Consider the following 57671-nt stretch of genomic DNA (forward strand, 5'->3'; position numbering starts at 1 on the left):
CGCGAGGTGGTCAATTTGAACCGGCGCACACTGGATATTTAGAGCGTTTTTTCCAGCCTGAGAACATACAAAATAGAATAACGAGTTTTTTCATTGGATATGTGTATTGAATTTTGAAACTATACTACTTTTAAACCTTGTTTTCTCTGCCAATGAAGTTGTAATATTTTGGCGTGTTCATTCGGAGTGATTTTTATATACCTCATAAATGCCTTTTCAGTTTTATGACCTGTTATTTTCATAATAGTAATTATTGGCACTCCGTCCAAATATGCGTTAGTTGAGAATGACCTTCTGGCAGTATGGGTAGTAATTAACTCGTATTTCTTCACCATCTTTGAAACGTTCATTCCGCCCTTTGTTTTGGTGTGTGTGGTCAGCTCCTGCATTATTTCTTTTGTTTCACCAATCTTTTTAAGGTAGGCATTCATTTTTTGGTTCGATAATGCACGAGGAAGTGAATTTTGTGTGGTACCATTGTATTTATTCAATATTTCTTTAACCGTCCAGTGTATAGGTATCACAACTGGTTCCCTTGTTTTCTGCGTTTCAATTTCAAGAAATTCCCCATCTTTATTTTTAATAATATTCTCAGGTTGAATCTTTGAAAAGTCAGAAAACCGCAATCCAGTCCAACAACCAACAATAAACAAGTCTCGGACACGTTCTAACTTCGTATCATCTGATAAGTCGAGGTTATACAGCTCCTGCAATTCCCTTTCAGATAAATAGACACTTTCTGTTTTTTCCGTAATAACTCTGAACCGTTTACTTTTAAATGCAATTGATTCATTAATTCCTCTTTCAGTTGCCTCATTTAATACGGTTTTTAGAATTTTTATATGTTTGCCGATAGTGTTGGTTGAGTACCTTTTTTCTTTAGTAAGATATTCTGTGAAATCAATGTAAAAATCTAAATCTATTGAGTTAAAATTGATCTTTATTCTTTTTGCCGTTTGGTATGCCTGTAATACAGTTTTTGCGTTCTGGTATGTTTGTATAGTCGCACTCGAAAACATTTTCCCGGTCTTTTCATTTACTTTATTCTTTGACTCGTTAATAAACTGGTCAAAGAATTGGAATAGGTTTATTTTTTGAGGCGTGTTCTTGTCGCTAAAACCAGTATAAAGTATTTCCCTGAGTTCATCAAATGATGGTTGTCGTTGATCATTGTCATTCTGAAATCGACGGAAAAGGTCTTTCGCTCTTGACTTAATTCTATCCAGTCTTGTATTAAACTCTGGGAATTCAGGGATTTGTGCCTTTTCTTTTACCGATTGAGTTTTAAGGTTCCAAAATTTGGGGTTAATGCGCTCATTGGTTGGGAAAACCAATCTTTTATTATTCCACCGTATAACAAGATTAATAGGTGTTTCTTTGGTACTGGACCAATCCCTCAGATTGAAATTGTATTTTGCCATCCTTGTATGTTTGAAAATTGAACATAGCAAATATAGTAAAAAAGTGTTTGGTTGTCGGTTTGGTTGTCGCTATTTTTTAATTAGTCTTTACTTCTCCTTACTTGTCTTATTTACTAATCAACACTAAAACCTTATATACAGTAAGAAAAGGAATAAGAAATAGATAATTGCAAAATGAAAGGTTCTTGTCCCGTCCGGACCGCTCTTTAAAGAACAAAACATCATAAAACCTCTTAAAACAAGCATTTTAAGGGGTTTTTTGTTTTTAGGTGCAACAGAGGTACAACACTATCGCTGTGACGCATTATGTGAAGATGCCTTAGTGAGCTCAGCGTAATCCTGAGATATGTCCGCCTTATTGATAACACGAAGTCGAGCAACCGTTGTTTGTTGCCTTGAAAATAAAAATGAAGTCACGCTTCTTTCCTTCCTACTAGCGATAAGTTTACGAAGTGGAAACGAATAGATTTATGATTTTCAACCTGATATATTTTGAATGCTTCTATTATTATCTTATCTTTGGCAAAGTGATACATAAGACAGGGTTTTAAAGACGACCTGAAATTAATGCATATTTTAAAAAGTGATGCACTTCCATTATTAAAATGAATTGCTTTGATTCCTAATAGAATGAAAATTATCTGTCTGACTGTTGGTCTCGTATTAACTTCAGCATTTGTGCACTCTCAAAACTATCATATTAGTTTTGTCGGCATTGGCGCAAGCAGCATTGTTGATAGTGTTAAGGTGGAAAATCTTACACAATGTACAAATTTAGTACTATCAGGTGGCAGTATTTTGCACCTTTCTGCAACTGCTGGAATGGCAGATGCGGAGACAAATAACAAAAAATTATTTTCACTGTATCCTAACCCGTTTATAGAATTATGCAATATTGAATTTGAAGCCCCTCTCTCAGGAAATACTTCAATTGAGATATATAGCGTTGAAGGCATGAGAATAATCGGAATTCAAAAGATATTGAAACAAGGATTACACAGGTTTCAAGTTTCCGGAATTGGAAGTGGGGTTTATTTTATTCAAGTGAGAGGAGAATCGTGGTCTTATTTCGGGAAAATACTGAGTAATTGCACGGGAACGATTATGCCAAATATTGTCTGCCAAAATTTAATATCACCATTTTTGGCTCCCGAACATAAAAAATTGGAGACCATCAATAATGGTAAAGATGTGGAGGATTTCGTTCAAATGCAGTATAATGATGGGGACAGGCTAAAAATAACAGGGAAATCTGGTATATACCGAACTGTTTTTATGCTTGTTCCTACACAAGATCAAACAGTAACTTTCAATTTCATTGACTGTACAGATGGTGATGATAATCACTATCCTGTAGTACAAATTGGCGGGCAGATTTGGATGGCTGAAAACATGAAAACTACCAAATTCCGTGATGGAACAACCATACCTTTTGTACCGGATGATCAAACATGGCTCAATTTAAGCGAAGGTTTTTATTGTACATACAATAATACTAATAATGCTGATACCATTAATATGTATGGATGCTATTATAATTATTTTGCACTTATAGGTGCATACACTATTGCCCCTGCTGGCTGGCATGTGCCCACTGATGCCGAATGGACAACACTTTCTACCTTTTTGGGCGGCGACAGTATTGCAGGTGGCAAAATGAAAGAGCACTGTTTGACACATTGGTCTGTCCCGGACTCGACAACTAACGAAAGCGGATTTTCTGCTATTCCGGCAGGTTGCCGCAGCATTCAAGGTCCAATTTTGTTCGAATATGGAGGCGAGGGATTCTGGTGGAGCTCTACAAACTACTGCAATAATACCACTGCGTTTGTCCGCTTCATGTATTATGGGGACTCCGTTATTGCCAGAGGTGCCTTTCCTCAACATTATGGTTTTTCTGTCCGTTGTGTGAAGGATTAGCGAGTACCAAGTAATTTAATGGAAGTCTCGAAGTTTCTTTTCAGACTTTTTCCTTGACCTTTTATGTTTAAATAATACGAGGCTTGAAAGACGGCACATTATACAAAGGTTATACTACTGATTACCTTATTCGTATAATTGTAGGCTAAAAGTTGCTCAGAACTTAAAATAGATCTTTTTAAGCCAATATTTATACATCGGATCGAGGAAAGTTATAGAACTTCCGGAAATGTCAATAATTTCTTTGTTCGCAAGTGCTTGCTTGATTCTTAATACGTTAGCAGAGGTCCCTAACTGAAATTCATGCAGGCTTTTTTGGGAGCTAAATTGAATAGTCTCCAACAGCAACGCTTTTAAAAAGTTAACTTGGGTATTACTGAGTTCGTCGGTAATAGTTTGAAATAAGAAATCAAGTTGTTGTACCAGATTTTCATGAGCTTCATTTACTGTATTGGTTGTGCATATTTTTTCGCTTCTTAGCCACGCCTGTTGCGCTAATTGCTGAACGTAATATGGATGACATTCGGTCATTTTTGTAATAAATCCGGCATTTTCTGCACTTATTTTTTTTCCGGTACTTGTAAAGCGAGAGATAATAAAACTTACAAGTTCCTCCTCAGCAATTTTTTGAAGAAATATAATATCTCCAAACTTGTAAAATGGCATTTCGGAAGATGTAAATACTTCCATTAGCATGTGCCTTTTACTTCCATACAAGCAATAAGTCGTACGTTTATGTTTCTGCCAGTTTGCACGAAGTTTCTTCTGAATAATCAATGAATCGCCTAATCCCGAAATGTTTTGAAACTCATCAATGCAGATAATAAATTTTAACTTTTTGGCTTTTGAAATGTTTTCCGCCAAATTAAGGATTTCGTCAGGTTGTTTTTTTACTTCAGCCCAATCAAAGCCTAGAGAAAATTCATTGTTAGGGTCGGGGTTAAATGTAATTTTAGGCACAAGTCTTCCCATAAATTTTTTCGCTGTTCCCATCAGCTCTTCCCATTTTGAAGATGAAGCGCGCAAGACTTCATAAGCCAGCAACTGATAAAATTGCTCCTCTGTGCGAACATTATACAGATCGATAAAACAAAATCGTAATGTTTTGTCTTTTTTTGCTGCCAGTTGTGCCGCTTTGCTGACCAGCGAAGATTTTCCCCAGCGCCGAGGTGAAATAAGTATTGTGTTAATTTGAGATGTGAAGTTTGAAATCAATCTCCCTGTTTCATCTTTCCTGTCAGTGAAGTTCTTCTCTGAAGCGATTTTGCCAAAAACAAAAGGTGTTTCCATTGGATAAATTTTATACAAAAATAGTAAACAATAATGTAACTTACAAACTTGTAAGTTACATTATTGTTATTTATGAAACTCAAATTTTAAAAACAGCCTTTCCCGATAATGCCCCCATACCGAATACATCGATGAAACGACCGTGGAAGCTGGTTTATGTAGAAGAAATTATTGATAAACGGACAGCACTCATACGCGAGAAAGCACTGAAGCGTTGTAATACGGAATATTTGCGATGGCTTATTTCTTCTGAGAAAAACATTTTTTCTGATAAAAAAATATTAAAGCATATTGTTCAAACACAAAATTTATACAGAATCCGGCTGTTAATTTGTCATTTATATTAATAAACGAAACAATAGTCGATGACACAAAATGAACCTTGTTACTGATTAATAAAAATAACGATTCGTAAAAACCTAAAAAAATGAAAAGCAAGTCTGTTTATTTTGCGCTGCTATTGTTCGTTATAAGCAATAGCTTAATGTCACAAACCTTCGATTTCCGTAATACCAAATGGGGTATGGATACTACAATGGTTAAAAAAGCGGAAGCGTCAAAACTAGTGATTGTCAAAAAGAACCACTTTGTTTATAAGGGGAAACTGAACGATTGGGATGCGAAAATTATTTATGATTTTAATTCTGCGGGACTCCTTTACCACGCATCCTACGATCTTACACTCGACAGTAAAATACCTTCTGCTTATGTTGATACCTATTTGATGTTGCAGGAATTACTGACCCGGAAATATAAAGAACCATACAGCAGCATCTCCACTTCCATTAATGGAAAGACATTGAAACAGGATGAATGGGCATTTAACCTGATTTCCGACAACCTGAGTCTTGAAACAAAATGGAAAAGTAACAATACAGATATTGTACTCACACTATACAGTATCAACGATGAATTATTTATTGAAATAAGTTACACATCAATTGATCAGAATAATAAGGAAAAAGAGGCTATAAAGTCCGAGATACTGAAAGCTCTGTAAAGCGGTCTTCTATTCGTCAATACTGTATTTCTGATGGTGCTGTACCTGCAGGTATACATAGTATACGATGAGCGGAATAGTTAAATATACTACAAGTTCCAGAAGGTCGTAATACAGCAGTTCTCCAACAGAGAATGGCCAGAATTTCTTTACTGTTCTGTTAGATGTGCCAAAAACATCCAAAACAGCCATAATCATTATAGCGATATTCAGGATACTCCAGATAATATAAGGAATCCAGAATTTTCTTGACTGCCCTGCGCGGTATACAATATATATTAGTAGCGGCATTCCCAAATAAACGATTAATTCATAAAGGTCATAATAACGTGGAGAACCAACAGTAAATGGCCAGAATTCAGTCAATGTCCGGTCAGATGCTCCGAAAACACCGGAAGATGCCATAATCATTAAAAGAACATTCAAAATGCCCCAGATGAAGTAAAATTTAATAAACCCTCTATGCACTTTTTTCATACAACATTGTTTTAAACTAAAAAACGCACAAATTTATAATTATTGTAAACGTAAAAAGGAGAAGCAAGGAATTTTGTCAGTTAATTTATCTACAGAATCTATTCAGAATCTTGAACCAATTTTGTACTGTCTAAAAAAAACAATTATGAAAAGGGTAAATTCAATTCTCAGTTCCGCACTGATGATAATTTTTTCAATAATTTCCACTTTTTCGTTCGGTCAAAGCCCAAAAACATGGGAATGGGCAAATAGTATTGTGGGTACAAATAAAAATTTTCCTTACGCGATGGAAACTGATAAGGATGGCAACAGCTACATTGCAGGCGGCTTTAATGATACCCTGAAGGTGGAAAATAAAGTCATGATTAGTCACGGACCTTACGATATCTATCTAATTAAATACAACACCCTTGGACACATTGTTTGGGCAAAACAGTTCGGAGGTAAAGACTCTGAAGAGCCTTATGGGATTGCACTGGATAAGGCAGGAAATATTTATATGGCGGGTTATTTTTCAGGGACTACAAATTTTTCCGGTGTCGTGCTAACAAGCAGTGGAGACAGAGATTTCTTTGTCGCGAAGTTTGATAAAAATGGAATTCCTGTATGGGTAAAACAAGGTGGAGGAACTTTGGAAGATTTTGCCACTTCTGTTGCCGTTGATAATGGAGGAAATGTTTTTATTACCGGTATCTTTAAGGGAAGTATGACACTTGGAAATTCCCACTATATTTCAAAAGGAGACCGAGACATATTCTTGATTAAATATAATAGCAACGGAGACATTCTTTGGTCGGCCACAGGAGGCGGAACCATGGCTGATGAGGCAAATGCAATAGCTACCGATACCAAAGGCAATTGCTACATCACCGGAGATTTTGAAGGAACAGCCGAATTCGGAAAAAAAACAATAGCCGGCCTGGGCGGGAAAGATATCTTCGTTGCGAAATTCAGTGCTGACGGACGTATTGAATGGTTGAAACGAGGTGGAAGTGCAACAGGTGATGATCACGCTGCTGCAATTGCGGTGGATACTTCAGACAATGTTTACGTTACAGGATATTTTTCGGGGCTCGCTGATTTCGGAAAAACAACTTTGAAAAATATGGGCGCTGACGACATTTTTCTTGTTAAGTATGACCGGAACGGAGAGGAAATCTGGGCAAAGCAAACCGGCGGAAAAGGTGGTGAACAAGCCAGAGCAATGAAACTGGATAAACTGGGTAATATCTATGTTTCCGGAGAGTTCAATGTGGATTTTATGCTTGGTGAAAATAAAATCAAAAGCATAGGCGATTGGGATATCCTTATTATAAAGTATAATAATTCGGGCGAAATATCAGGGGGAACTCAAATCGGCGGAAGCGGTTATGACCGTAACTTTGGTATTGGACTTGATGCTTTATCTGATATTTATATTTCAGGTTATTTTAGTAAAGCTATTTCTATTGGCTCTACCAGTCTAAAGTCAATCGATGCCGACGATGGCTTCATTGCCAAGCTTAAAAACTTTTAAACAGCCTCTGATTTTGTGGGCTCATCTTCTTCCTTCATCCTTTCATTCAGGTCACGCACAGAGGTCATGCTCTCCATCAACCCGGGCAGGTAATCAGTTGATGTGATGAAAGTCCAAAGGTAGGATACTATAGAATAGATTTTGCCGGTAGAGAACTTGTCAACGTCAACACAAATAAACAGTACTACAATAAAGACCACCATCAGCAAAAGTTTGATCATGCCATAATCAAAAGAACCCCACTTAGCAATATCGCGCTGAGGTCGCACCATATTCCTGTAATACTGGTCTATCTGTGAAATATCGCGGCGCTCAAGCGCTTTGTAGATTTCTTCACGATTATCATGCACATCTTTTTGCAGGCGCGTAACATGCTTACGGTAGATTGCATTAATTATAAACATCGGCAACAGAACGAAAAGGCACACAAGACCTATACGGTAGTCGTAGATGAAAAGGGCGCAGATTGCCCCAACGGTGGCCGTTAACTGCCATGATATATCAGGTAAACGCACTTCCAGAAAATCAACATATTCTTTGGCAAGTTCTGCCCGGCTTACCATGCGGGCTGCAGAATGTTTCTTTTTCTTTGAAACATAAATAAGTTGTGTTGCAAGCTCTGCATATATCCGTGGGAAAATGCGCCCGTTGAACAACCGGCTCAGTGTTCCGCCCATTATATTAATAATAAAAACAGCAATCCACAGTATCAGCGGCCACATATAATCGGCCAATTCATGCAGATAGAATTTATCAATAAGCGCATCGAGCAGTTTGCCGAAGAAGGTCGGTTCTATAATCCAGGATATGTTTTCAACAAGTACAAAAAAGAGTACAAGTGAAACGGAGCCTTTGTTTTTTCTTATGAGTCCTAGCAGCATAGTGTTTCGGGATACAATTTTGAGGGTGCAAATATACTATCGGGGTGCGAAAAAAGAAAGATATAACCGTATGAAGGTTGCTCACGATTATAACGATGAGAAATAAATATATTACTGCTTACTGTCATGTCAGAAGTTTTTGTTTATTCTTACAATAATTTGTATTTTTGATGTTGAATTGTAAAAAAAACAAACATCATGAAAATAGTAAAATTTACATTATTCACCGCGCTGTTCATGTTTTCGGCCAATATTATCATGGCACAGGTCTATAATTCGGTAAACCTGACTATTGAGAATGGATGCTTCCTGCATATCGACGGTGCCCTCAACAATGCATCCGGTGATATCAACAATTCCGGAACTATTATTCTTACCGGCAATTATATTAACAACGGCAGCTTTACTTCAGGTAACAGCAGTTTTGTTAAAATGGAAGGTGCTGCGCAAAATATCAGCGGTTCAAATGCCACAACGTACAATAATCTGGTTGTTGACGGTTCGGGCGACAAGAGCCTGTTTGTTGATGCCCGAATTAAAGGCACACTCGATTTTGCAAATAATAAAATCATTGCAGGAAACAATAATGTTGTGTTAATGCCTGCTGCGACTATTACCAATGCCAGCAATGCCAAATTCGTTGTAACGAACGGAACCGGCGCTCTCATAAAAAACAGCATGCCTGCGTCAACCAACTTCTTTTTTCCCATTGGCAGCGCGGTTAACAGTTATAAACCGGTGCAGTTAAATAATAGTGGGGTAGTTGATACCTTTTCGGTAAGAGTTACACCCGGCCTGGTTCCTCCTACAAGTGCTGATAACAGTTGCGTTCAGTACACCTGGGTGATTACCGAGACCAATCCCGGCGGAAGCAACGCCACACTAAAAGTGGGTTGGAACACGGTAGACGAAGGCATTTCGTATATCCGTGCTCAGGGATTATTCTGGCATAATGTAGGCGGTGTTTGGTTAACTGCTCCCGGAAATCCCGGTGCAGTTTCAAATTCGCCGACTACCGACTGGCGTCAGCAAACTTCAATCACCGATTTCTCGTCCAACGCCAATAAATTTATTTTGAGCAGCGGTACACTGGTTGATGTTGAAGAAAATGAACTTACGGCTGGCAATACAATTTCCGTTTATCCCAATCCAACAGGATCAAGCACTACCATTGCATCTTCTTTCCCCTTAGAGCAAGTAATGATTATGGATTATAGCGGAAAAGTGGTGGGCAATTATAACAATATTGAAAGCAATAAATTTGTCTTCTCTGCCGATAATTTTGCTGACGGTATGTACATTATTTCCGCCAGCGGAAGTAATGGTGAGCGCAAGGTTTGCAAACTCATGATTTCAAGATAAACGGTCTTTATCGTTGTCTTTCATAACGAGTGAGCCGAATATATTAATCTCATCAAATTATTATCTTATGCGTAAAACAGCATTGGTTATTGCAATCATGGCGGTTACTCTTTGTGCTGCCTTCGGACAACAAAAATATGACAATACCGGTCCATTGAGCGCGTTGCGCAACGGATGGGCGTTGGTGAAGCTCGACGGATTACTGGGCTTTATTAATAGTGAAGGCGCCGAGGTTGTAAAACCGCAGTACGATGCAATTTCAATGTTTGGCCAGAATCGCAACGGTTGGGCTATGGTGAAAAAAGACGGATTCTTTGGTTTTATCAATAGCGAAGGAATTGAAATAGTGAAGCCTCAATACGATAAAATTTCCAAGTTCAGCGAAGCGCGTAACGGTTGGGCCATGGTTAAAAAAGACGGACTCTCGGGGTTTATCACAAGCGAAGGCGTTGAGATTGTAAAACCACAATTTGACAGAATTTTTTCATTTGGCGCACTGCATGCCGACTGGGCACTTGTTGAAGTTGACGGTCTGTTCGGTTTTATTAATACTGAAGGCGCTGAAGTTGTGAAACCTCAATATGAGAAAATTACCGGAGGCGCCGTTTTACAGGGCCTTAGTAATGGTAAATGGGTTGAGATAAAGCATTGATGTTATTTTCGTCATTATAACATAAAAAAAAGCCTCGGTTTCCCGGGGCTTTTTTTTTATAAATGTTTTTATATCTGACTATGCCAGTTTAACATTTACAGCATTTAATCCTTTTTTACCTTCTTCGAGGTCAAAAGTTACTTCATCATTTTCTTTGATGGGTTCTTTTAATCCGTTTGAATGGACAAAATACTCTTTTGCTGAATTTTCGTCTTTAATAAATCCGAATCCTTTCGAATCATTAAAAAATTTTACGGTTCCTTTGTACATGATATAATTTTAAATTGTTGTGGCAAAGATAGTCACCTTTGAGCAACAATGAGTTATTTAATTTCAATATTATGGAAATTATTTGTTAATTAATTTGTAATAATCATTTAATCAGTATTATAAGGCGGTCAGCCGCCTGCTAAAATTGGAAAGAGTTCAATACAATCATTTTTTAGCGGAACAACATCTTTTGATACTATTTTGTCGCCAACAATCCCAGTTGAGCCGTTTTTTCTTTCCCCGGAATTCCTTCCTGTGACCATCCTCTCAGATTATAGTATTCATAGAGCATGGTGCCGAGATTGGGTAACACGCCTTTTGCAGAGCCATCGGGTTTTGCTTCGGCAAACAATCGGGGTGGGAGATTATCATCTTTACGGCTGATGCCGAGTTTGGCATTATAAAGCCGTTTAAGGTTGAATAACCGCTCACCCGTAATCATTACATCCTCCTGACTCAAATTCCAGTCGCAGACAAGGTGCAGCCATTCGCTCACCTTTTTCGGACCAACGCGCCCTATGAATAAAAACTTGCACATGCCCAGCGGATTGAACACGCTCATATAATTCTGCATATCGACAACAATGGGTGGTTTGCCTTCTGAAATATGAGGATTTTCAGGCGTAATATATCCAAGATCTGCGGCGGGTATGCCACGGTCAAGAAAATACGTAAGTCCTTCAAGATGGCAGGCACCGCGCACGGCTGTTGCATAATTCAGCGCCATACTCACATGTCCACGCGGATCGTGCGCCGGATATTCCAGTCCTTTGGTATGAACCGCAAATTCTTCAGAATTATGGCCCAGCACTTCAGCCGCACGTTTTATACCCATGCCAATAATGCGTCCGATATCTTCATTTTTGCCCATTTTATGAATCATCGCGAGCATGCTTTTTCCGTCCCATTTCAGTTCTATGCCACCCGTATCTTTTTTACCGATGATTCCTTTTTCATAGGCTTCAATAGCAAAACCGGCGCAATTGCCTGCCGAAATAGTGTCCATGCCATATTTGTTACACCATTCATTCCCAAGCACAATATATTCAGGATCATCGTTCAGGCAGAGTGAGCCAAGGGTTCCTATGGTTTCATATTCCGGTCCGTGCCCGTAGGTTTTCAACTTCTCATTTTTGTAGATTTTGCCACAGCGGATAGGGCAGGCGTGGCATGAGTAATGTTTATCAAGCATTTCGGGTTGCATTGCTTGACCGCACACTTTTTCAGCACCTTCTTTCCAGGCGCCGAGCTGCCAGTTTTTTATCGGGAGGTCGCCATATAATTCTACTGCTTCAACGCCTCCAGATGTACCAAAATTCTTCAAGCCCTGAGTGAAATTATTGATTTCAGGAATATCAAGTTTCAGCTGCTGTTTCAATTCTTCGGGATGCGCAATTTTTACTTTTGAATCCACCTCACCGCAAACAACAATGGCTTTCAGATTTTTGGAGCCCATAACGGCACCAATTCCCGAACGGGCTGCAACCCGGGTTATCGGAGGATCAAAAACGATGATGGAGATACCGAGCAAATTCTCACCGGCCGGTCCAATTACAGCTATTTTAGCGTTTTTCTCGATTTCAGGACGTAATAGAGTATCGATATCATAAGTCAGCGTGCCCCACAAGTGTTCGGCTGAGCGAAACTCTACCTTGTCACGGGTGATATTCAGGTAGGTTTTATCCTTCGATTTCCCGGTGATAATGATACCGTCGTAACCCGTCTTTCGGAACTCTGCAGGCCAGTGACCGCCTACTGTTGCTTCATTCCAGATGCCTGTGAGCGGCGACTTAGAGCAAACCGATAGCTTGGATGTACCGGGCAGTATGCCACCCGTAAACAGACCTGAGAAAAATAATAGCGGATTTTCCGGATCCAGAGGGCTGACCGTATTGTCGTAATCATAATACAGAAATTTAGCCGCAAGCCCCGAACCCAAAAAGAATTTTTTAATATCATCTTCCGCGATGCTTATTACTTCTGTTTTTTTCTCAGTCAAATTTATCTTTATAACCTTACCGTGAAAACCATAACCCATGATAATAATCTCCTTTTTTAGTGAATAAAGATAATTATTGAAGGATTGAAGAAGCTTTGCAGCTCAGATCGATGGCGTGTAAGAGCACTCCTGCAAAAGCAATATTGAATTTCTGATAACAAAATTAATGTTTTTTAGGGCGAAAGGCAAGGCATTTTTTCTTTAGAGTTATGGCCGATAAAAATCCAAAAAGAATCGTTAACCATAGAAAAAAATCACGCTGTTAATGAGAAGTTGTTGTTTGCTTACATGAACTTCATTAAACCGGCATTTATCTATAGGTTAAAGCTGAAATAAATGTGCTGTTTCAGTAATATATTGTGCGAATATGATATAAGTGTTATGAGAACATCACTATATTTATTAAATTTGTATTCCATCAGATTAAATCAATAGTTGATTTCAAATCAATTGAACCAATAACTCAAAATATATATATCATGAAGAGAATCTTTTTGAGTGCCATAGTTTTTGTATTCGTCTTGTCAGGAACTGTAAACGTATGGGCACAGGCACCGGACTGGCTTTGGTCTACAAACGCAGGCTATAATAGTTATGACGAATCCCTTTCCATTGATTATGATCATCACGGAAATTGCTATGTGGTGGGTTATTACAATACCTATATTTATAATTTGCCGCATTCGAATGGTCCGGATGGATTTATTGCGAAATATAACCTGGCGGGTACCTTGATTTACACAGCCGCCATCAGCGATACAGGAAGAGAGCGTATTACCAATATTGCATTTGATAAATTGGGAAACTATTATATAGTAGGTACATTTGACGGGCCCAAACTCGAGTTGTGCAATGAAAGTTTTGTCAATGCTGCAAATAATGCTACCGATATATTTATTGCGAAATTTGATTCAACAGACCAGTGTATCTGGGCACGGCATGCAGGAGGCACTGACGACGAAATGCCAACCGGTTTGGCTGTGGATTCGATTGGTAACTGTTATATTACCGGAAGTTTCAACAGCCCCTCTATTTCTTTTGGGGCCTTCCCTCTGATTAATTCGGGTGGGGGAAATTCCGATTTATTTATTGCTAAATATGATTCTGCAGGCACTGCGCTTTGGGCGAGGTCTGCCGACGGAACCGTTGGCAGTGCCGAAACATCGAAATCGATTGCCATTGATAAAACGGGCAATTGTTACATTACCGGCAGTACGAATGCCGATTCATTATGGTTTGATACTTTTCTATTAAAAAAAGTTACCAATTTCAATATGTACTTTGCGAAATTTGCACCTGACGGAAGTGCGTTATGGGCCATTCGCTCTGCCGGAACAGGCGATTCTCAAGGAAATACAGTGACTGTTGACGGTGAATCTAATTGTTATCTGGCAGGCTCATTTAAAAACAATATTACTTTTGGCGATACCACCTTGACCAGTGCAGGATACAGAGATGTATTTATTGTAAAATATGATGCTGATACCAACGTGCAATGGGCACGCGCTGCAGGCGGTTCTGCCGATGATGAAGGCAGTGTGGTCGCTACCGATAAGTTGGGCTATAGTTATCTCACGGGTTATTTTAAAAGCGATTCCATCAGTTTCGGAACATGGCCGCTTGCTAATAATGGCAGTGGTTTCAGCGATATTTTCATCACTGAATATGAACCCAATGGTACTATTGCCTGGGCAAAGTCAATAGGGGGTGCCACGAATGATACACCAAACGATATTGCGCCGGACGAATCACGCAATTTTATTATTGCTGCAAGTTTTGGCAGTACAGCTATTACAATTGGTGATACAACCTTATACAATGCAGGAACCGTTGATGTACTTGTTGCAAAATCGGGCAACACCCCGGCTTCAGGCATTGCGGAAGCTGTGGCCCAGTCCGGCACCATCATTTATCCCAATCCTGCCAGTGATTTCATAGTGGTCAGTTCAGATCAAAATTCAACAATTGAGATTATGAATATGCAGGGACAGGTCATCAAAACAGTTAATTCGAAAATGGGCGAAACGCGCATCAGCGTAAGCGAATTTCCTGCTGGAATTTATTTGGTGAATATCAGGAATGACAATTCATTTCAGACATTTAAGCTGATTAAGCTATAGGTGAGGTTTTGAATCAATCGGATACGTTTTTTTATATCCGATTTGCTTTCTTCTTTTCTGTTCCGTGTCCTGTTTATCTTTTTGGAAAAGGTAATTGATGGTCTCGTAAACATCCTTAAATTGTTTAATACTTCAGGAAAATGGTATTAATGTACCCGAAAGGGTATAATTTTACCATTTTTGTAAAAATATATACCCGAAAGGGTGCAGTATTGAAAATATGTTGTATATTTGTACCCAAAAGGGTATAAAATGACATCAAATCAAACAGTATCTGCTTTAATAAAAGGTAAACGGAAACAACTAAAGATAACTCAGCCGGAGCTCGCAAATAAGGCGGGTGTGGGGCTGCGGTTTATCCGTGAAATGGAGCAGGGGAAGAGTTCGCTTCGCATGGATAAAGTAAATCAGGTACTCCTGTTATTTGGTATGGAGCTGGGGCCTGTTCCTTTAAACAGAAAAAAACTGACCGATGAGAAGAGCTGAAATATTTATGCATGATCTTCCGGCAGGAAAATTGCTGGAAAATGAAGACGGGTATGTATTCACATATTATGAGGCTTATCTGAAGAGTATAGAAACTCCGGCAGTAAGTCTTACATTGCCTAAGAACGACAAGCCATTTGAAAGCAAAGTTATGTTTCCTTTCTTTGATGGCTTGATACCCGAAGGATGGCTTCTAGATATTGCACAAAAAAACTGGAAAATAAATCAGCGTGATAGGATGGGACTATTGTTGGCCTGCTGTCACGATTGTATTGGTGCTGTTAAAGTAATTGAAATAAAAGCTGAAGATGAAATCAAATAGATGTTTATATTGCTATAATGCCCTTAATGAAAGCGACGTTATGTTTCACCCGGCTTGTAGTAAAAAAATATTTGGAAAAGCTGAGCCCCCTGAATTACTGTATTCTGAAAGGGAATTATTGGAGTTGGGTTTACAGGTGGTGAGAAGCCAGTCTGCTGTTACTGGGGCGCAGCCAAAACTTTCACTTGACCTCCTTAAAGGAGAAGGTGCTGGTGCTCCTTTGCGGCTTACAATTGTGGGTGTGCATGGGAAATACATATTGAAACCACAAACCGATGCATTCCCATTTCTGCCGGAAATTGAGGACCTGACAATGCATCTGGCTGAAATAGCCGGAATAGCTACCGTTCCTCACTCACTTATACAAATGAAATCAGGGAGATTGGCTTATATTACTAAACGTATAGACAGAACCGGTAAGGAAAAAATACACATGGAAGACATGTGCCAGCTGACAGAACGCTTGACAGAGCACAAGTACCAAGGATCCCAGGAACAGATAGGAAAAGCGATAATGGAATTTTCAGTTAATCCCGGCCTTGATCTTGTGAACTTTTATGAGCAGGTATTATTTTGTTTCCTGACAGGAAACGCTGATATGCACCTGAAGAACTTCTCGTTGATTAACCGCACTGAAACCGGTACAGTGCTAACACCTGCTTATGACATGGTTTCCACTGCTCTTGTTATGCCTGATGATAAAGAGGAGCTTGGGCTTACATTAAACGGTAAAAAGAAAAAGATAAAACTGAGTGATTTTATGAAAGCTATGACAAATAGTGGAATCCCGGAGAAGGCACAAATAAATATTGTAGATAAAATGGAAACTTCACTTCCTGCAATTATTGATTTTGTTAAAAAAAGTTTTCTTCCATCAGTTATGCAAGAAAAGTATAAAGCTATTATTGTGGCTAGGGCAAGGCAGTTGCATTTACAAGTAAATTAGAATTTTTTTTAATTTATTATCTGAAGGGCTTTTTTGCTTTTCAACACACGGGATAGCATAGCAACACCCTGTTCGGTAAATGAAAAGGGAGCTGCTGGACTGAATTTCACGGTTTCGGGCAGATTATCACAATTTGTGATAACAACAGCATTTATTCCCTTTGTTCATGCCCTTGGTTAATAACATCAATAAAAAACCTTAAATAATGGTTTTCATATGCTCTTTTTAAATCCGATTTGCTTTCTTCTTTTCTGTTCCGTGTCCTGTTTATCTTTTTGTAAAAGGTAATTGATGGCCTCGTAAACATCCTTAAATTGTTTGTTGTATTTTGTTTCAAGCTCTAACAGTTTTTGAGTAAGGTCTTTATGGGATAAAGCGTATTGCCTGATGAATACAAAGGCTCGCATAATGGCAATGTTAACTTCAATAGCTTTATCGGAATTTAAAATACCGCTCAGCATGGCTAACCCTTGTTCTGTAAAGGCATAGGGCAAATATTTAGTGTATTCCTCTGCCTTTTTCTAAGGTTTCATTTTGCAACCTTTGAGCGTTTGAGGTTTCAATTTGTAACCTCAAACTTTCCCATTCATGCTTTGTGAGTTGAAACATGAAATCGGTCGGAAACCGTTTTAAATTCCTTTTAACGGCAAGATTTAGATTTTTGGTTTGTACTTCGTACATTTCAGCGAGGTCAAAGTCTAACATTATCCTTTGTTCTCTGATTTCATAGATTTTTGTTTGAATTTTTTGTAATTGCATAGTGTTTTTGTTTTTTTTGTTTTTAAAAGAAATTTCAATGAACGGTTGGAAGGTTTGCGTACCATTCGATTTATTTGCCAATACAGAATTTGCTGAAAACGTTGTCAAGCAGCTCTTCTGTGCTAACTTCACCGGTGATGGTGCCCAGGTGGTGCAGTGCCAGATGAAGGTCGGTTGAGATAAGGTCGGAGGGCAAACCGGCTAAAAATCCATGCTCAATATTTTCAATGCTTGTGATAATGGCCGTAAGCGCTTCGTAATGACGTGCATTGGAAACAGTGGCGTTGTCATCATATTTTTCAACATCCGCTGACTTCAACAGGCTTTCAGTTATCAATTGAATGTTTTCATTGCGCCGTGCCGAAATAAAGATGGTTTCCATCTCAACAAGCTCCGCGAAATTATGCGGAGTTTCAAATAATAAATCTGTTTTATTGGCAATGATGATGAAGCGTTTTTTGCCATGTTCAATATGTTCAGCGAAGTCTTGTAATTCCTGTTTTATTTCTTCGGCAGAGGTGGTGCTGATATCGACAACATAAAGAATTACCTGAGCCTGATTCATTTTTTCGTACGTCTTGCCGATGCCCAGATTCTCTACAAAATCACGTGTACTGCGCAGTCCGGCCGTATCAATAAATCGAAAAGCAATGCCGCCAATCACCATCACATCTTCAACGGCATCGCGGGTTGTTCCGGCAACTTCCGAAACAAGCGCTTTTTCTTCATTCAGTATAGCATTCAGAAGTGTCGATTTTCCAACATTTGGTTTGCCGATAATGGCAACCGGTATACCGTGTTTTAAAACGTTGCCCCGGGCAAATGAGGAAGCGAGTTTGTTAACTTCCGATTTAATGGTCTCAAGCAGTTCGTTCAATTGCTTGCGGTTCGCAAATTCCACGTCTTCCTCACTGAAATCAAGTTCTAACTCAATTAGTGAAGCAAAATCAACCAACTTCTGCCGGAGCTCTTTTAGGCGCGATGAAAACCCGCCCCGCATCTGTGTGAGCGCCAGCGCGTGTGATGCATCAGAATTTGATGCTATTAGGTCGGCAACGGCTTCTGCCTGCGACAAATCAAATTTACCATTTAGAAATGCCCGCAATGTAAATTCTCCGGGACGTGCCATCCTCAATCCTTCAGAAGACAGTAGTTCCAGCACTTTCTGAACAATGAACATAGAGCCATGAACAGAAATTTCAGCAATATTTTCGCCCGTATACGAATGAGGTGCTTTAAACAATGAAACAAGCACTTTGTCAATAAGGACTTCACCATGATACAGAGAACCGAGATGCACCTGATGGGACGCGCTTTTAAGAAGGTCAGTTTTTTTTCGCAACGGCCTGAATATTCTCGTCATTACAATAAATGCATCGTTGCCCGAAATGCGTATCACGGCAATAGCGCTTTTACCCGGAGGCGTTGCCGGTGCGAAAATTGTGTCTTGGTTCATCGTCCTGTTTTTTCTGTAGATACAAAATTACAAATTTTAAAGGAGCATCATGACAATCACTGTGTGAAGTGCCTGAAGTTTGAAGTGCCTGTCCGTCTTCTGACTTCTCTTCTTAAACTTCAAACTCCATACTTCAAACTATTTTCTATCTTTGTAACAGCACTCATTGTTATGATACAAGGAAAAAAGATTATTGTAGTAATGCCTGCATACAATGCAGGAAAAACACTTGAAACGACCTATGGTGAAATCCCTTTCGACATGGTTGACGATGTGATTGTGGTTGATGATGCCAGTACCGACAATACTACGGAGGTGGCGCTGAGATTGGGAATTACACACATTAAAAGGCACGAAGTAAACAAGGGCTATGGCGGCAATCAGAAAAGCTGTTACCAAATGGCACTGGGAATGGGTGCCGATATTGTTATTATGGTTCATCCCGATTACCAATACACACCAAAGCTTATTCCGTCGATGGCATGGATGATTGCCAACGGATTGTATCATGTTGTGCTGGGAAGCCGAATACTCGGGCGCGGAGCGCTCAGCGGTGGCATGCCGCGTTACAAATACTTTTTTAACCGCATTCTCACGTTCTTCCAGAATTTGTTGATGAAGCAAAAACTCTCGGAGTACCACACCGGATACAGAGCATTTTCACGTGAGGTTCTTGAAAAAATCAATTTCATGAACAATTCCGATGATTTTGTTTTTGATAACCAGATGCTGGCTCAGATTTTCTACGCGGGATATGAAATTGCCGAAGTTACCTGCCCAACAAAATACTTCACGGATGCTTCATCTATCAACTTCAGGCGGAGCAGCAAGTACGGACTGGGCGTAATGAAAACAGCAATTTGCTATTTTCTGCAGAAACTGCGTCTCGCAAAATTCCGTATCTTTGAAACCAATAATAAGGAAAAAGCCGCGTAATTTTAATTGCCGGCAAAATTCTGATAAAAAATCTGTTACATTGGCAAAAAAAGTTGAAACGGTTTATGACGAAGTAAGTATCTGTGGCTTCTGCACTACTACAGAAAGTCATATTCTATATCCCACCAATGATATTTTCGGAAATAATTACACGATAAACAAGTGTCACAGATGCCGCGCCATTTTTTTAGCGCCCAGGCCTACGAAAGAAATTCTTGAAAAGGCTTATGATGACACCTATTATGGACCGGGAGAAAAAAAATTCTCAGCACCTTTCATTGAGAACATTATTGATTATTTCAGGATGGGCAGGGCAAAACGTCTCGCCCGTTTTCTGCATGAAGATTCAAATGTGCTTGACATCGGCTGCGGCAATGGCCGTTTTCTGAAGTATTTGCAGAAATGCGGAAAATTTAATCTTTTCGGGACTGAGATGGAAGGTCGTGCGGCACAGCGTGCGCTGCAGATTCCTGGCATCGACATTAAAATTGGTTCATTGTTGAACCATGATTTTACCAATGAACAGTTTGATGCGATTACCATGTTTCATGTGTTTGAACATCTCGATGATCCAAGGCAAACGCTCGAAGAAGTTACACGCTTACTGAGCCACAATGGTACATTGGTCATGTCATTTCCAAATATACACAGCTTTCAGAGCCGAACATTTAAAGGTAAATGGTTTCACTTAGATCCACCACGCCATCTCTTCTTTTTCGGCCATCGCGATTTTATAAAAATGATGAGTAAATACGGTTTTGTTTTTGTAAAACGCAAAGACCGTTCATTTGAACAGAATCCTTTCGGCATGATACAATCAATCCTCAATGTATTCTTCAAAAGAAGGGAACTACTCTATGAGCGATTGAAAGGGAACAAGGCATATGCCCGTTGCAATGTGGCACAACTGATTCTGCAGTATGCATTTTTTATTTTTCTTTTCCCTGTGTGTATGATTTTCGATTATGTTGCATCGTTTATGTCGCGCGGTGCAACCGTTGAATATACCTTCATCAAAGCGATGCACTAAACTTTAATCAATTATTATTTATGTTAGACGGTTCGGCAACGGTTACCATCATCATTATTATTATTACAGCTATTGTTTCGATTATTGGGTTTTCAAACAGAGAAGTGTTTTTCCGTTTGAAATTTAATCCGTTCAATGCGCTTCATTCAAAACAGTATTATCGTTTTTTTACTTACGGGTTGCTGCATGCCGACTGGATGCACCTGCTCATTAATATGTTTGTATTGTATTCATTCGGTACTGTTGTAGAAAGCTTTTACAAGCATCCCGAAATATTTGCCGAAAAAGGAATCCTGTATTACATCTTGTTATACGTTGGTGGTATTTGTCTTTCAGTGCTGCCTTCATTCGGTAAGCAAAAGAATAATCCGGTTTACAATGCCGTGGGTGCATCGGGTGCCGTATCGGCTGTCGTTTTTGCGAGCATACTTTTTGCACCACTTAATAAAATTTATCTCTTTTTTATCCCTATTGGCGTGCCTGCGTTTATTTTTGGGATACTGTATCTCGTTTATTCCTGGTACATGGCAAAAAGGGGCAAGGGCAATATTGGGCACGACGCACATTTCTGGGGCGCCGTGTATGGCGTCGTGTTTACTATTTGTTTAAAACCGATGCTGGCCTTGTATTTTTATGATCAGGTGCGCATGTTTTTTCAGAGCTTCTGATTGCTGCCTTCCCTGCTAATCAAGGTCTCCGTATAGAATATGATGATAAAGTTCAAAGTTGTCTTCATCATGGCATACAAAAATTATTTTTTCAAATTCAGCGTCGCTTTCAAGGAATTGCATGGCCTCCTCGAGCGCAATACAGGCGGCTTCTTCTTTTGGAAAGCGGTAAACACCGGTGCTTATATTAGGAAAAGCAATAGATTTCAATCCGTATTGCCGTGCCAGTTGGAGCGATTTGCGATAGCAATCGGTGAGTAGCTGTTCCTCGCCAAACTTTCCGCCTTTCCATACGGGTCCAACGGTGTGAATAACAAAGCGGGCCGGCAAGTCATATCCTTTTGTAATTCTGGCCTGACCTGTATCACATCCATTCAGCCTGATACATTCTTCGAGCAAGCCCGGTCCTGCAGCCCGGTGAATAGCACCATCTACACCGCCACCACCCAACAGCGAACGGTTTGCAGCGTTCACAATTGCATCAACGGATAATTTGGTGATGTCACCGTGGAACAGTTCAATCCTGCTCATAATATAAAATAGGGTGTGTTATTATTATCTGAAAAATCTGTCAAGGTCAACCAGAAACATAGTTCCGGTGCTCTCTTTAGCCTCACTAAAAATTGCGTGATATTTAAAGCGGTCGGGATTTCTTTTGCCAATACTGTCACGCATTTTATTCATAAATATTTTCCAATGGGCAACGGTTGGTCCTGATGCAGGAAGCAGTCGGTAAATCAATGACATTTCGTACTTCATCATTTTGAAGTCATCCTGCAAAATATAAGTAATAATTGTAAGTAGCGAGTTTTCAAGCATTATCCAGCGACTCATGTCTGAAAGATAAGGTTTGAACGATCGACCACGCAACAGTTTGGCAGTAGCTTTGGCAAAATTTTGCTCATACGCATGTGCCAGTGCCTGCAAATAAAGGTAATAGAATTTGATTCGATTGCTGCTCGATTCAAAAAGCGCATCGGTAATGAACTCGCTCAGGTAGGGCGTAATTAATGGGAAGTGACGTTTGGCCACAAAGTCGTATGTTTTGGCATACAGATAATAGAACAGAACATTTTCATACATCTTCTGTCCTTTAATCTGTGAAGCAAACTGTTCGAGACGGTCAAGGTTGGCTGAGAAACGATCATGGTCGCCGACAAGCATATAATACTTGTTGAACAGGCATTCAAGCGCAAATTCACAATTTGGATAATGGAACTGTACCGTTGAGCTGAGGTAAAGATTCGATAAATAGTTAATCCATTCTTCAGTTTCTTCCGGCAGTGATTGCCCGGGCAGCTTTCTTTTTAAGTTGAAAGCCATCCAGCTGCTCATGTAAAAGAAATTTGAAACGTTCGAATTCAATTTGCTGTTCAATCCATCAACTTCATTTAGGTAATGGATATTACTGTCGTTTATCAGATTATCGGGATAATAGAAAACATCCTGAAAATCAAGAATTATTTTATAAAAACGATGCTCCAGATTGTTGAAAATTTCAGCCTTGAGTTTCGCTTCTGCCATTAATTTGGCGTATAATTCCCGCGATTTCTGGTTATCAAAATTGAGCAAATGATAGATAAAATAAACCTCGTAAACGCCATCATAAATTTCGTACTGATTGCATTTTTTCAGCAAATCTTTTAATTCGCGTTCCAGCAATTGATGATCGGGTGAGTAGAGCAACACCCTTAGATTTTCTATCCGCTCTTTGGTTTGAATAATTGCATTCTTGCCATGATGAAGCCTGAACTCGAGAATATCTTCAAGCAAGCGGTGTTTCAGAGTGTAGAACGCACTTACATTACCCTGATACCCCAGATCTTTGATAATCTTTTCATACTTCAAATCTCTACTTGTCTTGATAGCAGCCAGAAGCCGAACTTTTTGATTATTCGACTTTAACTTCTTCATCAACTGTTGGAAGTCTTCCTGCTGGAGGTTTTTTACAGAAAGCGACAACAAATCCATAGCACAAGCGTTTTTGAGAGCACTAATTTACGATATTTTCATAAAATAGTTACATTTTATTTGGTGATTATTCGCAGCAATTGTCTGAAATTTCGAAAAGTGTTTCGGAATTATTTAAAATATTTTGAAAGAATTCCGCAGAATTGTTTGTGGATAAATCCGTTTGTAGCGATTATTTCTTTACCGAAAATATATTTGCCGTCGCTCTTAAAATCTGTAACATGACCTCCGGCCTCCTGAACGATTATTGAACCTGCCGCTACATCCCAGGCGCTGAGTCCATATTCGTAAAAACCTTCGTACCGTCCGCATGCTACGTAAGCCAAATCTACTGCTGCCGAACCAAGCCTGCGGATGCCGTGAGTGTCAAACATCAAGGCCTTAAACAGTTCAACAAATTCGCTGATGTGCGAAAAATCGCGTGACGGAAATCCAGTTGCAAGGACCGAATCACCTACATTACTAAGCGCTGAAACCTTGATTGGCTTGCCATTTAACCATGCTCCGCCTCCGGCCCATGCATAAAAACATTCGTCAAGATTAGGCTCGTAAATAACCCCAAGCACAATTTTGTTTCGGTGCATCAATGCTAAACTTACACAGTAAAGAGGAACGCCATGTATATAATTGGTGGTACCGTCGAGGGGATCAATAATCCAGGTGAACTCGCGGCCATCAATGTGTATGGTGTTTTCTTCAGTAAGAAATCCTGCATCAGGCACGAGCGCTGAAAGTCCTTCAACAACCATCTTTTCCGACTGTTTGTCGACGTATGTGACAAAATCGTTTTCGGCTTTTGAAATGATATCGGAGAATTGAAGATGGTGTATCTCTTCCTTAAGGAAACGCCCTGCACCTCTCGCCACACCGCACACATCCTGGCAAAGTTTTTGTAAATCCATAGCACCTGAAAATTTTTCTGTTTGTCCGTATTCATTCACTTAAGTAAATGTTTGGTTCTAAAGTGTAAATAAAAGTAAACAAAATACAGTGTCGGTGGTTAATGGCTTCTTACATTTTCTTATTTTTGCAGATATTACTACCTCCATAAATATTGACTATGATTACTTATTTGCTTAATTTTTTGATTAGTGCGGTTCTTCTCACTTCTGCTCAACCGCAGTCTACAGCTGCAGGTTTTAAAATTAAGGTAAAGGTGAAAGGTCTTGCCGACAGTGCTTGCTATCTTGGAAATTATTACGGTCAGCACCAGTACATCAAAGACACTGTTAAAGCCAATGCCGCGGGAGAACTGGTTTTTGAGGGAACCGAGGATTTGCCCGGCGGGATTTATTTTGTTGTACTTCCCAAAAAGAAATTTTTTGAATTTATTGTGAATAAAGAACAGGTGTTCAGCCTCGAAACAGATACTTCTGATTTCGTTCGAAACATGAAGGTAAAAGGCTCGCCCGAAAACCAGCTGTTTTATGATTATCTGAGATTTATTTCGGATAAACAAAAGCAATATGAAGGACTGAAAGGTCATCTGGATAAGTTAAAGGATAATAAAGACTCAACAGCTGTTATCCGTAAGCAAATGGACGATATTGATAAGTCTGTCCGCGATTATAAAACAAATTTAATCACCAATCATCCGGAAACATTTATGTCGCGCTTTATGCTCGCATCCAAAGACCCGGATGTGCCCGATGCACCTATACTTTCAAACGGCCGCAAAGATTCAACGTTTACGTATTACTATTACCGCAATCATTACTGGGATAACATTGATTTCTCTGACGACCGCATTCTGCGCACACCGGTATTTTATAACCGGATTAAACAATATTTTGATAATGTTATTCCACAAATGCCCGATTCAATTATTTTCGAATCAGACCGCATCATTGAAAAAGCAAGAGCCAATAAGGAGATGTTCAAGTATGTTATCTGGTATCTCACGTATACCTATGAAACGTCTGACGTGATGGGCTACGACGCTATTTTTGTTCATCTGGTTGAGAAATATTACATGACCAATCAGGCATACTGGATAAGTGCAAAAGTGCTGGAGAATATTACCAAGCGGGCGATGAAACTCAAGCCTATTCTTATCGGGCAACCGGCGCCCAACATGATAATGCAGGATACTACATTGCAATTACGGTCTATGTATTCGCTCACGTCGCATTATACTATATTGCTCTTTTGGGACTGGTCGTGTGGCCATTGTAAAGCTGAGATGCCTAAGGTGAAAGAGTTTTACGAACAGAAAAAAGACTCTATGAATTTTGAGATTTTTGGTGTTTGTACCGACACGAATCTGATGGAGATGAAGAAATTTCTGCGGACCTATCAGATGCACTGGATCAACGTTAACGGTCCGCGTACCATTACCGGGAATGCTTCGGAGGCATATGATATTTACAGTACACCCGTTATTTACCTGCTTGATGATAAAAAAGTTATTCTGGCAAAACGGTTGAGTATTGAACAGGTAGCTGATTTTATCAGGCGCGATATGAAGCGCAGAAAAACCCTGAAACAGTGATAGAATCAATAATTCTCTGAAATTTATCGTATATTTTCGGCTACCCGCTGTCTGTGTGCCTCAAACAAAATGATACCGGCAGCAACCGAAACATTCAGAGATGCAATTGTACCTGCCATCTCAATTTTCAATTGTTCGTCTGTCATGTCAAGATAAGCAGGACTGATGCCATCTTCTTCAGAACCCATTATAATTGCCATTGGCATGGTGAAACTCGCGTCGTAATAATTTTTGGAAGTTTTTTCAGTGCATCCGGTAAGCTGAATGCCGCTTTGTTTCAGGTATTGCAGCGTTGCTTTTAAATTTTTTGAACGGCATACCGGGATGATATTTAATGCTCCGGCCGAACTTTTTATCGCGTCGGCACTCACCCGAACCGAGTTTTGAAGCGGAATAATAATAGCATGTACACCGGCACATTCAGCCGTCCGGGCAATTGCACCGAAATTCCGCACATCGGTAACACGGTCAAGTACCAGCAACAGCGGGGTTTTTCCTTCTTCAAAAAGGGTGGGCACCAAATTCTCTATCTCGTGGTAGCTGATTTCAGAAATCCAAGCTATTACGCCCTGATGGTTTTTACGGGTAATGCGATTCAGTTTCTGAATAGGAACAAATCTGCATTCAATGCGGTGTATGCGCATCAGTTCACGCAGTTCGTTGTATGCGTCAGACCGAAGGCCCTGTTGTATCATCAGTCCGTCAATCTCTCTTCCGGCGTTTATGGCTTCAATCACCGGTCGTATTCCAAAAATATATCCTTCGTTTTCCAAAATGCTTTTTTGCAAAGATACACAAACAAAAATGCCACAGAATTTTCTATGGCATTTTTCATTCATGATATATATTGTTGAGCCAAACCTGCGTTTTTCAATGGGCTGTCAATCCTTCATCATGGATCCATGGTAACGGCGACTTCCTTCAGCTTTGTTCGGTCGGCCATAAGTCTGAGCCAGTACATTTCACCGGGTTTGAATTCAGGATCCTGAACTGAATAGTGATATGTCTGTGTGCCGTGACTGTAATATTTTTCAAGGAAAATGGACGAAATCCTGTTGCCGTTGTTATCATAAATCCATAACGAAACTTTTCCGGCATACTGCATTTGCCATACAAAATCACCCTCAATTTTGAATGAACCGTTTTTTACTTGCGGAAAACTATAGTCATAAATAAATTTCTCATCACGCTGTGCTACGCTGCGGGCTTTAACCAGAAGCGTTTTGAGCGCTTTAACGGTGATTGAATCAGAGCCGGTCACGTTAGCCGGATCGTCGCCATCGGTTAGTACCCACACTGCCGATTGGCCTGTGCGGTCGAAGCAATTGAGCTTTTCAATCAGTTGTGTAAGCTGCAGCAAATAGCCGTTTGCAAGTTCCGACAATGAGAATATTGAAGTAGTTGAAGGGCACCGGTCGTGCTTTTGTGAGCACATAGCATACACTTTAAAATCCTGCTCACTCTGACCTCCAAGGGCAAATATTTCAGCTTTTGTTACGAGCATATCCTGCACAGAATCGTAGGTGCATTTTAGTCTTCTTCCGTTTTCTAAGCTAAGGCTCAAAGCGCCATACGTCAAGTTTTTAATATGCATGTTGATGCACTTTCCGTAATACGAACTTGAACCTGATTCATAATCATTACCCTTAATGGTAACCTTTATGAGCTTTTTTGAAATCGCTTCTGAAAGCGTGTACGATTGCGGGCTGCCGGAACCATAACCGGCCATTGCAAACAGGCAGATGGCCATTGCGAAGATTGCTCTTGTTTTCATACTCTGTCGGTTTTAAGGTTTGGGAGTATTTATGGTGCCATACGCAGGTTTTTATTAAGTAACGGATTATTCGCTGATTAAATTGTAATTTTGACGAGCATTTCATAACCGCTGTTGGTATTAAATAAAGTAGCGGAGCAGAAGGTAAGCGCTGACTGTAAATATTTTTACAAATGCTCAATTTGAACCGGTTTAAAATGATGGATGAAGTAATATTATCTACTGCCTGGCTCGGGCCAATTGAATATTTTGCATGGATAGCGCAGTCTGAAAAAGCGATGGTTGAGCATTCAGAAAGTTATGTGCGTCAAACATACCGCAACCGTTGCGTTATAGCTACTGCCAATGGGAAACAGGAACTGTCGGTGGCCATTGTAAAATCACGCAAGAACCACGTACCCATCCGCGAAGCAATTATCAGCTATGATAATTGCTGGAATGTGCTCCATTGGCGTACCATTGAGTCGGCGTATAATAATTCGCCTTTTTTTCTATATTACCGCGATGCACTTGAACCGTTTTTTACACGCCCCTTCAGATATCTTACCGACCTGAATGCCGAATTGCTCGCGACCGTTCTTGCAATCCTGAAAATTAAAACACAGCTGGAATATACGAATGTATATTTAAAGGAATATGCCGGTATTCCTGATCTTCGCTACACTATTATTCCTGAAAAAACAGCAACGCGTATCCCATCGGTTGCTATGCCGGGTTATACCCAGGTTTTCGAGGAAAAAATCGGATTCATTCCCAACCTGAGCATCCTCGACCTTATTTTCAATAAAGGTCCCGAAGCGAATGATTATTTGCTGAAATGTACGCTGAGCAAGTAATTAAGATGGATATTCGATTCTCAACTGATAGATATTCATCAGCCGGTTTTTAAACACAATCTTAATTCTTGAAATATCGCGGAATGTAATACTGGTATTTTTAAATTGCCTCATTTCAATCTGGCGGTCAATAATGCTTTCAACCAGATCATTGATTGTTTGTTTATCGGGCATTCGCAGGCTTTTCGATGCTGCTTCAACGGCATCGGCCATCATTACAATCGCTGTTTCTTTAGTATAGGGAAGTGGTCCTACATACGTGAAATGGCTGTCGTCAGTGTCATTTGGATGTGACATTTTATACATGGAATAAAAATATTCTGTTTTTTTAGTGCCATGATGTGTTCGTATAAAATCAATGATTGGCTCAGGCAGCTTGTACTTTTTGGCAAGATTAATCCCATTTTCAACATGGGATATAATAATGCCGGCACTTTCCTGAGGACCAATTTCTTTGTGAGGATTGTAGCCGCCCAGTTGATTTTCTACATAATAGCCGGGCATGGCCATTTTACCAAGGTCGTGGTATAGCCCGCCGGTTCTGGCAAGCAGCGCATTGCCTTCAACACGGTACGCTGCTTCTTCAGCCAGATTTGCTACCTGCAGACTGTGCTGGAAAGTTCCGGGTGCTTTCAGCGCGAGCTCGCGAAGTACGCGGCTATTGGTATTCGAATATTCAAGCAATGAAACAGCCGTCACAAAACCGAAAATGCGTTCGTAAAAATATATAATCGGATAAGCGAAAAGCATCATCAGTGAGCAAACTGCAAATAATCCGAAGGTGCGTGGCTCAACATTTTCGATGCCGCCGTCCTGCATCAGGCACATCCCGGTATAAATAAGGGAATAAGTGAAAAAAACGTAGAATGATGTAAGGAAGAATTGTGAACGTTTTTCGAGATTTACAATGCTTATTATGGTAACAATTCCAGCAATAAGTTGCAGGAAAATAAATTCAAAACCATTCGGGACAAGGAAGCCAATGATGATGACCGTTACTATATGCACAAAAAGTGCGAGGCGGGTGTCGGAAAATGCGCGAATTATAAAGGGGACTAGGCAAAGCGGTACCAGTCGGATATATTCAAAATCAAATTTTCGTATCACCAGACTGGTAGTAAGCACCATAAGCATTATGAGTGAAAGTATGAGTGCGATTTTTTTATTGTCGGCGAGAATATCTTTGCGAAACATAGAAAGGAACAGCACAAGCACAATGATAGCAATGGAAATGAGAATGGTTTGTCCGCCAAGTATAAAATAATAATTGCTCAGATTTCCGGCCTGCCCTTCATATTCCTGCCTCAGCGATTCCAGTTCCAGAAATTTCTCGTCATTGATAAGCTCACCTTTTGATATTACACCTTCTCCACGCTGAACAATACCGCGTGTAAGCGAAAGGTTGCCTATTCTTGAAACCTTATCATGATAGGTTGATTCGGGATCATAAACAACGTTCTGGAAAAGGGATTTAGTAAGTATATCAATATTGAATTGAGCGACACCGGTCCGCGCATTTTGAAAACGATTTTGAATAAATAACTGTGCCGATTGTAAGGAGAAAAGTTCGCGGAGTTCTTTTTCTTCGGCAATTTTATTTTTCACTATTATTATCGTGAAATCATCAGGTCTGCCTTCTGTTTCATCGCTTCGCTGAATGATGCCCCGGGCATAAAGTGAATCAAATACACTAAGGCATTGCTTCAGGTTTTGTTGTGCTGCTGCCGACGACGAATCGGAGAATCTGGTCTGCCACGCCTCATTGAACTGCCTGATAAACCATCTTCTTTTTTCGCCTGTAATTTTATTATTATAAAAGTAATAAGGACGCACTTCACTGTAAATCTGCTTTTTCTCGGCTAAAATCTCCGCATCCGACTTTTTAACTGCAAAATCAAAAGGCGCAATCAGGTCTTCATACATCCAGGGCTTACTTTTCTGGAATTCGTATTTAAACGTATAGTCTTTGGGAAACAATGCAACAATGACAGCAATCGTACTTACAAATAGTACGGTCTTTATTATGAAATCCTTTTTCCGGACAATACTATTTATAATATCCATTTTTCAGGTAGTTCTGTTTATCACGAAATTATTAAATATTCGGCTTAATGAGGAACTTATTTCAAAAATTGTTTACTTTGTGTGATGATGATGACTGTTAACTGTAAGAAATGAAATACGGAGTATGCACCCTTAGCATGGCTCCCGTGCGAAAGTCGCCCTCGAGCCGCTCAGAAATGAGCAATCAGCTTTTATTCGGTGATTTGATTGAAATCCTTGACCGGGTTGACAGTTGGCTTTTTATCCGTTCAGTTTTTGATTCGTACGAAGGCTGGCTTGACTTCAGGCAGGTAACGGAAGTGAGCAATGAGTATTTCGAAAAAGCTGCTTCTGCGGCTCTATGCGTATGTTGCGACCCTGTCGGGATATTGAAAGACGAACACGGCAACCTGAAAGTAAGAATTGTAGCCGGGAGCTCCTTGCCGGGTATGAATGATAATCATTTTGAAATTGATGGCTCACACTATTTCTATGATGGCAATTCGGCTGTGATGCACGGAAATGCAAGCCGCGAAAATATCTGCAACATCGCTCTTGCTTATCTTGAAGCACCTTATCTATGGGGCGGACGAAGCCCTTTCGGAATAGACTGCTCCGGTTTTGTTCAGGCAGTGTTTAAAATCGGAGGACTCCCGATGAAACGCGATGCATCTCAGCAGGCAATGCAGGGTAACACTATCAGCTTCCTCGAAGAATCCCTGCCGGGCGATTTGGTTTATTTTGATAATGAAGAAGGCGTCATCATTCATACAGGAATATTACTTGAAAACAATAAAATCATTCATTCATCCGGAAAAGTCAGGATTGATAATATTGACCATGAAGGGATTTTCAATCACGAACTCCAAAAATATACACATCGGCTTCGCTTGATTAAAAGTGTAATCGCCTAAAAATAATCCAGGTATTATATTAGATTACGAATGTTGATATTTTGTCCATGAACGGCCATTGTATAATCATGAACATTTATTCGTATTCTTTGTTGCCCGAAGCTTTTTTTATATATTTGTACAAAGGTATTCAACTGCCTTTTATAAAAAAACAAAAAAGCTATGAAGAAAAGTATTCTTTCCGGGATATTATTCCTGCTTGCTATACGCATTTTTGCACAGTATACCGGCACTGCCGAAGAACCTGCTTTTCCACAGGGCGACAGACAAAAAGTGGATGAGCTGACAGCACTTTGCAGCGAATTTGTATTCGATAATCCTCAGCAAGCATTGCAGTATGGTGAAAAAGGACTGAAACTCGCCCGCAGCCTTAATTATGATGAAGGTACTGCAGCAGCACTTACGCAGCTTGCTGCCATCTCACACATGCAGCACGACTACGATCAGGCAATTATTCTTTATAAAGAAGCCATCAGTATTTATTATCGCTTAGATATGAAAAAGCCGCTTGCCGACAACCTTAGCGGTTTGGGAGTAGTGCAGGCCGCTAAAGGCGACTTTAGTGAAGCACAATTTTTCTTTACTCAAGCTCTTGATATCTATAACCTGCTCGCCGATAAAAAAAAGATTTCTGAAATACTGAAAGACATTACCACACTTTATCAGGTTCAGGGCGGGCATAGCGAAATGCTCGAAGAAATTGAAATGATTAGAAACACCGACGGTCAAAAAAGTAATCAAAAAATTAAAGCCCTTCGCTATCTCGGACTCATTTATTATTATATGGGCAATTATTCCGAATCATTGAAGTGTTATAAGCGAGGTTTGGAAATTGCTGAACAAGATAACAGCATATTAGAAATATGCCGGCTCTGCAACAATATTGGCATTCTTTATAAAGAGAACAGCAAGTTTGAACAAGCCGTTGATTATTATCTCAGAGCGCTTGAAATTGAAAAGAAAATGGCCAACACCAAAAACGTTTCAAATACGCTGAAATACCTTGCCATGGTGTATGAAGCACAAGGCAATCTCGAGCGTTCAACCATCTATTATCTGCGGGCTATTAATGTAGATCAGAACGTTGCCGACAGCACCGGCATTGCCTATACTTGCCTCCAGCTCGGAAAAAATTATTTGTTGCAATCGCGTTTCGATCGGGCTTCCGAATTTATTGAAAGGGCCATTAAAACGGGTTTGGTGAGCAACGATCAATTCTTACTCGCTTCTGCCTATTTTACAATGGGACAGATGTACCAAAAACAAAACATTGGCTCTGCAGCTGAAATTTGCTTTGTAAAAGCACTCGATATTGCAACCGATATTAAATCGACTACCATTATTAAAGAGTGTTTCCAGAATCTTGCTGCCATGTATTCAAAAGGTGGCGATTACCGAAAGGCGTTTGAATATACCGCAACCTTTTCCAACCTTAAAGACTCAATGTATAATGTGGAAAGTACAAGCCGGTTCCGGCAATTGCAATCGAAGTTTGAAATCGATATGAAGCAGAAGCAATATGATATGCTGCGGAAGAATTTTGAAATCAATCAGCTTACCATGCAGAATCAAAGCACAGTGAGAAATTTTCTCATTGCCTTGCTGGTGCTTATCGGCATTTTCCTTTTCATGCTCTATAATCGATTTATTGCAGCTCGTAAAAGCAATATCCTTTTGAATACCCAGAAAGCCGAAATTGCATTGGTAAATGAGGAGTTGCTGCAATTGAATGTGCAGAATTCAAAACAAAACAAAATTACGGATGAACTGAATAAGGAACTATTACTTACAAATGACAAACTGCTGAATTCAGAGAAACGTTTAACCGAACTTATTGTAACAAAAGATAAATTCTTCTCAATTATTTCTCACGACCTTAGAAATCCTTTTGCCTCCATCATTGGTTTTGCACGCATTGTGAAGCGTGACCTTAAAAAACTTACAACGGACGAAATGGACGAACTTCTTCATGAGCTCGATAAATCAGTGTGTCAGGTAAATTCGCTGCTCGACAATATCCTGCAGTGGTCGCGTTCTCAAACAGGAAAAATACTTTTTACTCCCGAACACTTCGAATTAATAGAACCCCTTAATGCAATCATTAATTTGTTGCAAAGCAATATCAAAGTAAAGGAGATAAACATCCATATTTCAATTCAGGATAATTTTCTCATTTATGCCGACAGAAATATGCTTGATGTTATTCTCCGGAATTTAGTCTCAAATGCAATAAAGTTTTCTTCACGGGGTGGAAACATCGACATTACTGCCCATAATAGTGGTGATACCGTGAGCGTTTCCGTTAAAGACAACGGAACCGGTATGAGCCCCGAAAGTGTGGAACGGCTTTTTAAAGTAGGAGAGAGCTTCAGCAAGCACGGCACCGACGATGAAAAAGGAAGCGGTCTGGGATTGATTCTCTGTAAAGAATTTATTGACCGCCATCAGGGAAAAATCTTTGCTGAGTCTGTTGAAGGAAAAGGAAGTACCTTTACCTTTGTGATACCTTTCAATAACCCCCAAGCATAATTATTGGTTGCTTCTGGTACGAAAATTGAAAGACTTAGAAAAAGGAAACGTGAAAAGGTTCATCTCATCGATTGTTTTAATTACGTTGTTTATTTGCGGAATGTATGCCCATGCTCAGGAGCCTGTTGTCGCACGGGCAATTATTATTGATGGCGATACGCTGCCAATTATTGCTCTGGATGATGTGCGCATTTATGGTCCCATCATTTTCAAAAGTAAGCATGAAGCCATTAAATTTACCAGGCTTATCCGCGATGTAAAAATTGTTTATCCTTATGCCAGAGTGGTTGGTGTGAAGGTTAAGGAATACAACGATATTATTGAGCAGACCTCAAGCAGAAAAGAAAAGAAACAAAAAATGAACGTTGCCGAAGACGAATTAAAATCTCAGTTTGAGGCTGATATTAAAAACCTGACCGATGTGCAGGGCGTAATGCTTATGAAGCTCATTGACCGGGAAACCGGCAATAGTTCATACGAACTCATTAAAGAATTTAAAGGTGGGTTGATGGCCGTTTTTTATCAGTCACTCGGGAAATTATTTGGCTTTAACCTGAAAGTAACCTACGACCCTGGCGGAGAGGATAAAGATATTGAACAAATCGTTTTGATGATAGAAAGCGGGCAGCTGTAAAGCTATTTGCCACGGCCCTGAAGGATGATGAGCGCTGTATAAATCAGAATTTTAAAATCCATGGCAAGCGACATATTTTCGATGTACAGAATGTCGTATTTGAGCCGTTCAACCATTTGCTCAACATTTTCAGCATAACCGTATTTCACCTGCCCCCATGACGTAATACCCGGTTTTACCTTGTGCAATAATTTATAATGTGGCGCTGATTTTACAATTTGCTCTATATAAAATTTACGCTCAGGACGCGGACCCACCAACGACATATCGCCTTTGATTACGTTGAAGAACTGAGGTATTTCATCCAGCCGTACTTTCCGCATGAATTTACCGAAATTGGTGATGCGCGCATCGTCTTTACTCGACAGTTGCGGACCATTCTTTTCGGCATCGGTAAACATCGACCTGAATTTGAACATCATAAACGGTTTGCCGTGCAGGCCTATACGCTGATGAGAATAAAATATGGGACCTTTCGATGACATTCTGACGCCAATAGCCGTTATAATATAAATGGGTATAAGTATAAGAATCGCGAGCATGGATGCGCCAATATCAATCACCCGTTTCAGCGATTTCTGCCACAAAGGCATCAGTTCTGAAGATATCTGTATGAGTGGCGCGTGAAAAATTGAAGTCATCTTCACGCTGCCCAACAGTATATCTTTAAGGTCGGGTATGACTTTTATTACAGTGTTGGTGTCTTCAAGCCGTGTGATGATATTCTCAACAAAATTGTGCTCTGATTTATCAATCGCAATAATAATTTCTTCCACCTGATGTTTGATGATAATCTCCCGAAGCTCTTTGTAATTGCCTAAATGCGCTATTTTTTTTGCAAGAGGGCTTTCGCTGATGCCATTATTTACATCAACAAAGCCAATAAATTTATTGCCCGCCGATTTAAACTGGTTCTCAATTTCATTATAAATGGAAAATGCGCTTCCGTTACTTCCTATAATTACGGTATTGAACCCAATCATGCGGTGATGTATCCGATAAGCAGTACGCGACGAAAGAATAAATCTGAAAACATACGTAATGCCAAAATGCAGCGCGTAAAGCACTAAAAAGAACTGATAATAACTGCGGTACGAAGTTACCTGATCGTCAAGAATAAGAATAAAGAAAACAGTGATGGTTCCTATAAGAGAAATAAATATGGTTTGACCAAGCTCTTTTAACCTCGATTTGCGGTAAATATTCTGATATGTTCCGACAAGCAAATAGAGCAGCAACCAAAAAGCAACCACAATAATCAGCCCGAAATATAGATTGCCATCTGAAAATAACTCATGGGGATGATTTACAATTTCCGCGTCAACGGCATATTTTCGATAAACAAAAAACAATGTCCAGGCTATCATCGCTGAAAATGCATCAGCAAGCAGATATTTAAGTACCTGGAGTTTTTTATTCATCATTACGGCTTTGAATAAACCAATTTCAAATTATCAAAATAGGCAACCGGACTGTCAATACTGTCGGGTCTGTACATATCTAAATACACCTTCCATCCGCTAGCGTTGGGCTGCTGCTGCAAGGTCTCGGTAAGATTAATATAAATTTTGTTCCACTCCGGCATTTCATTCAGCCGAATTGTTTCAATACGGGTTGTGTTTCCCTGATAATACGCATACATACCAACGTAAATTTTGCAGTTGGTTTTGTAATTCATTTCCAGAAATACCGGTGCGCCGGTAGCCGGAAGAACGTATTCGTCCATCGTTATACCAAAAAAATGTGGCTTGCTCGCTGTAAGATGTACCATCCCCGAATAGGAACCTTCAAATACCTGCGTCGGATCGCTGCACTTTATCATCGCAGTGTCGTCAGTCGATGTCGTTTCAATCGTTTGCCCTCCGCCTTCAAAATCTTCAACCCAATTCACCATGTCCGGATAATAAGTAACTACAGGATGGATTGACATGACTTCACCCTTCACAAAAGTAACTGTAGCCTCATATTGCTTATAAAATGGGTAGTAGGCCCGGGTATTTGAAATACCATTGACCTTTATTCCGGGTTTAATAATAAGGTCGTGCTCGCCTTCTTTCAGGACAGGAAATTTAGCCGGAAGCTCAAAAATTCCAATCAGGTTGCCGTCAACATACACCCATGCATCGGTAATTTTGCTTGATGCACTGCCTTCGGAAACAGGATTAGTGGAAACGTCAATTTTATCAATCTGAATATATGCGGGAATTGGTTCGTCGGGGTTAATTACATCGCATGAAGTAAGAAACAGCAACAAGAGCAACGGAAAAAAATATTTTATATATTTTGGCAAACGATTGTGCATAAATTTTCCGGACGCAGTCAATTGATTTATTAAATTTATTTGTAAACGGCAATATATAATTTATATTGTCTGTGAACACAAATAATTATATAATTACCTGATATCAGCAGGAATATTCATCCGGTCTATTATCTGATAAGCCACGTTCAGCGCGTTATACCCATCAATAATAGTGACCGAAGGAATGGAATTATTTATTATAGAAGCATAGAAACATTCAAGCTCGGTTTTTATCGCATTTACTTGCTTTATTTCCGGGTGCTCAAAAAAGATCTGCTTTTTCCCTTTGTCGTTCCCGAGGTCAATGACCATTGAAAGTGGATCCAAATCCAATTCATTCGCAATATTTTTTAACCTGATAATCTCGGTTTCTTTTTCAAGGAAGTCGATAGAGATATATGCGTCTTGTTGGAATAATCTGGTTTTGCGCATATTTTTCATGGAAATGCGGCTCGCTGTGAGGTTGGCAACACAGCCGTTATCAAATTCTATGCGGGCATTGGCAATATCTGGAGTATCACTGACCACGGCAACACCGCTTGCGCTGATTTTGCGGATATTGGAGCGTACCATGCTCAGTATTATATCAATATCGTGAATCATCAGGTCGAGTATTACCGGCACATCTGTTCCGCGCGGGTTGAATTGTGCCAGGCGGTGCGACTCGATGAATAATGGCTGCCCAATGAATGGCTGAGCAGCAATAAACGCCGGGTTAAAACGTTCAACGTGACCTACCTGAACCTTAACCCGTGCTTCGGAAGCAATCGCTATCAGCTCTTTGGCTTCGGCAGGCGATGTTACAAGAGGCTTTTCAATAAAAACATGTTTCGCTTTCTTCATCGCTTTGGAAGCGCAGTTAAAATGCGAAACAGTTGGAGTTACTATATCAATAACTTCAGCAGCGTCAATAAGCTCATCAATAGATTCAAATCGTTTGATGTTGAATTCTTTCTCAACTTTTTCTGCAATCTCTGCATCCGGATCATAAAAACCAATCAGATCAAAAGTGCTTATTTCTTTAATACATCTAAGATGAATCTTGCCAAGGTGTCCGGCACCCAATACTCCAATTTTCAACATACCTGTCTGTTTTTTGCAAAAGTAAATTTTTTGTTCAACCCAATTGATTAATTTCGCATAATTAAGCTAACAGGCTATTATATTGAATTTCTCTGCCTAGATTATTGGTTTAAAGTGAAATACTGTGAAGACTCGTAGTATATGTATTTGTAAATTGTTAATTACTAATTAACCCGTGATAGATTCATACAAACATAAGGGGATGCGAAAACTGCTTGTTCAGGAGATCAGCCGGAAAGGAATCACTGACGAGAACGTGTTGAAAGCTATTGAAGAAATTCCCCGCCATTTCTTTCTCGATTCAACGTTTGAAAGTCATGCCTACGAAGATAAACCCTTCCCGATAGGCTCAGGGCAAACAATTTCCCAGCCTTATACCGTTGCTTTTCAGAGCCAGTTACTGAATGTGCGTAAACGCGATAAGGTGCTGGAGATTGGCACCGGCTCAGGATACCAGGCATGCGTATTACTTGAAATGGGAGCCACGGTTTTTACCATTGAGCGGCAAAAGAATCTTTTTCAGCGTACAAAGTTATTTCTGCCGGGCATTGGCTACAATCCTAAAATGTTCTTTGGCGATGGTTACAAAGGATTGCCGGCTTTCGCACCTTTCGACCGGATTATTATTACTGCAGCTGCACCCTTTATTCCTGAACCACTTATTGCACAACTCAAACCGGGCGGCATTATGGTTATTCCTGTGGGTGCCGGTGGGGTTCAGACCATGACAACGCTGCATAAAACCGATGCCGAAAACTATACATTAAAAGAGCACGGCAGTTTCAAGTTTGTGCCTCTGCTTGAAGATAAAGCAACTGATTGATTGTTGCAATTATGGCATCTGTCTGTTCGGGTTTAAACCAATGGTATGCCTTATCGCGCCTAAACCATGTTAACTGTCGTTTCGCATAACGCCGGGTGTTGGTTTTAATTTTTTCAACGGCGAGGTCATAACTCATAGCTCCGTCTATACACGCAAACAATTCACGGTAGCCTACAGTGTTCAGGCTGTTCAGTGAGCGCAAGGTGTAGAGACTTTTTGCTTCTTCGTACAAGCCTGCTTCCATCATACGGTCCACGCGTTGGTTTATTGTTTCGAAAAGCTCATTGCGCGGTCTGTTCAGCGCAATTTTAATAATGTTGAAATCACGTTTTTGAGGTATCGCTGTCCGCAGTTCAGACACTTTTCTCCCGGTTAACAAACAAATTTCCAGTGCACGTATTACACGTACAGGATTCGAAATGTCAATATTGTGGTAGGTTTCAGGGTCAAGTGCGCGCAATTGATGTCGCAGTTCATCCGGACCTTTTTCTGAAAGTGCCAGTTTCAGACTTATCCGGAGTTCTTCGTCAGGGTCGGGGAGTGAATCCATTCCGTTACAAACGGCATCAATATACATACCTGAGCCGCCTGCCATAATTACGACTCTGTGCTGCCCGAACAGTTTTTTCAGACATTCCAGTGCCTCAGTTTCGAACTTTGATGCGTTGTAATCGTCATGCACAGAGCGTTGCCCGATAAAATGATGTTTCACTAAAGCAAGCTCTTCGTCAGATGGAACAGCCGTACCGATGTTCATCTCTCTGAAAAACTGACGCGAATCGGCCGAAATGATTTCGGTCGCAAATTCTTGTGCCAGCCTGATGGCCATGGCGGTTTTACCAATGGCAGTAGGTCCGGCAACAACAATGAGCGTTTTGCCTGAAGCGGATAACGATGGGTCGGGTATGGAATCCTGGCTGTTAATTATATGTGTTGTCTTCAAAAGAGTCACCAAAAGGAGAAGAATCTTCGGTTTCGCCTTCGTCTTCTTCATTCAGCAAATCCTCGAATTCCTTTAACAGACTTTCTTCGGAATCGCCTTCACCCGGTGTTCTTGCTACATTATTTTTATGCCGGTGCAACTTTCCTGTACATTTCGTACACACAGGATATTTAGTATTTGCTGCTGCCGGAAGTATTTTAAACAGCTCAACATAGAACGTCCACATGTTAAGAAAGTCGAAGACGTAAATGAATCGTTGATGCGGGTCAATAATAATATCCTTGAGTTTTACTTCTGACATTACCAGTGGCGGAAGCGATTTCTTCGCGTTTCGCGGAAACAGGTCTTCATCATCGTCCTGCTCATCGTTAAGATTAAGGTCGCAAAGGCTGATTTCCTGTCCTTTGTTCCACTGCCCGTCGCATACATAGAATGAAGCCATTTCTTCGTCTTCAAAACCTATACATTCAAGGATGGCCTTGTGGAAATCCAGGAACGTGCTTGATGGCTTAATTTCGATCTCCCTGAAAAAGGAATCGTTCTCGTCTGATATAATTCTGAATTTGTAGATGTGCATTTTTCCTGTAGTTTTTTGATATGTGAGTGCCACAATGAAATGGACATATAAAAATAATCATTTTTGCTGCTGAAAGGAAATTATTTTTTATTTTTTTTGTATGATATTTATTTTCTTCGCTTCATCTATCATAAAATTAAATGCTTCGGTATAATTGTTTTCGATTTTACCGTCAAGAATTGCCTCCCTGATAGCATTTTTAATGATTCCTACCTCACGGCAGGGTTGTAAATCAAAGGTCTGCATAATCATTTCGCCGGTTACCGGTGGCTGCCAGTTACGCAGTTTGTCTTTTTGTTCTATTTCGGCAAGTTTGTGCCGTACAATTTCAAAATTCTTCAGGTATTTGATAACCTTTTGCTGATTTTTTGAAGTAATATCCGCTTCACACAGCAACATCAGATCATCAATGGTATCACCGGCTTCAAACAGCAGGCGCCGTATTGCCGAATCCGTAATTTCATCTTCGGCAAGTCTGGCCGGTCTCAGATGCAGCAGCACCAGCTTCTGTACATACTTCATCTTTTCGTTCAGCGGAAGCTTCAGTTCACGAAAAATATCATGCACCATGCGCTCGCCTTTTACTTCATGTCCGTGAAAAGTCCAGCCCGTTTCTTCACTGTATTTTTTAACGAGTGGTTTGGCAATATCATGAAGCAGTGCGGCCCAGCGAAGCCATAAATTATCGGTACGCTGTGCAACGCGGTCAAGTACTTTAATGGTATGAAAGAAGTTGTCTTTATGACCGCTGCCGCCGATTTTTTCAACACCCTGCAGTGCCGCTACCCATGGCAGAACGACCTCCAGCAATCCGGTTTCCTGCATATAAATGAATCCGTCTGAAGGAAAAGGTGCGAGCATCATTTTATTCAATTCGTCGGTGATACGTTCTTTAGAAACAATGGCAAGTCTTTTGCCATTTCTTTGAATGGCTGCAAGCGTTTTTTCTTCAATCGTAAAACCCAGCTGTGCCGCAAAACGCACGGCGCGCATCATTCTCAGCGGATCATCCGAAAAAGTAATATCAGGTTCCAGTGGTGTGCGGATAATTTTTTTTTCCAGATCGTGATGTCCGCCAAACGGGTCAATCAGGCTTCCGAAATCAAATTCATTCAATGAAAACGCCATCGCATTTATCGTGAAATCACGACGGTTTTGGTCGTCTTCAAGACTTCCGTTTTCAACCAGCGGCTTGCGCGAATCAGCGCGATAGGATTCTTTACGGGCACCTACAAATTCAACATCGAGTCCGTTATGGTGAATCATGGCTGTCCCGAAATTTTTAAACACCGTTACCAGGATGTTTTTTCCCAGCTTAGATGCCACGTTTTGAGCCAGCTCTATGCCGCTGCCTGCAACAACAATGTCTATATCTTTTGATTCACGCCCGAGCAGAATATCTCTTACATAGCCACCTATAACAAACGCTTCGGCACCAAGCTTGCGGGCTTCGTCAGCAACAATTTTAAAAATTGGATTTTCAAGATGACCGGATAATTGCAATACCGTAATTTTTACAAAAATATTATGTTCTGATTATTTGGTAAGACTCATTGTCAGTAAACTTGATGACAGTTGACGGTCGAACCTGGTTGATGGCATCGCGTTCAAAATCTACTACATAATCAACAGATTTGATGATTTCGGGCGATATTTTGCAAAACATAAGTGGAGTTGACTGTCCGCTGAAATTTGCCGACGACGACACCAATGGCGCGTTCAGCAAGCTGATGAGCCTGCGGCAGAATTCTGTTTTTACAATACGTATACCTATAGAACCATCTTCGGCGAGTAAATTTTTTGCAAGATTCTTGCCGCCCGGATACACAATGGTAAGCGGTGTGTCTATACTGTTAATCAGGTCGAGTGCTATGGCAGGAACTTTGTCTACATAGCGGTGCAGCTTTTCAAACTGATCGAGCAAAATAATAAGGCTTCGAGCCGGATCACGTTTTTTTATTTTAAAAATGCGGTCAACAGATTTTACTTTCGTAGCATCGCATCCTATTCCCCATATAGTGTCGGTCGGGTAGAGTATGATTCCGCCTTTTTCAAGAACCTCGTATGCTTTTAATAATTCTTCGGTCATTGTTTTACGCTCTTCAATAGTTGTTCTTTGGTAATTGCCATCGCGCATTTAAAATGTTTTTCAGGGCAGCTGTTAAATCCATGAAGTCCGCATGGTCTGCACTTCAGCGGTTCTGCTGTTTCAATTATTACGGCATTGTCCGATAAAGGACCAAAACCAAATGCCGGAACTGTAGAACAAAAAACGACACTTACTGCTGCATTCACGGCGCTTGCCAGATGTTGCGGTGCACTGTCGTTCGTGAAATTCATCTCGGCATCTTTCATCAATGCTGCCGTTTCAAGCAGGCTAAGCTTTCCGCAAAGACTTTCAGGCTTATTTCCGCGGCACAAATTTACGATTTTTTCTGCCGTCGTTTGATCGGAACCCGACCCTATGATAAATATTTTTTTATCGGCGGGCAATTCAGAAATGAACTCAGCCCATTTCTCTGCCGGCCATTGTTTTGTGAACCACAACGAGGCCGGAGCAATGGTAATATATCTGCCTTGAGCTATTTCTGATGCTTTTGCGAAAGCAGCTGCTGTGGGGAATAAACGGGGTGCTGCCGTCAACCCACCGCCGAACAATGGTTTTAGCAATGTCAGATTGCGCTCCGTCTCGTGTACAAAGGGAATACCGGTTCCAATTGCATGAGCTGCTTTATGCGTAAAAAGAAATGAAAATGGATTTTTATCAAAACCCGACCGCACTGCAGCACCCGAAAAACCTGCAAGAAATCCCGATGAAGCAAAACGCTGAATGTTTATTACTGCGTCGTATTTTTCGCGTCTGATTTTTTTTAACAGTGAAAAAAGATGACGGTATTTTTTTGACGATTTATCCCACACCAGTACATTCCGCACATACGGATGACCTGCAAACAGGCTTTCACAACCCTTTTTTACCAGGATATCAATAATGGTTTCAGGCTCTTGCCGGTGCACACATTCCGCTACAGGCGTGGCCAGTATCACATCACCGATAGATGCAGTCTGTATTATCAGAATTCTTTTCATCACCACAAAGATAGTCAATACCTCTATATCTCTACGATGATACCCAGTGTTGGAAGTATGGTGCCCGATGTATTGTTCAGACTTTTTAACAGATAACGCGTGTTGTCTGCAGGATCTGTAAGCGGTGCACCATTGGCGTCTGTTACCTGTATAAGGTTGGGCGGACTCTCCAGTTTGGAATTGTAAAGGTTCTGAACATCCACATAAAGATTCAATGACCAACGTTTAAAGAACCATGTTTTATCCACCCGAACATCGAGCTGCGTAAACGCTTTCAAGCGCTCGGTGTTGAAACGGGAATAATCAAGATAGCCTTTGCCTTGTGCATCCCACGCTGCAATTTGTGACGAAACATTGAGATTCCAAGGTGTGTAAGGCGTACCGGAAACATAACGCCACTTAAAACCCGCAGACCAGTTTCTCTTAAATGTTTTGGATAAGGTCATGCTGACCAGATGACGACTGTCCCAGGCCGATGGAACATAGTTGTTGTTTTTATCCTGAAACTCGCTTCTGACGTAAGTATAGCTTGCGATTCCATTAAACCCTTTCCACATTTTGACCCGACCCAGTACCTCAACTCCAAATGCGCGGCCTTTGGAGCGCGATACTACTTCTTCGTTCCCGAACACTCCAAAATCGGCACCGGCACTGGCAAGACAAATTGAGTCGTTTACCGAGAACGGGTAATTGTGATACATTTTATAGAATCCTTCAACAGAAACTTTAAAGTTCTTCTGGTCCTGATAGGCAACACCTGCAACATAATGATCAACGGAAATGTATTTCAAATTGTGATCTCTGTTTACAAGTGCTCCTGCGCTGTTTCTATAACCAAGCATGGTATAAGGCGGCTGCTGGTAGTACCTGCCGGTATTGAAATTGAGCGACCAGTTTTCGTTAATCATCCACGATGCGGAAAAGCGCGGCGAAAACTGGTTAAGCAGATTCTGCATGGACGACGAATAATTATTTGCATCGGCCCTGATGCCCAGCGATAGTGCCAGTCGTTCGCCGAAAATGTTTTTGCTTACCTGTCCGAACAAATTCCATTTGTACATTTCAAGAAATGAATGGTAGTCAATAATAAGGGGCAAATTATTTACAAAGGCCTTCTGATACGTTTTGTTGGTGTATTTAGCGTACTCGGCTCCTGCACCGTAAATGATTTTAAAACCGGCCGTGCGGGTAGTGTTCTCGTAACGGATTTTATTTTCAATTTCATCCGACGTATAATCCGACAACTTGTTGGACGCAACACTTTCGTCGTTCTTAAAATATTTGTATGATGAATTTCTGAGCATATTACGACTGAGCACCCAGGTATCAAAAGAATTTTTCCTGAAATGTCTGTAAACTGCGCCAATGGTATAATTCCACTGATTATAAACCGGCAGATAACTCAGAATGTATCGCTGAGACTCGGTCTTGTTAGCCTTCAGATTCAGGCTTGACTGGTCGTACGCACCCAGACTGATAAACGTAAGCTGATTCTTTTTATCAAGGTCAATTTTTACTTTTAGCTGATAATCATTGTAGGTCGGCAAAAACGGCAGTTGAAGTGCTGTAAACAGCAACTGCAGGTAGGAACGGCGAACCGAGAAAATCATTCCCGCATCTTTTCCCAGTGGAGTGTTAAGCGTCACGGCCAGATCGGAAGCGCCCAAAGCGGCTTTGGCATTGAGTTTATCATGGTTCGGGTCTATTTGCTTCATGTCAATTACCGAACTCATGGCGTTGCCGTAACTTGCCGGAAAAGCACCCGAATAAAATTCTACCTCTCGCAGAAAATCTGTATTGATGATACCCACAGGTCCACCGGAAGCTCCTTGTGTTGCGAAGTGATTCAGATTCGGAATTTCAACATCATCCAGATAGAAACGGTTTTCACCCGTACCGCCTCCGCGAACCACAATGTCGTTACGAAAAGCCGGAGTGGCCGCAACGCCCGGATATGATTGAATTACCTTTGAAATATCACGGTTGCCGCCCGGGTTTTTCTCTATATCCGAAATACCCAGACTCCGCATAGAAATCGGACTTTCTTCTTTGCGCTCAAACGGCGATGCCTTTATGTCAACACCCTGAAGATTGATAACCTTTTCAATCATGGGAATATCAACATCCATCGACCGGGAGTTGCTTACCATAAATTCCTCGGAAACATAATTATCGAAACCGATGGAACTGGCAACAAGTTTTACGTAGCCCGGCTTAACACCGGTGAACGAATACTTTCCGTCAATATCGGAAGTGGCGCCTATGTTGGTTCCGAAAATAACAATATTGGCAAAAGGCAATGGCTCATTGTTCTTGGCATTGTATATCCTTCCCGAAATGTTGCTTTTCTGAGCAATCGCAAAAAAGGAAATCAACAATAGCAGCAGGGTGAAGTGAATTCTGTTTTTCATTTTGAATCGCTATATTAGGTTGCTATTTGTAATATTTCTAAATAAACAAATAACGTTCCTTCGAGTATCAAAGGTAGTCAATATTTTGTAATTAATTCTGAAACAGATATATATCATGTTGTTAAATTGTCATATATGCGCTCCGGCATGACACAGTGTCACAATTTGTGGCAGGAACGGTAATATATGAATTCCATTGAGTTTTCAGGCATAATATGCGTGTTTTTTAAATGGCGGATAATGCTGATACAAGCGTGGGAATATGGAGGATAATTCAGCAAAACTATTATTTTGCTTTAAGGATATTTAATGTAATTTTGCCATACAATCTATAATCTATATAGAATTAGTAGACTAATGGATTGAATACGCTAAATCTTGAATGAATGGGAGCTTTGTACGACAAACTAAAAAACGATGTCCGTTTTGAAGAAGGCCTGAAAGCCTGCATGAATTGCGGCACCTGTACTGCAATATGCGCCGCTTCCGAGTTTTATGAATACGACCCGCGCTCGGTTGTGGATATTGTACAAACACGGAATGAGGAACAGATTCTGGCTCTGCTGAAAAGCGAAACTATTTGGTATTGCGGCGAATGTATGTCGTGCAAAACACGCTGTCCGCGCGGCAATGCGCCGGGTTTGATTATTATGGCATTACGCTCCCTGTCGCAGGAAGAAGGTTATTTTGTGGAATCGGAAAAAGGACGGCAGCAGTTAGCCGTTAAACGGACGGTGGGCGACTGGATTCTGAAAACCGGATATTGTCTGTACCTCGAGGGCATCGGTACTGATCTGCATCCCGAGCAGGGACCGGTGTGGGACTGGAAGCAAAAAAACTGGCGCGGCATCTTCGAAAAACTGGGCGCCAATTACCTCGGCAGCGGTCCGGGCATTCTGCGTAAAATTCCGGAAGAAGCCATGGACGAGCTTCGGAGCATTTTTGAGGTCACCGGAGGCAACGAACGATTCAGGAAAATTGAAGAATATTCTAAAATAAAAGCCGAAGAAATGGGCATGCAGCTCGACGATACCATTGATAACGAGTATTTCAGGCACATTTATTCTTTTAACAGCAATAAACACAACAAGCATGAAGATTGAAGGTAAACAGGCTCTTTGGCAGGAATATCAGAAGGAAATTGCCGACGACAGCTATTTCTACGTGCGTTCCTGTGTGCGGCAGAACTTTTTTCCCGGTTCCGAAACTACTTTTTTGCGCATCCTTCGTAATGAACTTGGAAAAGAGGTGTACGAACACCCATGCCATACAACATGCACCGGTATTGGCTATCATGGCGATATTGTTCCTGTAGAGACGGCCATGACTGTGGTAGCTCGTCAATATGCACTGATGAGCGAGGCCGGTTACAAAAATTTTGTACCGTCCTGTGTAACTTCCTTCGGATTGTACACCGAGATTTTAGACACCTGGCATCATTTTCCCGAACTGGAAGAAAAAATTCGTGAGAACCTCAGAAAAGCCACCGGGCGCGAGTTTGAAGTTCCCGCGAATATGGCTCATGCCAGCGATGTTATTTATAAATTCCGTAAGGAAATCGCCGCCAAGGCAAAGTATAAACTGGTTAATAAAGCTACGGGCGAGCCACTCAAAGTGGTTGAACATATTGGTTGCCATTATTCAAAAATGTTCCCGCACAAAGGTGTCGGCGGTGCCGAATATCCTTATGTGCTTGTCGGAATGGTTGAAGAATGGGGTGGTGAAGTAATTGATTATCCCGAGCGCCGTCATTGCTGCGGATTCGGATTCAGACAATATCTGGTTCAGGCCAATAGGGGCTATTCCATTGCCTGTTCGCACAAGAAATTTGAATCCATGGAGCCTTATAAACCCGATATGATTATTACCAATTGTCCCGGCTGTCCTATGTTTATGGATAAATGGCAATACGCTATTGCGGAAATGTCGGGAAAAACATATGGTCAGGATGGTAAAGGAATTCCTGTATTCACCTTCGAAGAAGTGGCAGGGTTGGTGCTTGGATACGATCCCTGGGAAATAGGTTTGCAGGTGCATCAGGTAGCCTGCGAACCGGTGCTTGATAAAATGGGCATTCCATATGACCCGGAAAAAAAATACAAAGGAATTCATGGTGAGGACCTCGGACGACCCGAGCTGCCTGAGTTTCTCAAAGTCTGTTAAATTAATTCTGTAATTGCTGATGGACCAAAAAAAAGTTATAGTTATTGGTGGTGGAATAGCCGGAATGGAATCGGCTGCGTATCTCTCTGCCATGGGTTATTATGTAACGCTGATTGAGAAAGAAGCCGCGTTGGGCGGTCATCTGCGCAAATGGGACCGACTCTTCCCGACGATGCGCCGTGGCGATGAGGTACTCACATTTCTGAAACAGGGTGTTGAGAACAACGTCAATATTATGTACCGCGCCAATATTATCAAGATAGATGAACTTGGCAAATCGTTTCGCGTAGAGCTCGACAGCGGAACCACGCTCATTGCGGACGCCTTGCTCATTACCACAGGATACGATATTTTTGATGCCCGCCTGAAAGAAGAATACGGCTACGGCATTTACGATAATGTAATTACATCGGCAGAGCTGGAAGGAAAATTTTCGCAGGGCGGGCAAATGCTTACACCAACAGGAAAAGTTCCTGCACGCATCGGCTTCATACATTGTGTCGGCTCACGCGACGAAAAGGTAGGTCATGTCTATTGCTCGAAGGTTTGCTGTGTAACGGCTGTGAAGCAATCAATGGAATTGAAAGAAAAACTTCCTGATGCAGAGCTGTTCTGTTTTTATATGGATATGCGTATGTACGGAATGCATTTCGAAGCATTGTACAAAGAAGCACAGGAAAAGTGGGGAATAAATTTTGTGCGCGGCCGCTTATCGGAAGCTGCTGAAAATATTGACCACAGCATCGTATTAAAAGTGGAAGATACCCTTGCCGGTAAACCCATGAAAATGACGGTTGACTTGCTGGTGCTGATGGTTGGTTTTGTGCCTTCGGAAGGAACCAGACAGATTGGAAAATTACTGGGATTGCAGTTTGGCGTGAACGGATTTTTTAAAACAAAAGACCAGCACACGCTAACCAATGTTTCGAACATTCCGGGCGTATTCTTTGCAGGGTCGTGTACGGCGCCAAAAACCATCACAAATACCATCACCGATGCGCGGGCAGCCGCTGCGGCCATTGCCAGTTACCTCGAAGGCTATAACATCGAAGAACGAACAAAAGCGTACTTTAAAGGAGTTAATAACTAAAAAATGAATTGTTGAATTGATCCGCCAAAAGGCGGACAGGCAGAGGCGGACAGGCATTTTCAAATTGACTAATTTTCAAATTAATTTTTAATGAAAGATTTCGGATATAAAATAAACCCTGACCGCCAGATTGACTATGACGCAAATAGCCGTCAGCTGGCCAACAGCGTTATTTCAAAAGAAGCTACCTTCAATGTATGTATGAGCTGTGGAAGCTGTACCGCTACCTGTAGCGCCGGAGTTTTTACGGATTTTAATCTCAGAAAAATTTTTGTTTTGATAAAAAGAGGGGAGACCTCAACGCTGAAAGAAGAAATGAAAAAATGCATGCTGTGCGGCAAATGCCAGCTTATCTGTCCACGGGGCGTGAATACACGCAAAGTAATATTGTCTATTCACAAAGCACTTGAGAACCATGAAATTTGATCCTTTTGTGCTGCCGTTCAGCATCGGGCTGTTCATATTATTCGTCATCGTTATTGTAAAATTTTCGATGTGGATACGCCGCCTTCCGGCCGACGACCGCAATCGTTTAAATAAAGGTATATTCAGCCGTAAGGTTTTTGGTGCCGGTTGGGAAATAATTACCGAAAGTCTTTTTCACCGACGCGTTTACCGTGTTAACCCGTTGCTTGGTTATATGCACATGAGTTTTGCTTTCGGTTGGTTTATGCTGATAGTACTCGGAAATCTTGAATCGCGCTTACATGCAGGCACCGAACTCAACTTCCCGTATTACCCTATATTTTTCCGCTTTTTCGTCCCCGGGCATGTCAATATTCCCTGGAGCGGGTTCTTCGGTTTCATCATGGACTTCTTTCTGCTTTATGTGATATCCGGTCTGATGCTGGCGATGTTCAAGAGAATATACTCGCGTATGTTCGGCATGAAGAAAACGACCAAAATGAAGCTTTTTGATAAGTTTGCCCTCACTTCTCTTTGGTTCATCTTTCCGTTAAGGCTGTTGGCAGAAAGTTTTACATCGGGTGTGCATCATGGCGGAAGTTTCCTTACCGGCAGTCTGGGCGATTTTTTTGCGGGCTTTCTTCCGGTTGAGCCGCTGTCGTATGTTGCCTGGTGGGCGTACTCATTTGCTCTCGGCATTTTCTTTGTTTCGCTGCCGTATTCAAGGTATATGCACATTCCTGCCGAAATATTGCTGATAGGATTCAGGCGCTTTGGCATCAATCGATATAAACGTTTTGGCGTATTTCAGGAAGTGGAAATCAACTCGTGCCCGCGCTGTGGCGTGTGCATTGATGTTTGCCAGATTTCAACAGCGGCGGGTATTCACGATACACAGGCCGTTTATTTCGTAAAATCTCTGCGTGAAAAGAAAAAAGATGAGGTCATTGCGCAGACATGCCTGGTTTGCGGTCGTTGCAAGGAGTATTGTCCGGTGGCAATCGATACCGATTCATTAAGATTATCACAACGCACTTATCTCGGCGGAAAAAAGTTTTTCAATTACGCTTATCTGCCGCCGGTTGAGACTAAAAAGGTGGATGTAATTTACTTCGCAGGCTGCATGACTCATTTAACGCCGGCTATACGAAAAGCCATGGTCGGTATTCTTGACGCATCGGGCGTGAATTACAGCTTTATGGATGCCGATGGTTCGATATGCTGCGGGCGCCCCCTCATGCTGGCCGGTCAGTATAATGATGCACGTAATCTGATTGACCAGAATAAAAAGATAATACAAGAATCGGGCGCCCGCAGACTCGTTACTTCCTGCCCCATCTGTTTCAGGGTGTTCAATGAAGATTACAAATTGGATATTGAAGTATTACACCACAGTCAGTTTATTTCGGAATTATTGGATAACAATATATTAAAATCCTCAATATCAGACAAAAAGGTGGTTTATCACGATCCGTGCGAACTGGGTCGTGGCTCCGGAATATTTGATGAGCCTAGGAAAGTGATACGAAATTACGCCACATTAGTGCAAACACCACATGAAGCCGAAGCAGGATTATGCTGTGGCGGTTCGCTGGGAAATATTGAAAAATATAACGAGGTCAGAGAAAAGGTTTCTTCTCAAATTGTCGATGAACTGATGAATTCCTGCCCCGATTTTTTAATAACTTCTTGTCCTCTTTGTAAAAAAACATTGGGAAAATATGCCGGAACGAAGGTTAAGGATCTGGCAGAATTGGTGTACGAGGGGCATAAAAATGGTCTTCTTATTAATTGAAAATGAGTTTTATACGAATATTGTATTTGTATAGAAGTAAATCTATTATATATAATGAAAATAAAAATGTTAATAGCTGTTGAAAATTATTTTAAGAAAAACTTGCAATTTTCGACGAAATGAGATTATCTTTGTAGTGATTTATTTGTTTTTTGTTTTTTTTCATAGTATTTAATTTTTCCCCGGTGTCTTCGCGCCATCGGGGTTTTTTATTTTTTGACCGTAACGGCAGCCTGTACTTTCTCAAAAAAACTTCTGTCGAGCGGATATCCCATCTTACCTGCTGTATTAATATCTTCCCATGCCTGTTTGAAGTTTCCAATATCATATGCAGCCACTGAGCGGTTCACAAATGATGCGGCGTCCTTTGGATTCGATTGTATGGCGAGGTCATAATCTTTGATTGCTTCAGCAGGCCTCTTCAGGTTGTATTTTGCAAGCCCGCGCCAGGAATAGACTTCACTTTTTTCAGGCTTAAGTTCAATTGATTTATCGAAAAGCTGAATGGCGGCAGCGTATTCTCCTTTACGGTAATAGGCTAATCCTTTCCAGTAATATCCTTCTTCATCCTTCGGATTCAGTTTCAGGCATTGTTCAAAGTCTTTAAGTGCTTCATCTTCCTTCTTCAGGTTAAGCTTTGCAGTACCTCGCCACAGCCATGCTTTGCTGTCTTCGGGCTTTATCGTCAGATACAGGTCATAGTCGGGCAGCGATGGCTCAAACTGTTTTAGGTTGCTGTACGAATTGGCACGCCCAATCAGCGCATCATTATTTTTCGGGTCCATTTTCAGGCATTTTGAAAAATCAACGATGGCTTCTTCCACTTTCCCCATATTGAACAGTACAACGCCGCGATTCGCAAACGCAGGAAAATAGGTCGAATCCAACGTTATGGAACGCGTAAAATCAGCAACAGCTTTATCATAATTCTTGACCCATCTGTAATAATAATATCCACGGTTATTATACCCGAAAGGCAGATTTGGATATGTTTTGATCTGATCCGTGAAAAGTATTTCCCCGTCTTTCCACAAGCCAATCCGCTGCCATGAAAGAAACGAAAAGAAGAGAATGAATATCCCGGTAAGGATATGCAAAGCCGGTTTATAGCGAAGTATTTTCTTGTCAGTGCTACTGATTCCTTTATCATACATCCAGCCAATAATAAAGAACAGCCCGATATACGGAACGTAGGTGTATCGCTCCGATAATGATGCTCCGCCCACAGATACTATTTGTAATACGAGAACGATGCTGATGAAAAAGAACAGAGCGCCGAAAATGTACTGCCTGCCATACCGCTTCGACCAAACAATGAGTGCGAGCACTGCAATTACAATAGCCGCTGATGCATAATACATGAATGGCAGTAGTCCGTTGATGCGTGCAGGATACGGATACATTACCGCAAGCTTAACGGGTACAAAAAGCTTCGCAATATACAGCACCAGTGTATGACACACAATAATCATGCGCTCGTAGAACGGATAGAGTGGTGTAAGGTCGTGGATGGCACCGCGCTCATTTTGCGAAAACACTGCAAGGATGCCGAATACCAGGGATAGCATTAAGTACGGAATTTTTTCCGTTATCAAGCGAAAGCTTAATTTCCGTTTTATAAACCAGTCAACAGCCAACATGACAATAGGTAAGATAACGGCGGCTGATTTGCTTAATAACGATAAAAAGAAAAAAAGCAGGGATATCCAGTAATTTCTTGTTTTATGCTCCTGTCGTGTAATCCGGAAATAATACCATATCAGAGAAAGCATGAAGAAAAATGTGTAGAGCACGTCTTTACGTTCGCTTACCCATGCCACCGATTCTACATGCATGGGATGTATTCCAAAAAATACTGCGCAAAACCCCGCCAGCAATGGCTTTTTTGAAATCAGACGGATAAACCAGAACACCAGTAATACATTCAGCAGATGAAAAAGAAGGTTATTGAAGTGGTACAATGCTGGATTCTCGCCGGCAACAGAATATTCAAGCGCATAGAACCATGTTGTGAGCGGATGATAATTGCCTTTATAAAATGTAGTCGGATTGAAGATGGTGATGAAATTCTGCCACGTCAGGCTGTGCACGAGTGCGTGTTCATGGATATAACCGCCATCGTCCCAGTTCACAATCCAGCCGTTGCTGAGCGACGGAATATAAACGATTAGTGTAATGATTACCGCAGCCAGAGCGTATATCAGCGGTTTATTGTCTTTGCTCTGCGCATTGGACTTTGCGTTCGGAGCAGGCATAGCAAAAGCCCGCTTGGTATTGCTGGCGGGCTTTTGCGGTAATCTATCCTTATAAATCTGTTGCTTTGCCATAATGCTATCTTCAATAAAGGTTCAAAGATAAAAAAAATGGCAGAAGCGTACCTACACGTATATCTTCTTTGCGGTCTGCATCAGAATCATAAGTTCAATGGCATGTAAGGTGCTGTATGTGTTCACGCCTGTAAAATTGATATCCTGAATTTTCAGACCTGTTTTTGACAGCTGCACTTTTACGCCGCTGCCCTCGTAAATATAATGCTCATCAAACTCCGAAAGTCTGGCAGTGCTGTTTTCATTGCGGTACACAAGAATAGGCGTACCGGTACTTTTGTCAAGAAAATATGCATTTTCCGTTTCGGCAAAACAGCTTTCGGTGAGGCAGAACTTTGGTTTATCCATGAAAGGTCTGCCCGAAGTGGGACAGAAGGTTGTACAGTTACCGCATTCGTTGCAGAATTCAGCAATATTCAAAACCTGCGTTGATTGCTTAATTTCGAATAGTTCGTTGTCGGTAATAGTAACTTTTCCATTGGTGTCTCTTTCGGCATTGTAGATTGTCAGACTGAAAGGTTCCACCTCATAAGTATTGTTAGCGCGATTCGGGCATACGGTTACACAAATGCTGCAAACCTCGTCGCAGTAAAGGCAACGTGATGCCTCGGCAATAGTTTCTTCTTTGGTGAGTGTATGCGACACCAGTTTGAACGGGTCTTTTGCCGTTGGCAAATCTTCGTGCACTTCTTTGCCGAACTGGCGGAGACTGCGTTTGGTAATATGTTCAGCGTAGCTTTTACCTTTTACAGGGAATAATTCAGGATCAACTGCCGACGTGCCTGAAGCTGCGATTATGGCTTCGGCCGCAATGCGTCCGTCGCCGATTGCTTTGATAATTGTTGCCGGTCCGCGCATGGCATCACCGCCAATGAACACACCCGGAATCTGGGTTTCGTAGGAGCCTTCGTTCGCCTGAAGCAATCCGGCATCCACAAAATCTGCAATAATATCCTGACCCAGCGCCGGAATAATGGTGTCGACATGCAATTCAAATTCCGAACCTGCTATTTTAACCGGTTTACGTCGTCCGCTGCTGTCTTTTTCGCCCAGTTCCATCTTGCTGCATAAAAGTCCCGTCACATGGCCATTCTGTGCTACCACGCTTTCAGGTGCAACTAATTCCAGAATGTTGAGACCTTCTTTTTGTGCGCTGATTACTTCTTCTTTATCAGCGGGCATTTCCATAATCGTTCTGCGGTAAACAATAGTCACTTTAGCATCGGCCCCGGCCAGCCTTTTGGCTGTACGTGCAACATCCATGGCTGTATTTCCGCCACCTATCACAACAATATTCTTTCCAACAGGCTGTGCAACACCCCTGCGAATGGATGAGAGGAACTTTAATGGGTCAAGAACACCCTGGGCTTCTTCGCCCGCGATACCGAGTTTTTTGGCTTTCTGTGCGCCAATGGCAACATAAATAAAATTGTTGTCTTTACGCAGTTGCTCAAAAATCTCTTTTGTGATGGGATGGTTGTAATTTATTTTAACGCCGATGGATTTTATGCGCTCAATGTCGCTCATAATGGCCTGTTCGGAGAGTCTGAACGAAGGAATGGCGTCGGAAACCATGCCGCCTGCAATACTTTTTGTTTCAAAAACTTCAACGCTGAATCCTGCCATTGCAAGGAAATAGGCTGCTGCCAATCCTGAAGGACCGGCACCAATCACAACGGCTTTTTTACCGTTTGATTTTTGAGGTTTGAGTGCCGGTGTTCCGGCATTCTCGGCGATGTAGCGTTTAACTTCGCGTATCAGCAGTGAGTTGTCATAATTTACGCGGGTACATTTCGTCTGGCAGAGGTGGTCACACACCATTCCGCAAACAGCGGGAAACGGGTTAGTATGCATGATTACGCGGAAGGCTTTTTCAAAATCGCCGTTTGCCGCGTGATACATATATACAGGTATATCCTGATTGGTGGGGCATGTATTTACACAGGGTGCTCCAATGCAGTCGAATGTATTCAATTTCCGTCCGGTCTTGATGTACGGCACTTTGAAAAGGTCTTTTGCGTAGGCTTTTTCAGAAAGTACTTTATCGGCGTAGGCTGCAAGATTTTCCATGATGTCTGTTTGCCGGGCTTTTTCATCAATGCCTTTCAGAAGATCGAGTGAAGCCATTTGTTTGGCTTCGAGGGCTTCGTTCAACGCGGTAATATATTGATGCAGGCGACCGTATCCGCCCGGTTTCAGCACATCTGAGCATACCGTAACCGGGAATAACCCGCAAGAGATTACATCCGGAATATTGAAACAGTCGGCGCCGGCCGAAAAGGAGATATTCAGTTTGCCATCGTATTCTTTCTGCAACACGTTTGCGAGGTTGATGCTGATGGGGTGCAGTGCTCTGCCGCTCATATACATCATTTTCTCATTAGGCGTAAAAACATCCCTGTTGTTCATTGTTTCCAAAGTGTTGGTGAGCTTGAGCCCAAAAAATACTTTTTGAGTTTTAGCCGCAGCCGTAAGATTATTGATGATTCTGAGTGCATCGGGATATTTAAGGTCGTGACCAAAAGCTTCGTCGGGAACAACGGCGGTATGTCCGTGTACCTTGTTTAATATGGTGCGCAGTTTCTCCGGTCCGAGTAATGTAGGATTCAGCTTTATCAGCGTATTCAGCTTCATTTCATTGATCAGGTAAAGCCCTATTTTTTCTATTTCTTCGGGCGGGCAGCCGTGCATTGTTGAAAGTGTAATGCTGTCTGACATGCAATCGGGAATATTTATTCCCGAAAGGGCAGGGTAGAGCGGCAGGAGTTCCTGAATCATCGCTTCTTTTTCTGCCTTACAGTTTTTCATTTTACCAAAAAACCACTGAACATTTTCTTTCAGAATACCTTCCATGTTGTAACCAACACTCATGTTGAAGATAAATCCGGGTTTTCCGGCTATTCCTGCTTTGTGATGCAGCAGGTGCAGAATAATCCAGGCTTTCAGATACTCTTCGAACGATTCACGTATCCTCAGTTCCTGCGACCATTCAACGTTGTATCCTTCGTCCTGCATGTCGATACAGGGTTTAGAAACATTGAGTTCATCAAGTGTCTGAACGGTTTTCAATTCCAGATAGCGTGCACCGCAAAGGTATGCTGCGATGAGATTCTGAGCCATTTGAGTGTGTGGACCGGCTGCAACTCCAACAGGAGAATCAATGGGTTTGCCCATGAATGTGCTTTTCAGCTTTTCTGTTTGCTTTGCGGTCGCAATAATTTCTTCAGGTATTCCGAGTAATTCGGAAGTCCGGCAAGTTGCCAGATGGTAAAGTTGAGTAATGGATACAATCGAAAATCTGTCGCTCATGATATAATATATTAAATTTTTCAGGTGCAAAAGTAGTCATTTCATGGTCAAAAGTTGAAGTTATATATGCCCAATGTTTTGTTAGTTGTTTCACAATACTAGGTAGTTAAAATATTATATATTAACAATATGAAATAAATCATTAATTTTTATCTTAAATAATTGTTAATTGTCGGATATTTTTGCTAAACTTGCAGTCCCAAAAAAACAAAAGGATGCCGGAAACCGGAAAAAAGCAGATGATGTGCTCGGTTGTTATTCTTGCTGCAGGATATTCAGCAAGGATGGGATTGAGTAAGCCGTTTCTTAAGTGGGACGAGCGGGTCTGCTTTCTGGAACATATCATAGACCAATATCGTTCGATATGTTGCGGCAAGGTTGCGGTGGTGCTGAACAAAGAGAATCTGGACCGCTACAGAGTGGGACATTATAATTTCCTTAACGGGACGGTAAAAGTGATTAATGAGCATCCGGAATACGAACGATTTTATTCCATACAGTTAGGTATAAAAGCTTCGGGTGTACGCTTCCCCTGTTTTATTCAGGATGGCGATAATCCTTTTGTTACGGAATCGTTACTTTCCATGCTATACCAGCAATATATTCCTGACGGTTGGGTGGTTCCTGCGTTTGAAGGGCGGGGTGGACACCCG

48 protein-coding genes and 1 pseudogene (1 of these 49 running past the window's edge) are annotated in these 57671 nt (G+C 41.1%); 24 read left to right on the plus strand and 25 right to left on the minus strand.

Annotated elements, in window-relative coordinates:
• Window positions 1–119: 119 nt before the first annotated feature.
• Window positions 120–1421 carry a site-specific integrase gene (locus WCM76_04525; protein ID MEI6764883.1) on the minus strand — a complete coding sequence of 434 codons (1302 nt, stop codon included), beginning with the start codon at window positions 1419–1421 and terminating at the stop codon, window positions 120–122.
• A 615-nt stretch (window positions 1422–2036) separates the two neighbouring features.
• Between WCM76_04525 and WCM76_04530 the strand changes: the two genes are divergently transcribed.
• The gene (locus WCM76_04530) at window positions 2037–3341 is read left to right on the plus strand and encodes an FISUMP domain-containing protein (protein MEI6764884.1); all 1305 of its coding nucleotides are present in this window, start codon (window positions 2037–2039) and stop codon (window positions 3339–3341) included.
• A 156-nt stretch (window positions 3342–3497) separates the two neighbouring features.
• Here the strand turns inward: WCM76_04530 and WCM76_04535 are convergent, their stop codons facing one another.
• Window positions 3498–4631 (minus strand): AAA family ATPase, encoded by a 1134-nt coding sequence (locus WCM76_04535; protein MEI6764885.1) that lies wholly within the window; start codon window positions 4629–4631, stop codon window positions 3498–3500.
• A 427-nt stretch (window positions 4632–5058) separates the two neighbouring features.
• Between WCM76_04535 and WCM76_04540 the strand changes: the two genes are divergently transcribed.
• Entirely contained in the window at window positions 5059–5631 is a 573-nt protein-coding gene (locus WCM76_04540) for a hypothetical protein (GenBank protein ID MEI6764886.1), read from the plus strand.
• A 9-nt stretch (window positions 5632–5640) separates the two neighbouring features.
• On the opposite strand, the gene WCM76_04545 is transcribed toward WCM76_04540, so the two are convergent.
• Window positions 5641–6108: a hypothetical protein gene (locus WCM76_04545; protein MEI6764887.1), complete on the minus strand. Its 468-nt coding sequence runs from the start codon at window positions 6106–6108 to the stop codon at window positions 5641–5643.
• Window positions 6109–6253: 145 nt separating this feature from the next.
• Here WCM76_04545 and WCM76_04550 point away from each other — a divergent pair, with 145 nt between their 5' ends.
• Window positions 6254–7624, plus strand: coding sequence for an SBBP repeat-containing protein (locus WCM76_04550; GenBank protein ID MEI6764888.1), 1371 nt, complete (start codon window positions 6254–6256; stop codon window positions 7622–7624).
• Here the strand turns inward: WCM76_04550 and WCM76_04555 are convergent.
• The gene (locus WCM76_04555; GenBank protein ID MEI6764889.1) at window positions 7621–8505 is read right to left on the minus strand and encodes an ABC transporter six-transmembrane domain-containing protein; all 885 of its coding nucleotides are present in this window, start codon (window positions 8503–8505) and stop codon (window positions 7621–7623) included. The genes WCM76_04550 and WCM76_04555 overlap by 4 nt on opposite strands.
• Window positions 8506–8703: 198 nt before the next feature.
• On the opposite strand from WCM76_04555, the gene WCM76_04560 reads away from it, so the two are divergent.
• Complete coding sequence (locus tag WCM76_04560; protein ID MEI6764890.1) at window positions 8704–9867, plus strand: T9SS type A sorting domain-containing protein; 1164 nt, start codon at window positions 8704–8706, stop codon at window positions 9865–9867.
• 67 nt (window positions 9868–9934) lie between these two features.
• Window positions 9935–10519 (plus strand): WG repeat-containing protein, encoded by a 585-nt coding sequence (locus WCM76_04565; GenBank protein ID MEI6764891.1) that lies wholly within the window; start codon window positions 9935–9937, stop codon window positions 10517–10519.
• Window positions 10520–10597: 78 nt separating this feature from the next.
• Here the strand turns inward: WCM76_04565 and WCM76_04570 are convergent, their stop codons facing one another.
• Both WCM76_04570 and WCM76_04575 read right to left on the minus strand, forming a co-directional pair.
• Window positions 10598–10789 (minus strand): cold shock domain-containing protein, encoded by a 192-nt coding sequence (locus WCM76_04570; GenBank protein MEI6764892.1) that lies wholly within the window; start codon window positions 10787–10789, stop codon window positions 10598–10600.
• A gap of 196 nt (window positions 10790–10985) precedes the next feature.
• Complete coding sequence (locus WCM76_04575) at window positions 10986–12827, minus strand: aldehyde ferredoxin oxidoreductase family protein (protein ID MEI6764893.1); 1842 nt, start codon at window positions 12825–12827, stop codon at window positions 10986–10988.
• 440 nt (window positions 12828–13267) lie between these two features.
• Between WCM76_04575 and WCM76_04580 the strand changes: the two genes are divergently transcribed.
• From WCM76_04580 to WCM76_04595, 4 genes are all read left to right on the plus strand, one after another.
• The gene (locus WCM76_04580; GenBank protein ID MEI6764894.1) at window positions 13268–14908 is read left to right on the plus strand and encodes an SBBP repeat-containing protein; all 1641 of its coding nucleotides are present in this window, start codon (window positions 13268–13270) and stop codon (window positions 14906–14908) included.
• Between the two features lie 252 nt (window positions 14909–15160).
• Window positions 15161–15394, plus strand: coding sequence for a helix-turn-helix transcriptional regulator (locus WCM76_04585; protein MEI6764895.1), 234 nt, complete (start codon window positions 15161–15163; stop codon window positions 15392–15394).
• Window positions 15381–15716, plus strand: a complete 336-nt coding sequence (locus WCM76_04590; protein MEI6764896.1) for a HipA N-terminal domain-containing protein — start codon at window positions 15381–15383, stop codon at window positions 15714–15716. Before WCM76_04585 ends, WCM76_04590 begins: the two co-directional genes overlap by 14 nt.
• Entirely contained in the window at window positions 15703–16662 is a 960-nt protein-coding gene (locus WCM76_04595; GenBank protein MEI6764897.1) for a HipA domain-containing protein, read from the plus strand. Before WCM76_04590 ends, WCM76_04595 begins: the two co-directional genes overlap by 14 nt.
• 212 nt (window positions 16663–16874) lie before the next feature.
• Here the strand turns inward: WCM76_04595 and WCM76_04600 are convergent.
• A pseudogene (locus WCM76_04600) lies at window positions 16875–17421 on the minus strand (ORF6N domain-containing protein).
• 70 nt (window positions 17422–17491) lie between these two features.
• Window positions 17492–18877, minus strand: a complete 1386-nt coding sequence (gene mnmE / locus WCM76_04605) for a tRNA uridine-5-carboxymethylaminomethyl(34) synthesis GTPase MnmE (protein ID MEI6764898.1) — start codon at window positions 18875–18877, stop codon at window positions 17492–17494.
• A 171-nt stretch (window positions 18878–19048) separates the two neighbouring features.
• On the opposite strand from mnmE, the gene WCM76_04610 reads away from it, so the two are divergent.
• Genes WCM76_04610 through WCM76_04620 form a run of 3 tightly spaced genes read left to right on the plus strand, consistent with a single transcriptional unit; the run spans window position 19049 to window position 21511 of the window.
• Window positions 19049–19813 carry a glycosyltransferase family 2 protein gene (locus tag WCM76_04610; GenBank protein MEI6764899.1) on the plus strand — a complete coding sequence of 255 codons (765 nt, stop codon included), beginning with the start codon at window positions 19049–19051 and terminating at the stop codon, window positions 19811–19813.
• 40 nt (window positions 19814–19853) lie between these two features.
• Window positions 19854–20843, plus strand: a complete 990-nt coding sequence (locus WCM76_04615; protein MEI6764900.1) for a class I SAM-dependent methyltransferase — start codon at window positions 19854–19856, stop codon at window positions 20841–20843.
• A 20-nt stretch (window positions 20844–20863) separates the two neighbouring features.
• Window positions 20864–21511, plus strand: coding sequence for a rhomboid family intramembrane serine protease (locus WCM76_04620; GenBank protein MEI6764901.1), 648 nt, complete (start codon window positions 20864–20866; stop codon window positions 21509–21511).
• Between the two features lie 15 nt (window positions 21512–21526).
• Here the strand turns inward: WCM76_04620 and WCM76_04625 are convergent, their stop codons facing one another.
• The 3 genes from WCM76_04625 to WCM76_04635 form a co-directional block, all read right to left on the minus strand.
• Window positions 21527–22042 (minus strand): O-acetyl-ADP-ribose deacetylase, encoded by a 516-nt coding sequence (locus tag WCM76_04625; GenBank protein ID MEI6764902.1) that lies wholly within the window; start codon window positions 22040–22042, stop codon window positions 21527–21529.
• Window positions 22043–22066: 24 nt separating this feature from the next.
• Complete coding sequence (locus WCM76_04630) at window positions 22067–23482, minus strand: hypothetical protein (protein ID MEI6764903.1); 1416 nt, start codon at window positions 23480–23482, stop codon at window positions 22067–22069.
• A 110-nt stretch (window positions 23483–23592) separates the two neighbouring features.
• Window positions 23593–24384 carry an inositol monophosphatase family protein gene (locus WCM76_04635; protein MEI6764904.1) on the minus strand — a complete coding sequence of 264 codons (792 nt, stop codon included), beginning with the start codon at window positions 24382–24384 and terminating at the stop codon, window positions 23593–23595.
• Between the two features lie 158 nt (window positions 24385–24542).
• Between WCM76_04635 and WCM76_04640 the strand changes: the two genes are divergently transcribed.
• Window positions 24543–25973: a redoxin domain-containing protein gene (locus WCM76_04640; GenBank protein MEI6764905.1), complete on the plus strand. Its 1431-nt coding sequence runs from the start codon at window positions 24543–24545 to the stop codon at window positions 25971–25973.
• Window positions 25974–25996: 23 nt separating this feature from the next.
• Here WCM76_04640 and rlmB read toward each other — a convergent pair whose 3' ends face one another.
• Together rlmB and WCM76_04650 are read right to left on the minus strand one after the other, a co-directional pair.
• On the minus strand, window positions 25997–26746 hold the full coding sequence (gene rlmB, locus WCM76_04645) for a 23S rRNA (guanosine(2251)-2'-O)-methyltransferase RlmB (protein ID MEI6764906.1): 750 nt from the start codon (window positions 26744–26746) through the stop codon (window positions 25997–25999).
• A 119-nt stretch (window positions 26747–26865) separates the two neighbouring features.
• Window positions 26866–27747, minus strand: coding sequence for a hypothetical protein (locus WCM76_04650; GenBank protein MEI6764907.1), 882 nt, complete (start codon window positions 27745–27747; stop codon window positions 26866–26868).
• Window positions 27748–27920: 173 nt separating this feature from the next.
• On the opposite strand from WCM76_04650, the gene WCM76_04655 reads away from it, so the two are divergent.
• Window positions 27921–28583, plus strand: coding sequence for a WbqC family protein (locus WCM76_04655; protein ID MEI6764908.1), 663 nt, complete (start codon window positions 27921–27923; stop codon window positions 28581–28583).
• Here WCM76_04655 and WCM76_04660 read toward each other — a convergent pair whose 3' ends face one another.
• Entirely contained in the window at window positions 28584–30647 is a 2064-nt protein-coding gene (locus WCM76_04660; protein ID MEI6764909.1) for an HDIG domain-containing metalloprotein, read from the minus strand.
• Between the two features lie 110 nt (window positions 30648–30757).
• On the opposite strand from WCM76_04660, the gene WCM76_04665 reads away from it, so the two are divergent.
• From WCM76_04665 to WCM76_04675, 3 genes are all read left to right on the plus strand, one after another.
• Complete coding sequence (locus WCM76_04665; protein ID MEI6764910.1) at window positions 30758–31540, plus strand: C40 family peptidase; 783 nt, start codon at window positions 30758–30760, stop codon at window positions 31538–31540.
• 162 nt (window positions 31541–31702) lie between these two features.
• Window positions 31703–34069, plus strand: a complete 2367-nt coding sequence (locus tag WCM76_04670) for a tetratricopeptide repeat-containing sensor histidine kinase (protein MEI6764911.1) — start codon at window positions 31703–31705, stop codon at window positions 34067–34069.
• 49 nt (window positions 34070–34118) lie between these two features.
• Complete coding sequence (locus WCM76_04675; protein MEI6764912.1) at window positions 34119–34703, plus strand: DUF4294 domain-containing protein; 585 nt, start codon at window positions 34119–34121, stop codon at window positions 34701–34703.
• Window positions 34704–34705: 2 nt separating this feature from the next.
• On the opposite strand, the gene WCM76_04680 is transcribed toward WCM76_04675, so the two are convergent.
• The 3 genes from WCM76_04680 to WCM76_04690 form a co-directional block, all read right to left on the minus strand.
• Window positions 34706–36127 (minus strand): sugar transferase, encoded by a 1422-nt coding sequence (locus tag WCM76_04680; GenBank protein ID MEI6764913.1) that lies wholly within the window; start codon window positions 36125–36127, stop codon window positions 34706–34708.
• Window positions 36127–36993 carry a hypothetical protein gene (locus WCM76_04685; protein ID MEI6764914.1) on the minus strand — a complete coding sequence of 289 codons (867 nt, stop codon included), beginning with the start codon at window positions 36991–36993 and terminating at the stop codon, window positions 36127–36129. Before WCM76_04685 ends, WCM76_04680 begins: the two co-directional genes overlap by 1 nt.
• A gap of 105 nt (window positions 36994–37098) precedes the next feature.
• Window positions 37099–38088, minus strand: coding sequence for a Gfo/Idh/MocA family oxidoreductase (locus WCM76_04690; protein MEI6764915.1), 990 nt, complete (start codon window positions 38086–38088; stop codon window positions 37099–37101).
• Window positions 38089–38263: 175 nt separating this feature from the next.
• On the opposite strand from WCM76_04690, the gene WCM76_04695 reads away from it, so the two are divergent.
• Window positions 38264–38911, plus strand: a complete 648-nt coding sequence (locus WCM76_04695; GenBank protein ID MEI6764916.1) for a protein-L-isoaspartate(D-aspartate) O-methyltransferase — start codon at window positions 38264–38266, stop codon at window positions 38909–38911.
• On the opposite strand, the gene miaA is transcribed toward WCM76_04695, so the two are convergent.
• The 6 genes from miaA to WCM76_04725 all read right to left on the minus strand — a co-directional run bounded on the left by miaA (window position 38871) and on the right by WCM76_04725 (window position 45929).
• Complete coding sequence (miaA, locus tag WCM76_04700) at window positions 38871–39836, minus strand: tRNA (adenosine(37)-N6)-dimethylallyltransferase MiaA (GenBank protein MEI6764917.1); 966 nt, start codon at window positions 39834–39836, stop codon at window positions 38871–38873. The genes WCM76_04695 and miaA overlap by 41 nt on opposite strands.
• Window positions 39832–40431, minus strand: coding sequence for a hypothetical protein (locus tag WCM76_04705; protein ID MEI6764918.1), 600 nt, complete (start codon window positions 40429–40431; stop codon window positions 39832–39834). The genes miaA and WCM76_04705 overlap by 5 nt, the downstream gene beginning before the upstream one ends.
• 87 nt (window positions 40432–40518) lie before the next feature.
• On the minus strand, window positions 40519–41934 hold the full coding sequence (locus WCM76_04710; GenBank protein MEI6764919.1) for an HD domain-containing protein: 1416 nt from the start codon (window positions 41932–41934) through the stop codon (window positions 40519–40521).
• A 22-nt stretch (window positions 41935–41956) separates the two neighbouring features.
• On the minus strand, window positions 41957–42568 hold the full coding sequence (locus WCM76_04715; GenBank protein ID MEI6764920.1) for an L-threonylcarbamoyladenylate synthase: 612 nt from the start codon (window positions 42566–42568) through the stop codon (window positions 41957–41959).
• On the minus strand, window positions 42517–43518 hold the full coding sequence (locus WCM76_04720; protein MEI6764921.1) for a glycosyltransferase family 9 protein: 1002 nt from the start codon (window positions 43516–43518) through the stop codon (window positions 42517–42519). Before WCM76_04720 ends, WCM76_04715 begins: the two co-directional genes overlap by 52 nt.
• A gap of 23 nt (window positions 43519–43541) precedes the next feature.
• Complete coding sequence (locus WCM76_04725; protein MEI6764922.1) at window positions 43542–45929, minus strand: TonB-dependent receptor; 2388 nt, start codon at window positions 45927–45929, stop codon at window positions 43542–43544.
• 386 nt (window positions 45930–46315) lie between these two features.
• Between WCM76_04725 and WCM76_04730 the strand changes: the two genes are divergently transcribed.
• From WCM76_04730 to WCM76_04750, 5 genes are all read left to right on the plus strand, one after another.
• Window positions 46316–47032 (plus strand): 4Fe-4S dicluster domain-containing protein, encoded by a 717-nt coding sequence (locus tag WCM76_04730; GenBank protein MEI6764923.1) that lies wholly within the window; start codon window positions 46316–46318, stop codon window positions 47030–47032.
• Window positions 47022–48092, plus strand: a complete 1071-nt coding sequence (locus WCM76_04735) for a heterodisulfide reductase-related iron-sulfur binding cluster (protein MEI6764924.1) — start codon at window positions 47022–47024, stop codon at window positions 48090–48092. The genes WCM76_04730 and WCM76_04735 overlap by 11 nt, the downstream gene beginning before the upstream one ends.
• Before the next feature lie 19 nt (window positions 48093–48111).
• Window positions 48112–49182 carry an FAD-dependent oxidoreductase gene (locus WCM76_04740; protein ID MEI6764925.1) on the plus strand — a complete coding sequence of 357 codons (1071 nt, stop codon included), beginning with the start codon at window positions 48112–48114 and terminating at the stop codon, window positions 49180–49182.
• A 90-nt stretch (window positions 49183–49272) separates the two neighbouring features.
• Window positions 49273–49608 carry a 4Fe-4S dicluster domain-containing protein gene (locus tag WCM76_04745; GenBank protein MEI6764926.1) on the plus strand — a complete coding sequence of 112 codons (336 nt, stop codon included), beginning with the start codon at window positions 49273–49275 and terminating at the stop codon, window positions 49606–49608.
• Window positions 49598–51382 (plus strand): (Fe-S)-binding protein, encoded by a 1785-nt coding sequence (locus WCM76_04750; protein ID MEI6764927.1) that lies wholly within the window; start codon window positions 49598–49600, stop codon window positions 51380–51382. Before WCM76_04745 ends, WCM76_04750 begins: the two co-directional genes overlap by 11 nt.
• A 209-nt stretch (window positions 51383–51591) precedes the next feature.
• On the opposite strand, the gene WCM76_04755 is transcribed toward WCM76_04750, so the two are convergent.
• Both WCM76_04755 and ygfK read right to left on the minus strand, forming a co-directional pair.
• A complete protein-coding gene (locus WCM76_04755) occupies window positions 51592–53709 on the minus strand; it encodes a tetratricopeptide repeat protein (protein MEI6764928.1) in 2118 nt (705 codons plus the stop codon).
• A gap of 51 nt (window positions 53710–53760) precedes the next feature.
• On the minus strand, window positions 53761–57018 hold the full coding sequence (gene ygfK, locus WCM76_04760) for a putative selenate reductase subunit YgfK (GenBank protein MEI6764929.1): 3258 nt from the start codon (window positions 57016–57018) through the stop codon (window positions 53761–53763).
• Window positions 57019–57233: 215 nt separating this feature from the next.
• On the opposite strand from ygfK, the gene WCM76_04765 reads away from it, so the two are divergent.
• Window positions 57234–57671: the 5' portion of an NTP transferase domain-containing protein gene (locus WCM76_04765; GenBank protein ID MEI6764930.1), read on the plus strand. Its footprint extends 189 nt past the window's final position; 438 of the gene's 627 nt are visible here — the first part of the coding sequence; the start codon lies at window positions 57234–57236; its stop codon lies beyond the right edge, outside the window.

It is taken from the genome of Bacteroidota bacterium, assembly GCA_037133915.1.
GTDB lineage: Bacteria > Bacteroidota > Bacteroidia > Bacteroidales > CAIWKO01 > JBAXND01.

Excerpts from the sequence above, each read along its gene's own strand:
- WCM76_04750 (MEI6764927.1), top strand. The coding sequence starts at position 49,598 with ATGAAATTTGATCCTTTTGTGCTGCCGTTCAGCATCGGGCTGTTCATA.
- WCM76_04680 (MEI6764913.1), bottom strand. The coding sequence starts at position 36,127 with ATGATGAATAAAAAACTCCAGGTACTTAAATATCTGCTTGCTGATGCA.
- WCM76_04580 (MEI6764894.1), top strand. The coding sequence starts at position 13,268 with ATGAAGAGAATCTTTTTGAGTGCCATAGTTTTTGTATTCGTCTTGTCA.
- WCM76_04720 (MEI6764921.1), bottom strand. The coding sequence starts at position 43,518 with ATGAAAAGAATTCTGATAATACAGACTGCATCTATCGGTGATGTGATA.
- WCM76_04635 (MEI6764904.1), bottom strand. The coding sequence starts at position 24,384 with ATGGATTTACAAAAACTTTGCCAGGATGTGTGCGGTGTGGCGAGAGGT.
- WCM76_04555 (MEI6764889.1), bottom strand. The coding sequence starts at position 8,505 with ATGCTGCTAGGACTCATAAGAAAAAACAAAGGCTCCGTTTCACTTGTA.
- WCM76_04665 (MEI6764910.1), top strand. The coding sequence starts at position 30,758 with ATGAAATACGGAGTATGCACCCTTAGCATGGCTCCCGTGCGAAAGTCG.
- WCM76_04650 (MEI6764907.1), bottom strand. The coding sequence starts at position 27,747 with ATGAAAACAAGAGCAATCTTCGCAATGGCCATCTGCCTGTTTGCAATG.
- WCM76_04735 (MEI6764924.1), top strand. The coding sequence starts at position 47,022 with ATGAAGATTGAAGGTAAACAGGCTCTTTGGCAGGAATATCAGAAGGAA.
- WCM76_04595 (MEI6764897.1), top strand. The coding sequence starts at position 15,703 with ATGAAATCAAATAGATGTTTATATTGCTATAATGCCCTTAATGAAAGC.
- WCM76_04740 (MEI6764925.1), top strand. The coding sequence starts at position 48,112 with ATGGACCAAAAAAAAGTTATAGTTATTGGTGGTGGAATAGCCGGAATG.
- WCM76_04610 (MEI6764899.1), top strand. The coding sequence starts at position 19,049 with ATGATACAAGGAAAAAAGATTATTGTAGTAATGCCTGCATACAATGCA.
- WCM76_04590 (MEI6764896.1), top strand. The coding sequence starts at position 15,381 with ATGAGAAGAGCTGAAATATTTATGCATGATCTTCCGGCAGGAAAATTG.
- WCM76_04630 (MEI6764903.1), bottom strand. The coding sequence starts at position 23,482 with ATGGATTTGTTGTCGCTTTCTGTAAAAAACCTCCAGCAGGAAGACTTC.
- WCM76_04725 (MEI6764922.1), bottom strand. The coding sequence starts at position 45,929 with ATGAAAAACAGAATTCACTTCACCCTGCTGCTATTGTTGATTTCCTTT.
- WCM76_04550 (MEI6764888.1), top strand. The coding sequence starts at position 6,254 with ATGAAAAGGGTAAATTCAATTCTCAGTTCCGCACTGATGATAATTTTT.
- mnmE (MEI6764898.1), bottom strand. The coding sequence starts at position 18,877 with ATGAACCAAGACACAATTTTCGCACCGGCAACGCCTCCGGGTAAAAGC.
- WCM76_04745 (MEI6764926.1), top strand. The coding sequence starts at position 49,273 with ATGAAAGATTTCGGATATAAAATAAACCCTGACCGCCAGATTGACTAT.
- WCM76_04690 (MEI6764915.1), bottom strand. The coding sequence starts at position 38,088 with ATGTTGAAAATTGGAGTATTGGGTGCCGGACACCTTGGCAAGATTCAT.
- WCM76_04670 (MEI6764911.1), top strand. The coding sequence starts at position 31,703 with ATGAAGAAAAGTATTCTTTCCGGGATATTATTCCTGCTTGCTATACGC.
- WCM76_04565 (MEI6764891.1), top strand. The coding sequence starts at position 9,935 with ATGCGTAAAACAGCATTGGTTATTGCAATCATGGCGGTTACTCTTTGT.
- WCM76_04585 (MEI6764895.1), top strand. The coding sequence starts at position 15,161 with ATGACATCAAATCAAACAGTATCTGCTTTAATAAAAGGTAAACGGAAA.
- WCM76_04540 (MEI6764886.1), top strand. The coding sequence starts at position 5,059 with ATGAAAAGCAAGTCTGTTTATTTTGCGCTGCTATTGTTCGTTATAAGC.
- WCM76_04545 (MEI6764887.1), bottom strand. The coding sequence starts at position 6,108 with ATGAAAAAAGTGCATAGAGGGTTTATTAAATTTTACTTCATCTGGGGC.
- WCM76_04575 (MEI6764893.1), bottom strand. The coding sequence starts at position 12,827 with ATGGGTTATGGTTTTCACGGTAAGGTTATAAAGATAAATTTGACTGAG.
- WCM76_04640 (MEI6764905.1), top strand. The coding sequence starts at position 24,543 with ATGATTACTTATTTGCTTAATTTTTTGATTAGTGCGGTTCTTCTCACT.
- WCM76_04535 (MEI6764885.1), bottom strand. The coding sequence starts at position 4,631 with ATGGAAACACCTTTTGTTTTTGGCAAAATCGCTTCAGAGAAGAACTTC.
- WCM76_04560 (MEI6764890.1), top strand. The coding sequence starts at position 8,704 with ATGAAAATAGTAAAATTTACATTATTCACCGCGCTGTTCATGTTTTCG.
- WCM76_04730 (MEI6764923.1), top strand. The coding sequence starts at position 46,316 with ATGGGAGCTTTGTACGACAAACTAAAAAACGATGTCCGTTTTGAAGAA.
- WCM76_04570 (MEI6764892.1), bottom strand. The coding sequence starts at position 10,789 with ATGTACAAAGGAACCGTAAAATTTTTTAATGATTCGAAAGGATTCGGA.
- WCM76_04715 (MEI6764920.1), bottom strand. The coding sequence starts at position 42,568 with ATGCGCGATGGCAATTACCAAAGAACAACTATTGAAGAGCGTAAAACA.
- ygfK (MEI6764929.1), bottom strand. The coding sequence starts at position 57,018 with ATGAGCGACAGATTTTCGATTGTATCCATTACTCAACTTTACCATCTG.
- WCM76_04705 (MEI6764918.1), bottom strand. The coding sequence starts at position 40,431 with ATGCACATCTACAAATTCAGAATTATATCAGACGAGAACGATTCCTTT.
- WCM76_04525 (MEI6764883.1), bottom strand. The coding sequence starts at position 1,421 with ATGGCAAAATACAATTTCAATCTGAGGGATTGGTCCAGTACCAAAGAA.
- WCM76_04620 (MEI6764901.1), top strand. The coding sequence starts at position 20,864 with ATGTTAGACGGTTCGGCAACGGTTACCATCATCATTATTATTATTACA.
- WCM76_04625 (MEI6764902.1), bottom strand. The coding sequence starts at position 22,042 with ATGAGCAGGATTGAACTGTTCCACGGTGACATCACCAAATTATCCGTT.
- WCM76_04660 (MEI6764909.1), bottom strand. The coding sequence starts at position 30,647 with ATGGATATTATAAATAGTATTGTCCGGAAAAAGGATTTCATAATAAAG.
- WCM76_04655 (MEI6764908.1), top strand. The coding sequence starts at position 27,921 with ATGCTCAATTTGAACCGGTTTAAAATGATGGATGAAGTAATATTATCT.
- WCM76_04755 (MEI6764928.1), bottom strand. The coding sequence starts at position 53,709 with ATGGCAAAGCAACAGATTTATAAGGATAGATTACCGCAAAAGCCCGCC.